The sequence below is a fragment of the Acinetobacter sp. genome, assembly GCF_039596015.1.
Taxonomy (GTDB): Bacteria; Pseudomonadota; Gammaproteobacteria; order Pseudomonadales; family Moraxellaceae; genus Acinetobacter.
Window position 1 is genome coordinate 346,030 of the sequence record NZ_JBCNKN010000001.1, and the last position, 56,010, is coordinate 402,039.

At 36.1% G+C, this 56,010-nt stretch carries 47 protein-coding genes and 1 pseudogene (1 of these 48 only partly in view); 18 read left to right on the plus strand and 30 right to left on the minus strand.

Annotated features, from left to right (window positions below):
* From fdxA to ABDV70_RS01480, 4 genes are all read right to left on the minus strand, one after another.
* Positions 1 to 163 carry the 5' portion of a ferredoxin FdxA gene (gene fdxA, locus ABDV70_RS01465; RefSeq protein WP_343594822.1) on the minus strand. 167 nt of this gene lie to the left of the window's left edge, so the window shows 163 of its 330 coding nt (coding positions 1-163); its start codon is at positions 161 to 163; its stop codon lies off the left edge, out of view.
* 321 nt (positions 164 to 484) lie between these two features.
* A complete protein-coding gene (locus ABDV70_RS01470; RefSeq protein ID WP_343594824.1) occupies positions 485 to 1,840 on the minus strand; it encodes a dihydroorotase in 1,356 nt (451 codons plus the stop codon).
* A gap of 199 nt (positions 1,841 to 2,039) precedes the next feature.
* Entirely contained in the window at positions 2,040 to 2,738 is a 699-nt protein-coding gene (locus tag ABDV70_RS01475) for a DUF1826 domain-containing protein (protein ID WP_343594826.1), read from the minus strand.
* 108 nt (positions 2,739 to 2,846) lie between these two features.
* Positions 2,847 to 3,383 (minus strand): NAD(P)H-dependent oxidoreductase, encoded by a 537-nt coding sequence (locus tag ABDV70_RS01480; protein ID WP_343594828.1) that lies wholly within the window; start codon positions 3,381 to 3,383, stop codon positions 2,847 to 2,849.
* A 92-nt stretch (positions 3,384 to 3,475) separates the two neighbouring features.
* Here ABDV70_RS01480 and ABDV70_RS01485 point away from each other — a divergent pair, with 92 nt between their 5' ends.
* Positions 3,476 to 3,835, plus strand: a complete 360-nt coding sequence (locus tag ABDV70_RS01485) for a helix-turn-helix domain-containing protein (protein WP_343594829.1) — start codon at positions 3,476 to 3,478, stop codon at positions 3,833 to 3,835.
* Between the two features lie 964 nt (positions 3,836 to 4,799).
* On the plus strand, positions 4,800 to 4,931 hold the full coding sequence (locus tag ABDV70_RS01490) for a hypothetical protein (protein ID WP_343594830.1): 132 nt from the start codon (positions 4,800 to 4,802) through the stop codon (positions 4,929 to 4,931).
* A 173-nt stretch (positions 4,932 to 5,104) separates the two neighbouring features.
* On the opposite strand, the gene ABDV70_RS01495 is transcribed toward ABDV70_RS01490, so the two are convergent.
* The 4 genes from ABDV70_RS01495 to ABDV70_RS01510 form a co-directional block, all read right to left on the minus strand.
* A complete protein-coding gene (locus ABDV70_RS01495) occupies positions 5,105 to 7,171 on the minus strand; it encodes a hypothetical protein (protein WP_343594831.1) in 2,067 nt (688 codons plus the stop codon).
* On the minus strand, positions 7,149 to 7,655 hold the full coding sequence (locus tag ABDV70_RS01500) for a hypothetical protein (RefSeq protein ID WP_343594832.1): 507 nt from the start codon (positions 7,653 to 7,655) through the stop codon (positions 7,149 to 7,151). Before ABDV70_RS01500 ends, ABDV70_RS01495 begins: the two co-directional genes overlap by 23 nt.
* 184 nt (positions 7,656 to 7,839) lie before the next feature.
* Positions 7,840 to 13,617, minus strand: coding sequence for a dsDNA nuclease domain-containing protein (locus ABDV70_RS01505; RefSeq protein ID WP_343594833.1), 5,778 nt, complete (start codon positions 13,615 to 13,617; stop codon positions 7,840 to 7,842).
* A gap of 108 nt (positions 13,618 to 13,725) precedes the next feature.
* A complete protein-coding gene (locus tag ABDV70_RS01510; RefSeq protein ID WP_343594834.1) occupies positions 13,726 to 14,226 on the minus strand; it encodes a hypothetical protein in 501 nt (166 codons plus the stop codon).
* Positions 14,227 to 14,311: 85 nt separating this feature from the next.
* On the opposite strand from ABDV70_RS01510, the gene ABDV70_RS01515 reads away from it, so the two are divergent.
* Complete coding sequence (locus tag ABDV70_RS01515) at positions 14,312 to 14,521, plus strand: helix-turn-helix transcriptional regulator (RefSeq protein WP_121929350.1); 210 nt, start codon at positions 14,312 to 14,314, stop codon at positions 14,519 to 14,521.
* Here ABDV70_RS01515 and ABDV70_RS01520 read toward each other — a convergent pair.
* The 4 genes from ABDV70_RS01520 to ABDV70_RS01535 are packed head-to-tail and all read right to left on the minus strand — an operon-like array spanning position 14,510 to position 20,189.
* Positions 14,510 to 14,947 carry a hypothetical protein gene (locus tag ABDV70_RS01520; RefSeq protein ID WP_343594839.1) on the minus strand — a complete coding sequence of 146 codons (438 nt, stop codon included), beginning with the start codon at positions 14,945 to 14,947 and terminating at the stop codon, positions 14,510 to 14,512. The two genes, ABDV70_RS01515 and ABDV70_RS01520, sit on opposite strands and share 12 nt — an antisense overlap.
* A gap of 3 nt (positions 14,948 to 14,950) precedes the next feature.
* Entirely contained in the window at positions 14,951 to 17,275 is a 2,325-nt protein-coding gene (locus tag ABDV70_RS01525; protein ID WP_343594841.1) for a hypothetical protein, read from the minus strand.
* The gene (locus tag ABDV70_RS01530; protein WP_343594843.1) at positions 17,265 to 18,848 is read right to left on the minus strand and encodes a site-specific integrase; all 1,584 of its coding nucleotides are present in this window, start codon (positions 18,846 to 18,848) and stop codon (positions 17,265 to 17,267) included. The genes ABDV70_RS01525 and ABDV70_RS01530 overlap by 11 nt, the downstream gene beginning before the upstream one ends.
* A gap of 3 nt (positions 18,849 to 18,851) precedes the next feature.
* Positions 18,852 to 20,189 (minus strand): site-specific integrase, encoded by a 1,338-nt coding sequence (locus ABDV70_RS01535; protein ID WP_343594844.1) that lies wholly within the window; start codon positions 20,187 to 20,189, stop codon positions 18,852 to 18,854.
* Positions 20,190 to 20,493: 304 nt separating this feature from the next.
* On the opposite strand from ABDV70_RS01535, the gene ABDV70_RS01540 reads away from it, so the two are divergent.
* Positions 20,494 to 22,551 carry an alkaline phosphatase family protein gene (locus ABDV70_RS01540; RefSeq protein ID WP_343594845.1) on the plus strand — a complete coding sequence of 686 codons (2,058 nt, stop codon included), beginning with the start codon at positions 20,494 to 20,496 and terminating at the stop codon, positions 22,549 to 22,551.
* The gene (locus ABDV70_RS01545; RefSeq protein WP_343594846.1) at positions 22,548 to 23,234 is read left to right on the plus strand and encodes a hypothetical protein; all 687 of its coding nucleotides are present in this window, start codon (positions 22,548 to 22,550) and stop codon (positions 23,232 to 23,234) included. The genes ABDV70_RS01540 and ABDV70_RS01545 overlap by 4 nt, the downstream gene beginning before the upstream one ends.
* Before the next feature lie 108 nt (positions 23,235 to 23,342).
* On the opposite strand, the gene ABDV70_RS01550 is transcribed toward ABDV70_RS01545, so the two are convergent.
* Positions 23,343 to 24,035 carry an LrgB family protein gene (locus tag ABDV70_RS01550; protein WP_343594848.1) on the minus strand — a complete coding sequence of 231 codons (693 nt, stop codon included), beginning with the start codon at positions 24,033 to 24,035 and terminating at the stop codon, positions 23,343 to 23,345.
* A 21-nt stretch (positions 24,036 to 24,056) separates the two neighbouring features.
* Positions 24,057 to 24,485: a CidA/LrgA family protein gene (locus ABDV70_RS01555; RefSeq protein WP_343594850.1), complete on the minus strand. Its 429-nt coding sequence runs from the start codon at positions 24,483 to 24,485 to the stop codon at positions 24,057 to 24,059.
* A gap of 116 nt (positions 24,486 to 24,601) precedes the next feature.
* On the opposite strand from ABDV70_RS01555, the gene ABDV70_RS01560 reads away from it, so the two are divergent.
* The 7 genes from ABDV70_RS01560 (at position 24,602) to gcvH (ending at position 31,625) form a co-directional block, all read left to right on the plus strand.
* The gene (locus ABDV70_RS01560; protein WP_343594851.1) at positions 24,602 to 25,510 is read left to right on the plus strand and encodes a LysR family transcriptional regulator; all 909 of its coding nucleotides are present in this window, start codon (positions 24,602 to 24,604) and stop codon (positions 25,508 to 25,510) included.
* A 444-nt stretch (positions 25,511 to 25,954) separates the two neighbouring features.
* Positions 25,955 to 26,266 (plus strand): metalloregulator ArsR/SmtB family transcription factor, encoded by a 312-nt coding sequence (locus ABDV70_RS01565; RefSeq protein WP_343594853.1) that lies wholly within the window; start codon positions 25,955 to 25,957, stop codon positions 26,264 to 26,266.
* Positions 26,267 to 26,579: 313 nt separating this feature from the next.
* A complete protein-coding gene (sstT, locus tag ABDV70_RS01570) occupies positions 26,580 to 27,782 on the plus strand; it encodes a serine/threonine transporter SstT (protein ID WP_343594855.1) in 1,203 nt (400 codons plus the stop codon).
* A gap of 38 nt (positions 27,783 to 27,820) precedes the next feature.
* Positions 27,821 to 28,495, plus strand: a complete 675-nt coding sequence (locus ABDV70_RS01575) for a YoaK family protein (protein WP_343594858.1) — start codon at positions 27,821 to 27,823, stop codon at positions 28,493 to 28,495.
* 18 nt (positions 28,496 to 28,513) lie between these two features.
* Positions 28,514 to 29,050, plus strand: a complete 537-nt coding sequence (locus tag ABDV70_RS01580) for a DUF2058 domain-containing protein (RefSeq protein WP_343594916.1) — start codon at positions 28,514 to 28,516, stop codon at positions 29,048 to 29,050.
* 219 nt (positions 29,051 to 29,269) lie between these two features.
* Positions 29,270 to 31,096 (plus strand): ABC transporter ATP-binding protein, encoded by a 1,827-nt coding sequence (locus ABDV70_RS01585; protein ID WP_343594860.1) that lies wholly within the window; start codon positions 29,270 to 29,272, stop codon positions 31,094 to 31,096.
* A gap of 154 nt (positions 31,097 to 31,250) precedes the next feature.
* On the plus strand, positions 31,251 to 31,625 hold the full coding sequence (gcvH, locus tag ABDV70_RS01590) for a glycine cleavage system protein GcvH (RefSeq protein WP_343594862.1): 375 nt from the start codon (positions 31,251 to 31,253) through the stop codon (positions 31,623 to 31,625).
* Positions 31,626 to 31,767: 142 nt separating this feature from the next.
* Here the strand turns inward: gcvH and ABDV70_RS01595 are convergent, their stop codons facing one another.
* The 7 genes from ABDV70_RS01595 to rpiA all read right to left on the minus strand — a co-directional run bounded on the left by ABDV70_RS01595 (position 31,768) and on the right by rpiA (position 38,189).
* The gene (locus tag ABDV70_RS01595; protein WP_343594864.1) at positions 31,768 to 32,130 is read right to left on the minus strand and encodes a YnfA family protein; all 363 of its coding nucleotides are present in this window, start codon (positions 32,128 to 32,130) and stop codon (positions 31,768 to 31,770) included.
* Positions 32,131 to 32,132: 2 nt separating this feature from the next.
* Positions 32,133 to 34,406 (minus strand): ATP-dependent Clp protease ATP-binding subunit ClpA, encoded by a 2,274-nt coding sequence (gene clpA, locus ABDV70_RS01600; protein ID WP_343594866.1) that lies wholly within the window; start codon positions 34,404 to 34,406, stop codon positions 32,133 to 32,135.
* Positions 34,407 to 34,421: 15 nt separating this feature from the next.
* A complete protein-coding gene (gene clpS, locus ABDV70_RS01605) occupies positions 34,422 to 34,835 on the minus strand; it encodes an ATP-dependent Clp protease adapter ClpS (protein WP_343594918.1) in 414 nt (137 codons plus the stop codon).
* A 15-nt stretch (positions 34,836 to 34,850) separates the two neighbouring features.
* On the minus strand, positions 34,851 to 35,606 hold the full coding sequence (locus tag ABDV70_RS01610; RefSeq protein ID WP_343594868.1) for a DUF6776 family protein: 756 nt from the start codon (positions 35,604 to 35,606) through the stop codon (positions 34,851 to 34,853).
* 61 nt (positions 35,607 to 35,667) lie between these two features.
* A complete protein-coding gene (argC, locus tag ABDV70_RS01615) occupies positions 35,668 to 36,717 on the minus strand; it encodes an N-acetyl-gamma-glutamyl-phosphate reductase (protein WP_343594870.1) in 1,050 nt (349 codons plus the stop codon).
* A gap of 126 nt (positions 36,718 to 36,843) precedes the next feature.
* A complete protein-coding gene (locus ABDV70_RS01620) occupies positions 36,844 to 37,515 on the minus strand; it encodes a SprT family zinc-dependent metalloprotease (RefSeq protein WP_343594872.1) in 672 nt (223 codons plus the stop codon).
* A gap of 2 nt (positions 37,516 to 37,517) precedes the next feature.
* Positions 37,518 to 38,189, minus strand: coding sequence for a ribose-5-phosphate isomerase RpiA (gene rpiA / locus ABDV70_RS01625; RefSeq protein ID WP_343594874.1), 672 nt, complete (start codon positions 38,187 to 38,189; stop codon positions 37,518 to 37,520).
* A 107-nt stretch (positions 38,190 to 38,296) separates the two neighbouring features.
* Here rpiA and ilvA point away from each other — a divergent pair, with 107 nt between their 5' ends.
* A complete protein-coding gene (gene ilvA, locus ABDV70_RS01630) occupies positions 38,297 to 39,841 on the plus strand; it encodes a threonine ammonia-lyase, biosynthetic (protein ID WP_343594876.1) in 1,545 nt (514 codons plus the stop codon).
* Positions 39,842 to 39,951: 110 nt separating this feature from the next.
* On the opposite strand, the gene ABDV70_RS01635 is transcribed toward ilvA, so the two are convergent.
* The gene (locus ABDV70_RS01635; RefSeq protein WP_343594878.1) at positions 39,952 to 40,821 is read right to left on the minus strand and encodes a LysR family transcriptional regulator; all 870 of its coding nucleotides are present in this window, start codon (positions 40,819 to 40,821) and stop codon (positions 39,952 to 39,954) included.
* Between the two features lie 147 nt (positions 40,822 to 40,968).
* Here ABDV70_RS01635 and ABDV70_RS01640 point away from each other — a divergent pair, with 147 nt between their 5' ends.
* The 3 genes from ABDV70_RS01640 (at position 40,969) to ABDV70_RS01650 (ending at position 44,154) form a co-directional block, all read left to right on the plus strand.
* Positions 40,969 to 41,883, plus strand: a complete 915-nt coding sequence (locus ABDV70_RS01640) for a DMT family transporter (protein WP_343594880.1) — start codon at positions 40,969 to 40,971, stop codon at positions 41,881 to 41,883.
* A gap of 270 nt (positions 41,884 to 42,153) precedes the next feature.
* Entirely contained in the window at positions 42,154 to 42,807 is a 654-nt protein-coding gene (locus ABDV70_RS01645) for a TrkA family potassium uptake protein (RefSeq protein WP_343594882.1), read from the plus strand.
* Between the two features lie 3 nt (positions 42,808 to 42,810).
* A complete protein-coding gene (locus ABDV70_RS01650; RefSeq protein ID WP_343594883.1) occupies positions 42,811 to 44,154 on the plus strand; it encodes a potassium transporter TrkG in 1,344 nt (447 codons plus the stop codon).
* Between the two features lie 33 nt (positions 44,155 to 44,187).
* Here the strand turns inward: ABDV70_RS01650 and ABDV70_RS01655 are convergent, their stop codons facing one another.
* The 3 genes from ABDV70_RS01655 to ABDV70_RS01665 form a co-directional block, all read right to left on the minus strand.
* A complete protein-coding gene (locus ABDV70_RS01655) occupies positions 44,188 to 46,278 on the minus strand; it encodes a TonB-dependent siderophore receptor (RefSeq protein ID WP_343594920.1) in 2,091 nt (696 codons plus the stop codon).
* A 228-nt stretch (positions 46,279 to 46,506) separates the two neighbouring features.
* Positions 46,507 to 47,706 (minus strand): phospholipase A, encoded by a 1,200-nt coding sequence (locus tag ABDV70_RS01660; RefSeq protein WP_343594884.1) that lies wholly within the window; start codon positions 47,704 to 47,706, stop codon positions 46,507 to 46,509.
* A gap of 15 nt (positions 47,707 to 47,721) precedes the next feature.
* Positions 47,722 to 50,664: an insulinase family protein gene (locus tag ABDV70_RS01665; protein WP_343594886.1), complete on the minus strand. Its 2,943-nt coding sequence runs from the start codon at positions 50,662 to 50,664 to the stop codon at positions 47,722 to 47,724.
* A 356-nt stretch (positions 50,665 to 51,020) separates the two neighbouring features.
* On the opposite strand from ABDV70_RS01665, the gene ABDV70_RS01670 reads away from it, so the two are divergent.
* Positions 51,021 to 51,572: a lecithin retinol acyltransferase family protein gene (locus ABDV70_RS01670; protein WP_343594922.1), complete on the plus strand. Its 552-nt coding sequence runs from the start codon at positions 51,021 to 51,023 to the stop codon at positions 51,570 to 51,572.
* A gap of 33 nt (positions 51,573 to 51,605) precedes the next feature.
* Here ABDV70_RS01670 and ABDV70_RS01675 read toward each other — a convergent pair whose 3' ends face one another.
* From ABDV70_RS01675 to ABDV70_RS01685, 3 genes are read right to left on the minus strand one after another with little or no spacing between them, the layout of a single operon-like run.
* Complete coding sequence (locus ABDV70_RS01675; RefSeq protein WP_343594887.1) at positions 51,606 to 52,295, minus strand: OB-fold-containig protein; 690 nt, start codon at positions 52,293 to 52,295, stop codon at positions 51,606 to 51,608.
* Positions 52,273 to 52,578: a Rieske (2Fe-2S) protein gene (locus tag ABDV70_RS01680; protein WP_343594924.1), complete on the minus strand. Its 306-nt coding sequence runs from the start codon at positions 52,576 to 52,578 to the stop codon at positions 52,273 to 52,275. The genes ABDV70_RS01675 and ABDV70_RS01680 overlap by 23 nt, the downstream gene beginning before the upstream one ends.
* Positions 52,579 to 52,592: 14 nt before the next feature.
* On the minus strand, positions 52,593 to 53,597 hold the full coding sequence (locus ABDV70_RS01685; RefSeq protein WP_343594889.1) for an adenosine kinase: 1,005 nt from the start codon (positions 53,595 to 53,597) through the stop codon (positions 52,593 to 52,595).
* Positions 53,598 to 53,804: 207 nt separating this feature from the next.
* Here ABDV70_RS01685 and ABDV70_RS01690 point away from each other — a divergent pair, with 207 nt between their 5' ends.
* Positions 53,805 to 54,218 carry a MarR family transcriptional regulator gene (locus ABDV70_RS01690; RefSeq protein WP_343594890.1) on the plus strand — a complete coding sequence of 138 codons (414 nt, stop codon included), beginning with the start codon at positions 53,805 to 53,807 and terminating at the stop codon, positions 54,216 to 54,218.
* Positions 54,219 to 54,252: 34 nt separating this feature from the next.
* Here ABDV70_RS01690 and ABDV70_RS01695 read toward each other — a convergent pair.
* Positions 54,253 to 54,366 (minus strand): annotated as a pseudogene (locus ABDV70_RS01695) (GNAT family N-acetyltransferase); the annotation flags it as partial.
* 70 nt (positions 54,367 to 54,436) lie between these two features.
* A complete protein-coding gene (locus ABDV70_RS01700) occupies positions 54,437 to 55,585 on the minus strand; it encodes a sterol desaturase family protein (RefSeq protein ID WP_343594891.1) in 1,149 nt (382 codons plus the stop codon).
* Positions 55,586 to 56,010 lie beyond the last annotated feature (425 nt).

Here is a 56,010-nt window from a genome sequence, read left to right on the forward strand (position 1 = left end):
TAGCGTTTGCAGGGCATTCAGGCTCACACAATGCACAGTCAATACATTCATCTGGGTTAATGACCAAGAAGTTTGGACCTTCATAGAAACAATCGACTGGACAAACCTCAACACAGTCTTGATATTTACATTTAATACAATTTTCAGTGACAACAAAGGTCATGGCGACAGCTACCTAAAAAAACATGGTTTTAATTAATTGTAATATTGTAGGCAAAAAATAGGGTAACAAACAATTCCTTTTATTGATATTAATTATACGAAAATCAGAATAAATGCTAGATAAGCATATATTATTGTTTTTATTGAAATTAAGTTGGATTGATTTTTAATCAAATTAAAAATATCCCAGAATTAGCTTGAATCCAGAGTTATAAATTTTACTCTAATTGCCTGAATTGAAAATGATTCTTACTGCATAAGTGATATATCCACATAGATGATTTAACTATATTGACTATGTAGAAGTGTGACATTAAAAAAATTAACGGTTTATTTCTAAAGCTTGTCCACGACAATTAAGAAAAAGTTGTTGTTGATGCCATGCCAGTTGTCCAGAAATAATAGTGCTATCGACTAAATAGCGAAAGGTTTTATCCTGAAAAGGTGTCCAATTACATCGCATAAAATTGGGTTGTTGTGCAACAGGTTGTCTATTTTTATTCTTTCCAATCAGTACCAGATCAGCCCAGTAGCCTTCACGGATGTAACCACGTTCGTTGATACGGAATAGATCAGCAACCTGATGCGACGTTTTTTGCACCATTGTCTCAATCGACAGTTGTTGATCTGCTACAAGCTCCATTAAGGCAGGCAATGCATGTTGCACTAAGGGTAGACCAGACGGAGCGTTAAAATAAGATTGCTGTTTTTCTTGCCAAGTATGTGGTGCGTGATCTGTCCCGATAATATCTAGACGATTGCTATGGGCGACCGCATCAATGAGTGCCTGCTTATCTTGTGCAGTTTTGATTGCCGGATTGCATTTAATCAAGTGACCTAAATTAGCATAGTCCGTATCGTCAAAATTCAAATGATGAATACAGACTTCGGCAGTAATATGTTTTTTATCTATAGGTAAGTTTTTAAATAAACACAATTCGTTGGCAGTAGTGATATGTAGAACATGTAACTGAGTACCATATTTTTCTGCCAAAGTAACTGCTAAATGAGAGCTTTCAAAGCAGGCATTTTTGTTTCGAATGATAGGATGTAAATCTGCTGGGATATTCTCGCCATATTTTTCGCGATACTGCTGTTCAAGTTGTTTAATGTGGGGTGTAAATTCACAATGCGTCAATAAAATGGTGGGTACATTTGCAAACAAGCGTTCCAAAATCTGAGGGTCATCGACCAACATATTACCCGTTGATGCCCCCATAAAAACTTTTATGCCACTCACTAATTTAGGATCAAGACTTTCGATGATTGGTAAATTATGAGCACTAACGCCAAAATGAAACGCATAATTAGCCATGCTATATTGAGCAGCAATATCCTTTTTGCGTTGTAAAGCAGCGAGGTCTAATGTAGGCGGATTGGTATTAGGCATATCCATTACACTGGTGATTCCTCCTATAGCCGCAGCCATAGATTCAGAGGCAAAATTACCTTTGTGTGGTGAACCAGGGTCACGAAAGTGTACCTGATCATCAATCATTCCTGGGATAAGCCATCTACCATTCGCTTCAATTGATTTGGCCTTGCATACTCCCATAATACTAGGCTGAATTTTACTGATTCGTCCTTGTTGAATGAGAACATCTCTAATTTGGCAAGATCCTTCATTGACGATATTGGCATTACGAATAATGAGGTCAGGTAATTGTCTAAAATTCATTTTGCAATGCCTTGTTATTTTTTATGAATTAAGTGATATGTTATAATGTAACATACAATCTTGACTATAAATAGCTGGAAATATATGGATTTGGTATTATTTTAATATAAACATATGTTTATAAATAAGTTTTAAAAATACGTGAATTTAACATCTAGATCTTATGGTGATTAAATTTTATTTGATGTATCTAATCAATTTAACAAATCAATAACAGCCGGTATTCACCGTCATTTTCTACAGGCGCTCTATGAACACACGGCAAGACCTGTTGTGTTGGATGATCGACTGCCAAGCGCCAAAGATGTCCTGAACCCAAATTTACAGGTTTTGTATCGGGTTTAGGTTGATAATGCAGGTCAAAGAAATATTCTTCTAGAAATTTTTCAAATTTAGCCTCTGGGCCATCATGTAATTTTTTGAGTTCTTCCCTGATTTCTGGAATAAGAATTTTTTGCTCAACTTCATCATTAGGCAGGATGTCGCTTGCAGGGCCATGATAGGTACATAAAAAAGTATCCGTTGCAATAGGGGAGCGATCGACATGATAGGAATATACATCTGTTGAAATGAAATCTAGTTCTTCGTCTCGTTCGTAGTTTTTGAGTAAGTTAAGAGATGGAGATGCTCCGAAATCAGTTAATAGTTGTATATCTTTTAAGATAACGTCTCTTGCTAGATGGCCTTGTTCTGAAAGTTGCAGCGCTAAAAGATCTTCAGTAGAAACTTCGGTAATATTTTCTTTTAACTCAAGTTTTGTCACAATTTCTTGAAAATCGCCAACCAAATTTCTATACCAGCAAACGGCATTCATATCGCCTTGGAAATTCATATTTACAAGTTCAGAGAAGGTGGAAACCACACCAATTTGATTGTTATCTGGAAATGTATTTTTCATGTTACGAGGAAATAAGAAACTATGTTTAATGATACACCATTTGTAAAATCGAATGTGCTTTGGGGGATGATAAAGAGAGCATCCTGTTTGGACGCTCTCTTTTAATTTTTATACTTGAGCTAGATGCTTTAATATTTGATGGCTATGTTCCGTAGCTTCTAATTTAATTTCAGACGCTGTCTTATTGGATATTGGCGATACATTATAAAGTAAAAAAGTTCCGCTTAATTTCATTTGTGTATATTGAATTGAATGTTGAACTGATTTTAAGAAGCTGTCGATGAGGTTCTCTTGATCATTCACCATTTGGATTTCTTTCTGCCCAATCGTCATACTAATGATGACTTGTTTGCCTTTTAATTTGTCTCCCTGAGAGCCATAAGCAAATTGATAAGTAAAAACTTGATCAAACCATAATTTTAAAATTGCTGGCATATTAAACCAGAACATTGGATATTGCAGAATAATCGTGTCATGGCGTAACAATGCTTGTTGTTCAGCGCTCACATCAATTTGATAATCTGGATAAAGCTGAAAAATATCTCTGACTTCTAAATTTGGATAGGTTTTAACAAGTTCATTCACAATTGCCTTATTTGCAATGGATTGTGCATAGTAGGGATGCGCTAAAATCAGTAAAGCCATAACAGTGCCTTTAACTATAAAAATAATAGCTACTATAATTTTTATAGTATTGGTGTACAATAACTATCAAAGTTGATAGGTGGGTGGTGTTGATGGCAAATCCTGAGAATAAATGTGAAGTTACGATCAATGGAAAAACTTACCCATGTCATATCAGTATGGCTATGGATGTAGTCGGTGGAAAATGGAAAAGCGTTATTTTGTATTATTTAAAAGATGAACCCAAACGTTTTAATGAAATCAAACAATTAATGCCCACCATTACGGAAATGACGCTGAGTCTTCAACTTAAACAGTTAGAGCAAAGTGGTTTAATCTCTCGAACCGTATATGGTGAAAAAGCACCCATCAAAGTTGTCTATGAAATGACAGAACTGGGGCAATCCTTTAAGCCTGTTTTAGCATCTTTATCGGTATGGGCACATACGATGATTGATTCAAAATCATCTTAAAATAATGAAGACTATCATTACGAATATTATGTTACTTAGGTTGCTCCACTGGAGAGATTAAACTTGTCCCGAATCTCTCCAGTGGAGTTGCACGTTCTAAAGCTGTAGCAGTACGCGCAATCTCCGACAATCTATTTAACATAAAATCAAGTTATGCGACTCCAAGCCGATCCGATGACGATAACGATGACGATGACGAGGAGGAAGCATGACGACTGAGGAAGAGGAAGAGGACGGCCTAAAGTCCACCATCTCTGGAGTGGACTTAAGTCCGAAATTTCGGAAATTTAACAAATACTAATCTTCTATTACTTTTAAATTACCGCTGTTCGTTAGCTGCACATTTCCTATGCACTGTTCAAGTATTATATGAACTAGTTCGCTTTCTTTAATAGGCATTAAATTTTTGTTTATCAGTTGTTTATTTAACTCTATACACTTTTTTCTAAGCAATTCTTGCTCTCTGTCAGTCATTCTTACTGTAATAGCCAAAAATTGTCAATTAATGGTGAGCTTATGAATCTAGGTGATGTTTTAGGCATTATTGCTATAGTTTTTCCGTTTTCTTTAATTTCTGTTTATTTTATTTTGAAAGCTATTCATTGATTTTTAATTCTTTTTCCCTGATTACAAATCCTGCTTATGCTTCAAATATGTCTTTTCAGCAGGCTTTCAGGGGAATTGACGTGCCCGAGCAGTGCGCAGGGTCGGCAAGGCGTAGTCTAAGCCGTTGCGCGTGGTGATATATGAACGTAGATAATTTGACTCAAATGTTAAATGATTATTTAAAGATGTTGCAGGAAAGCAATGCGGATAACGAAAAAATAAATCAAGTAAAATTAATGATTTGGGCAATACAAGACGAAATAAAATTACAGAAATTTTTGAATAATTTACAAGTATCTAGATATCGGCGCTAGGTTTCGCATAACTCTATATTATGTTATTTCAGACGCTTTTCGCTGTGAATGACAATTTTACCCATTCACAGCGAAAAGTTGCAGCAGCAAGCGGAAACGCTGCATATAGTGCTGCAAGCTGTGCCATGTCTGATTTAACTTATGTTCACCTAGAATTTAATTACTTAGAGCATTAAAATGATAACTTATAAAATATTTGATTCATGAACCTAGCTATGAATACATATTTTCCTACTAAAAAGGTCTTAAGAATAGACTAAATTTGTCTAGAATAGTGGTGGCAGCCCACCACTAATTAAAAGGTGTCTACAAAATCGGTGGCTATTCAATTCTCCCTTTACATTATTCCTCACAATAATCCGTGTACCATCAAACCTGCTACTAAATAAGGGTGTGAAAACATCTTAGTTTCTGGTTGATGTGGAAAATGTTTAGTAACTTCTTTTGCGTTCTCTTCATCAAGATTATCGAAAAAAATTTGTTTTATTTGTGCACATGACATATCAGGTAATGTACTTATAGCTCTAGTCAATGCAGTTGAGGGCTTATATCCCATATTTAAACCTTGACCCACTAAATATGAAATAATGCAACTAACAGTATCAGATATTTTCCATAAAGATGAAAATGCCACAGCACGTTGGTTGAGTAGTATAAGATTTGGAATTGTCACAGCATCATTAGTATAAAATTTTTTTTGATAGTTTCTGATAGATTTAGAGCCAGAATAACAAGTATTTATCATTGCTAAACGTATTGATGAGGTAGGTGCAAATTTCTGTAAATTGTATACATTAATTATATGATAAGTATTGGGATCACCTAATTGAGCAAAATATGCATCTGAGAAAATATCTAAGGAGTTTCCATGTGTCGAGACCAATAATATGTCATTGGTACTGATATACTCGGATAAATTATTTTTTTCGGTTGCACATATATATTTAGGCTCATTTCCATTAGATGATTTAGAAAATAGTTTCGCATCATAATATGCTAGTTGAAGATCTTCATTAGGGTCGATGATTGCTAGTATTGAGTTTATTGTTTTCTCATCATCTAAATGCTCAACCAATGCAGGTACATTTCTAATTTCAAAATCACCAGAAACCATACGATTCCTAAGGCTATCATTTTTTAGTAGGAGCGAGTAAATTGGTAAACTTGGGTGAATATCATCAATATATCGTAATGAAATACACTCATTTTCTGAAATTCTATCAATGATTGGGGCGAAAATAGGAGTTAGATGATGAGTTAACTCATCAACCTTATTCATAAATGTTTTTTTGCTTATACTAAAATTAGCGAATTCTCTCAGAGACTTATTCCATTCAATTAATATCTCTTTTTGTATTTGAACACGATAATAACGGTCTTTAATAAAATACCACAGTAAACTAATTTCATTTATATGTGTAATAAACATTAAACAATGATTTTGTTGTAACTTCTGCTCACATAATGCTCTGTAATTTTGATTAGTTCCTCTTGCAAGGGGTAAAGGAATATCAAAAGTTGAAAACTTCGAACATAAATGAGAAAGATCATCCCACACCCCAGCGAGATGATTAGGATCCCAAGGATCATCATATTTCTCTCTGAATCCATATAAATGTGGAGCGCCAATATCTTTTATACAGAATATGATTTCATCAAGTTCACTGATTAGTTCCACTGGTAAATCTTTATTTTCTAAATTTTTTCGCCATTCGAGTATATTAATCCAATCTGATAAGTTATTTGCATATATTGTAACAAGGGGGAATAACGCTTGAGAAATATTTCCCGTTTCTGGTAGATAGATAAGTAAATTATTTATACGATGATTATAACGTTCGCGTAATCCTCTACGGTGATGTAATCTTAAAGCATCGCTTAAGAGTAAATCCTGCTGAATACATATATTTGTTATATGACTAGTAAATTTTTCAAGATCTAGATTTTTGTCTAATGTAGCCATTTTGGCAGAAGCTAAATGTAATTCTATACATTGTTCAGGATTGTCGATTGTTCCAGATTCATTAATAACATGTTCTAATGTTGTAGTCGCTTCAGTTAAAAGAGATTGGCGTCGTAAGCATAATGAGTAATTTACAAGAATAATTTTTTTGCTTTTTTGATCAAGATTTTCATTATCTAAAGCTATTTTAAAATATTCAACAGCCGATGTTAAATCACCAAGATTCATATATGTAACAGCTAAGTTTGCTATCAATGTATATGGAACTTCCTCATGAGCTTCTTCATAGAGTACAATTGCTTGCATACCAAAATCTTTAGCAGCAAGCATATCGGGTTCTTCAAAAGCAATAACATTCAACACTTTAAGGCAAGTAGCTAATAATAATTTTGAATTTTGCTCATGGGCTATAATTTCTGCATTACAAATACTACGATGCAGCTTGAGAAGCATTGTGTCTAGAGTAAATATATGCAGATTGAATATGCAAGTTAAAGATAGATTCATACTTATTATAAAAATTATATATTGATTCTAACTGTTCTAGTACACTTGGGATTTGATCAATATTATAACCAAAATTATTAGCACTTTTAAAACAGTCGTCTGCTAACTCAAGGACTGTAGACTCCACGATTTCATGATCAAAAGTCATTATATATTTTATAGTCTCAATACATGGTTTCAAATCGTTGTTTACTGCTTGACTACGGGCTTTTAATTCTAAAAATAGTATTGTTTCATCTGTTTCATATCTTGATTTAAAAATATCAACGGCAATATCTGCAAGTTCAATAATTATCTCAGGGATTTCTAGATTTTTTCGCATAAGAGAGTTGTATATATCAATTACCCAAAATTCATTTGAATCACAATTTTCAATTAATTTTTGTTTAAAACTTTCTGGATCAAAAGTAGCCCATTCATCACGAATCATTTAATGTTGTCCCTATATTTGGAATTCCAAATACATAAAAATTTAAATTACATTAATTTTAAATAAAATTAAAATCATTTACTAAATCAATTAAACATCAGAAGAAAAATTGAGTTCATTTAAATGTATAAATGAGTGTATAAATATAATGATATTAAAAAAACATTATATTGAGATCATCTAGCTAAATTTCAAACGTTAATTCTTCAAATTGAAAGTCACTATAGTCCCGTTCTTTTGAAGCGATATTTACCTTACATACATATTTAAATTCAGTTTCAGTATTTCCTATATATTGAAAATATTGTGGAGAAAGCAATGTGTAAGTCGCACATTTGGGTTTCATTTTTGAAGGATATGACCTTTTCCATTCATCATTCCAATAACCTGATACACCAAATTCCATATCATTTAAGAGATATTTAATAAGATTACCATCTGACTGACCTATAATTTTCATTTCAGTGTCAGGCATGATAGGGATGTATATACCTCTTGAATCCTGTTCAACAAACCAATGACCATATCTATGATGAGGGAAAGCTGTTCCAACAAAAGAAAAATTATCAGAAGTTGTAGTCTTAGATTTAAGATATCTGAATTCTAAATTTCTTTCTAATCCTAGGCCAATAGAAACTATTTGAGATCTTTCAGTTACCTCATTTTTATCATTCATTATTGTGCAAGTGATATCTAAGTGCAAATTAGGACTAATTTTTATTGGGAAGGATAAAGCCCCCAGAACTTGACCTTTATTGCTTGTATTGCAAACTTGAATTAAATTTCTAAGATAATCTTTAAGAGATTCAATACTGTATTCGTCTTGCGAATTCCACTTTGTAAACCACGGTACTCTAAATGGTAAGAAACTTAAATATGCTGTTTCAAGTGGCAAAGCTTTTATTGAATAGAAATTAGCATAGTCATTGGGCATTCCATAACGACGTTTAGCAACCTCAAATACTCTTAAATATGCAGATCTGGCTCTATGGCTATTCAATGTGTAAAACTGACCAGTGTTATTTCTTTCTAAAAAATATTGATATGTATCATGAAATCTAGGCTCATTAATAAATGTTTTGTTCCATTCATGCTGAAAATCTTCAGTCAAGGGAATAAAAAACTTTTCTTCGAGATCTTCGCAAGTACTCAAATACACAAGTGGAAATTCAGATCCAAGGTTTTTTCTGAAATTTGATTCTCTTTCAATTAAGTCTGAGTCAATATCAAAGTTTCCTTGGTAATAACCGTAATTGCAGGTTTTAGACTCTATAGCATTCAATAATTGATCAGACAGACTAGATCTAGCAAATACATATTCTCCAAGAACAATAGTTGGATGATAGCCTTTCTGACAAGCCATCCAAAATACGCACAAAATTTCAACAACTTCAGATTCTAATTTCTTAGACTTCAAACTTTCCAATAATCTAGCTTCAACAATTTTTTGAGTATCATTTTTTACAGTTAACAGAGTAGCCAGTTCGCTTGCAGTCCATTGCTTAATACTCGTGAATGGCCACTGTAACCTAGTAACAAGTAACGCTACAGCTATTTCATGTTCATCTAAATTCTCGTTCCAATTCCAACTCGGTGTCTGCAAATTCAAATTCCGAGTTTCTTCTTTTAGAACCTCAATCATTACTTCAATGAATAATTTGACTTCTTCTATACGATCAAGTTGTATTAACAGATAAACTAATCGGGAAGATGGAATCACAAGTCCTGTATTTAATACCTTGTTATTCTTAGTAGATAGTTGGATGAAATCATCTGCTTTTTCTTTATATTCTTTAGCAACAATATCTAAACGTTTGAAAGTATGTTCAGTCGACTCAAACCAATGATTAAACCAACCACCTTTATTTGATTGGGCTTTAACAAGAATTTCAAATGCAAAATTTTTCCCCCTAGTAGCTTTTGCAATTTCATAGATAGGGTCAAGTAGTAAATTTTCATCTTTGTTATGTAGATCATTATCTTTTATATAATTCCAAACATATTTAATGAAGTCAGTTTTTTTTACTTTAGGTTTCCAATATTCCATCCATGGTAGTAAATGGTCTCTGTTTTTATAATCCGACTTAATCCATGTCAAAAAATCAGGAAATTTTTCTAAGGGATAGTCCTCATAACTAATAGTAGTGGGAATTTCATTTGTAGATGAATTTTCATTCCTCTTAATATTTTGAGAAAGATTTTCCATTCCATTGTGATCTAATGCGATATTAATTAACTCTTTCGCATGTTCTATATCTGAATTATTTTGTAATGCATATAGATCGTCTTGTGAAAGCCCAGTTCGGCAAATTGACTTCCAAACATGAGACGACAAGTTTGGTAAATTACTTAATATTTGATGAAAAGAAGTTTCTGCATTGTGCCAATCACCATTTTGAACCTCCCATTCAAACTTAGAAGTCAAACATGATAAATTGAGGCTAGACAAAAGTTTTGTATATTGTGGTAGGGCATGTCTAGTTTCTTTACCATCAGTATATTCCAAAATTTGTGTTACTTCTGAAGAGATTTCCTGTAAGTAGAAAAGAGCATCTCTTGAATTTTTTTGAGATAGATACTCAATTGAATCAAGTACTTCAAAAATACCCACATCTTTACGCCAACCATAACCTAAGATAAGATCCCAACATTGATAAGAATATCGCTTGATATATTCTGGTTTCTGATGAAGTAATGCGATTTTTGCTAAATTTGAAAAATAATCGCATCTTTCATTAGTCTCCTGAATCTCGTGAGCAAATTTTTTATTTATAATTTCAAATAAGTATTCGATAGTCTCATTATCGAAATACTTAATGTTTTGATTGGCATACCATTCAATAAACCAATAAATATTAAAATATTCTTTTTCTTCTGCACCTTTAAAATTAGATAGGCTAATACTTTTTTTATTAATGATTAAATTTAGAGTCAAGCAAATCTCAAACCAATTGTTTTTAAATCTGTTTAACTCCCCTTCATCTTTATAGTTTTCATGAACAGGAAGATCTGAACTATTTAATAATGAATATATTTCTATAAATTTAATTTCTTGATTATATTCAATAAGTTTTACGATATGATCACCCATTTCAACTAATAAGTTATATAGAGGGGCTTTTACAGAATTACTATAACTTAATATAGAAAGATGGCAGAAACTTCCTTGAGATGTTAAGTGTTGGAAGAAGTTCTCAAAAAAGTAATCTTTATAATTAAAGACTAGTTGATCACTTTTAAATATTAGATAGTGATCTTCATCTTCATCTTCATCTTCATCTTCATCTTCATCTTCATCTTCGCCAATTAAATAACTTTGCTTGAATACATTATTTTCTAAAATTTGAACAACTTTTCCTAGAGAAGATGCCTCGAACAGCTCTTCATTTTCTAAACATCCAAGTTCAACTTCTTCAATAGAACCTAGAATTATTATTTGCTCTGCTAATATCTTCTGGATGTCTTCATTCTCTACTACATTAAAAACATCTATCAATTGTTCAAAGTTCTTACTCAAACAATTAGTCTGACATAAGAGGGTTATCCATTCCTCATCCCATTTTTTAATTTTATCTTTCTGAATGAGGCTATTTATATAAACTTCATCACATAAAATTTTAGCAGCAAGTGTGAGACGAACATTTTTATTATAAATTTCATCATGTTCATGACCATTATATAATCGCTCCTCACTAAGGAATCTTTTAAAACATAGATTCGCAGTTGATAAAGCTTGAGGCTTTTCATTTCTATACCATAAGGCTATAGATAAAATTGCCAAACCAGCCACTGAAAGCTGATGATATAAAGAAATTAACTCATTGATTGCAGATTGAGGAGCAGTTGTTAGAAAAATAATTTTTAACTGGTTAAAATCAGTTAGTTGATATTGAGGACCATTTAATAAACGTGTTTTTATTGATCTATGTTTGTATGCCTCAGCATACTGTCGTTCTTTAAAAGCAACCGTTTCAGCTTGTGTTAGTAAGTCGATAAAAATTTGGGGATCATAACCCTCTACTAATCGCTTGATAATCCAATCACGTGTTAGGCCACTTCTTAAAGGATTAGTATTACCAAGTAAAGCATGGCAATGCCATAACCATCTCTGTTTTAATGACTCAGGTGCATCATGCTCAAGCCAACTACATAGAGGTAACAATAATGATTCAATGATTTCATCATGGTTATCTCTACTTTTGACAAAAACACTCAAGCTTTCATGAAATGGCCTTAAACCAGATAAAGATTCATGTAGTAAAAAAATGACTGAATTTATATCTAACAATGAATCAGAAAAAATTTTATTAAAAGAAGTTCTCGGCCAGAAAAAATTAAAATTTACAATAAGATGTAGTATATTTTTTTGCTTATGATTTAGCGTATGCCAAATCGATAGATAATACTCTTCGATATTCCCACCACTATGCATAGGAAGCTTATTTATTTGCCATTCATTAATGGGAAGTAGGTTAGTTCTTAGATATTCACAAGTATAGATCAGTTGTAACGGATAACCATGTGTAGAATTTAATAGTGCTGAAGAAGCTTTAGCTATGATTTCATCTTTATTTCCAGAATCATTGATTATTAATGCTCCATCTTTTATTCTTTTAGTTACATAAGCTAAAATGGCATTCCCAGACATAGGGGGAAGGTAAGTCCAGTTTTTCTTAGGACATAGAGTTAAAAGTTTTTTTGGTAGATATTCATCATCTACAGGTTGCGTACCAACAATAATTTTAAGATTATCTGGTAATGGCAATAGTGTTTTAAAAAGTTCATCTAATGGGTTGATGTTTCTATTATTATCTCGCCAAACATGATCCAAACCATCAATAATAAGTATAAAAGGTTTTCCAATTTTTTTATAGTGACTTCCACATCTCTCAATAATATTAGTTAAATTTTCAGGTTGTTCATGAGATGAGATATTAATTTTATGATGAAATTGTCTGATTTGTGTGTAAAGGGATTCAGAAATAACTCTTAAAGAAAGTCTATCCTGTGTTCTATCACGGGTAGAAATAAAATAATGATGTCTGATATAGGGAATTTTCTTATCTTCTAATTCATTACAAAGATAACTCAGATATGTACTTTTACCTAAGCCCGGGCTACCAGTTAGAACATGTATATTTGTTTTTGCTTCACCAATTATTTCACTAACAAAATTTTCATGAAAACTTTCATCTGGCAACACATAATCATCTGAAATATAAAAACTCTGAGGTATAGGTTCAGGTCTTTTTGTATGGATAATTGAACGTAATATGTCTAAAGTAATCCAACCTTGGGGTGCTGGATAATTTTGAATTGTTGCCCATTTCTTAGCTTCATATAGGAGGCGTAAACATCCTATTTCATCACTAACTTTCATTAGAGAATCTTGTACCTGATTTTCGAGTACTAAATATATGGGATCATCATAAGCAACTTTTAAATTCTCAATAAAAGTTTTAGCTTCACCTTCACTACCTAACTGCGTTATGATTTCGTCCTGAATATTTTTAGGTATTAATTCAAATTGAAGATAATGAGTTTCTTGAAAACAAGGCTCTACATCTCGTGCAAGGCGCTTGTTTGTTACTAAATTGATCGAATTTATTTGATCTAATGGTATGCGTTTGTAGGCATCATATATTTTTCTTAAAATACTTTTTGAACGTTCAGTTTTTCCTGACTTTTTAAGAATCCAATCCCAAGAAAATTCGTTTTCTTCTTTTTCAGGAGAAGGTGAATATTTGACTTGATAGTAGTCATATTTATTGTCTTTTCTGACACAAATTACGTCATCTAATGCCTGCGGGGTATCGTCAGTATCATCAGTCGCTTCAAATAAAACTCTCTGGTATTTGTCTGGGAAATTTAGCCAGTCAGCAAGAACACTTACACCAAATAATGTTTGATAATCATAGCCTTTGTATGTAATCGCAGTACTTTTAATATTATCTTTAGACATAAGCTTATAAATTTCATAAGTATTTTCTATATTATATAGCCTAAAGTTCAACCTGATTTAAGAAAAAATGCAATTGAATGAATATTAATCAAAAACTGGATCTTTTAGTTAATTATCTTGTTCTAAAAAAACTATCAACGACTTCATAGCATTCACTTTTATTTGAAAGTTACTAATTTCTCTGCTTTTTATTGCTTTAACTTGTTCAATTTTGAACTGAATATCAGGAAATTGTCCTTTTAAATCATGCAATGCTTCAATTTCTTCTTCTAGTGCAGTGATTTCGCTCTCAAACTCTTCTTTTTTCAAATTTAGTTCTTGAAGAGTAGTTGTTGATTCTATACAAAATTGGGAACGTAGATCATGCAAATGTTCAGTTTCAGTATAAGTTTTTTGTCCATATCTACTTTTTTCATCATCAACTGATAAATAACCATCTTTAACCAACCGAAGTATTAGCCGATAAACACTTTGATAGTTAACATTACTATCTACTACTTTCAAAAGTTTAACTTTATCCCAGAAATCTACCGTTTGCCATGAGTCAATCTTATAGCTACAAAATACACGAGAAAGCTCTTTGAACATTGGTAAGTTTTGAATTTCCATATTCATAACTCAAATAATGAGGATTATAGTCCGTGGATTAAAACACTTCAATTCCTGATAGTTCTTGTATTTACGGTAGTAACCTATGAATCAAGAACTAGCATTGTCGATTGGCTCAAAAATTAGGGAAACTCGGAAAAATAAATCTATTAGTCAAGAACAATTAGCCTTATTAACAACGATTGATCGTAGCTATTTGGGGCGAATTGAAAGGGGGGAAGTCAGCATTACTGTTGAAAAACTCTACCAAATCTCACAAACACTCAATGTTGACCCTAAAATATTACTCCCGTGACAAATATTTTTTGAGAAGGTGAGGGGCTAGTAGATGATCTATCTTTAAGTTAGTTCTAAGTTTTACCTCTTCAATGATATCTATAAGTGTTTCTGTATTCTGATGAAGCTGTGATTCCAAATCATCAATTTGTGCGCGCAGATTTTTATTGGTGTCCGTAAGAGCCTGCCTTGTCTTTTTATTCACATAAAGTTGCTGTTCTTTAGTCTTTAGGTGTAGTGGAGAAATCTGCTCAGCTACATACAGAGATATGAGCTTCTTCCTTTCAGCCGAACTCAAAGTACTTAGCCCACCTGATATATAACCTTTAGCTGTTAGACGACTGTGAAGAACCTTGTGTGAAATGGGCGATTTTTCAAAGCCTTCAATCAACATCATTTGCAATTCTTGTTCAATGACTTCATCAAGTTGTTTACCGCGTAACATATATTAGGCTTCCTTAGACTCAATTTTTTGTTGTTCGATGGCAAACAGTTCACTCAATGTAGTTGGTAATTTAGTAATCGCATCTCCATAGGGAAAAATGGGAATTGGAATTAAACCATTTTGTCTCTCAAGAGCTTTTGTCTTTAAGTCACTTAAATAAAGTATTTTTTGACGTAAATTCTCAAGCATTTCTCTATAAAATAAATCATGGGCTACGATTTGCTCTATATGTGAAAACTTTTCTAGTAATTCATTCAAAGTATGTTGTAGAACTTCTAATTCACCTTTACGGCCAGTTAAAGCAAAGTTTCCACATTGATCACCAGATTGGCATGCAAGGCGTTTAGGGCAATCGTGTACAGCGACTTCACGCATGCATCCACCAAAAGGCAAGGGGTGTAAACAAGCATGGCGTTGAACTAATGAATTGGCTAATGATTGATCCTCTTTAACCCACTCATTAAAAGATTCAGCGATATCTTGAAAATATTCATCAAAGAAAGATTCCTTTATATAACTCGCTACTTCATTTTTCGAGTCAAAGGTTTGTAAGTTCATCTTTAAATTATTTTCTAGATCCAATTTTTCTGAAAAGTACATTAATCCATCATCTTTGATAGAATCAATTGGATATTCTGGCTTGAGTTCTTGCTGAGCATTTTCATAAAGCACCAATTCTTGTTTTTCTAACAAACTAGCTGTGACCTTACGTTGTTTTAACGCTAAGTGTTGATAATACTGGTTTTGTTTGATATCTACACGCCCCATAAGCATTGCTTGCAAATGTTCAGCTAAACCACTGAGAGCGAGAAAAGTATTGATATTGTGTCTTGGTATATGACTGGTAAGCTTGGAGTGTTCTGTTTCATTCTCAAGTAAATTATATTTTTCAAAAACAGACCTACTTAAGGAATTTCCAAAAAAGCTATTTATTAACATGCCATTTAGAGGAATAATATTTGTTTTGTTGATGAAAGCTCTTTGTAGTGTTGCAGATCTAAACTCATGAATAAAAAGTAGATCTTCATAAGCGATTTTTTCTATTTTTCCTTCATAATTAAAAACATGATCGATAGGATATTCAGAGTCATAACTGGCTAGACTTTTCACAAATTCGTTAATTTCACTTTTTAAGTAATATTTCTTTACGTCTCTACCTTGTTTATATTCTTTCCACATTGGGATGTTCTTTAGAGTTTTTATTATGACTTCGCGCTTTCCTGCATGCTCCCTATAAGTATCTTTTACTCCAAAAACTGTATCTATAAGATCATCAATTTCAACGTAATCTTCAGGAATATCGTCAATTTTTTTTGGTAAGAAATCTAAACAATGTTTTGACCTAATATAATGAAGATGTTCTCTATATTCTTTGCTAAGTTCTAACACAGATTGAAATATTGTCTCAACTAAATTTGCAGACAAAGGTTCAACCCAATGTATTCTAAATCCTGCACCTTTTGCGCCATGATATTGAATTCCCAAAGTATATTGCTTTTTGCCATCTAAAGTTAAATGTTCCTTTGTTACTGGATCAAGTATAGGGTACTTAATCAATGCATCTGTTTTTAAAAGGATTGCTTCCGTTGAACGCAAACCAGTGACGATGAGTAGTAATAAAAGATTCAAAACAATCTTTTCACCATTCGTCTCACACAAACTGATAAGTGAAACAATATTTATAAAAGTACGAACAGAAATCAGTTTCTCTTTATCCAGATCATCTTCATCAAGTTCCAATTGATCTATTAAAGCTTTTGTTTTCTTAGCATTTGGGGTTCTATTCTGGCGGTTTATATAGAGGTATTTCTGAGAAAATTCTAATGGTTGTTCAGTAAAACCATAATGATTTAACATTTCCTGTAATCTAAGGTATGTACCTGCATGGTCTGGAAGATTCGTTTTACTTGAATTTTCTGACAAAACTTCAAAAGACTTATTTAATACCAATGTAGATAACTGGCAGGGATGTATGCTCTCAATATTTTGAGCATTTAGTGAGCTGTACCAACGCTTAAGGATTAGAAATTCTGCATACAGCTTTTGGGGCGATGCTTTAGAGTTAGATTTTCGATAACTAAGTATTAATACTGATTTAATGAATTCTTGAAAAATAGGATCAATGGTATTGTTTTCGATACCTTTCAATTTTTTAATAGTGCCAAAAGTGAAATGTGTTTTACCACTTCTAGATAACAGCCAACCAGATCCTATCGTACCACCATACCAAGATGAATCGTTCCAATTCCATTTAAAATTAGACTGTAAATTCTGATTAAAATAATCTTTTTGTTCGTCAATAAAAGCATTATATTTTTCAATGTTCATGAAGATCATCCTTTTGTAATGCACAACGAGCTATTACAGATTCAATTTCGAATTTAGTTGACTCATGCACTCGAATCAATGGATTTCTAGATACCCCAATTCCATCTGATAGCTTAATAAGATCATTGATTTCACTTTGTATGCTTTCTAAAACATGATTATGGTTAGCATCTATAAAAGGATGAAAGTACATGCAACCATAGCAATTGCGAACTGGTTGCAATAAACATTTGTCTTCGTAAGAACACCCACCAATATCGTAATGAATTTTGCTACCAATATTTCCTAACACTTTTTTCTGAAACCAATCTTTCTTATAAATTAGCCTTCCAGTCAGGAGCATAGCGATCATTTGTCTATACAGTGAATTTTTACCAAGTGCTTGCGCTCTAATTTGAGCTAGTTCTGGGGTAGAAAAAATATAATGTCTGGCTGTTACAACAGAAGAATGACCTAAGATATAAGCAATTTCTTCAGCAGAAGACCCTGCCATTGCCAAACTATAGCCGACATGATGCCTAAAATCAGAAAAAGAGTACTTTTGTTTTATCATTTCGCCCGCTAGAACAGCTTCTCTATAGGCTTTGGGAGCAAAATCAAATAACTTTGTATTAATTGCTTTTGAGCAAAAGCGTGCTGAATTTTCTCCTAAATCAAATAACTTATTTTTTGGACTTAAGTTAAATTTTTCGATATAAGCAATAATGATTTCAGCAACTTCTTCTGGTAATTTCACTGCGATCTTTTCATGTACATAACGTGCTTGTTTTGCATAGGGAATTAGTATGCTATAGCGATGAAAATGATCAGTAGTACGTGTGGTATCTATTTTTATGTCTTCAGCAGATAACTTTGCTAATTGTACAGGTCTAAGACCAGTTACATACACCAAACCAAGTATTGATGAGTAAAGTAGTGCTTGTTTATCGACACTCTGAAAATCATCTTTGATAACTTGGTTTAATTTGATAAAGCCTTGTTGAACCATTGAAATTAAAGGAGAATCTATTGTATCTTCATATTCCTGATAGAATAAATTTGAGTTAAACGACTTAGGTCTAGGAATAAACTCAAGTTCAAAATCATCTTCAATATCAAAGTTAGGAAAGCCTTCTAAAATTAGAAGTCTCAGTAAAAATTTTATATGTGCATAAGTGTTATGATGATTTTCTTGAGGTGCAATTTCTATTAATAATTGTTTTAAAGTTTCATAATTTAAATGTAAATTGTTATTTTTTAAATGATTTATTAAAAAATTAAAAGAATAAATTTTTCTACTCAAAAAAGATGGTGTATTTTTCTGAATAAAGGCTATCAGAAAAAATTTAGCTAAAGTCGTTTCATCTTCAGAAAAGCTTGAGAAATCTAAGTTTTCTTTCTGACCAGAATAATAAAATTTCCAAATATTATTTGTAGAATTGATAAACTTATCGTCAAATTTATCTGCAACTAAAAATTTAACGACTTTTGGTATTTTTTTACTTAGATTCTGAAGAGCCATTATCTGTTGATCATTAAAAACTGATACAGAATGTTGTTCCTGAAAATCTTCAAAAAGATCAAATTGCTCCATTATTTATATTTTCCATAATTCTTGTGATATACGTTGCAAATTCATGAGGTTAGCGCTATCAACAATAAATCTTTTTGCATAGTAACTTGGCATTATACTGTTAGCGCTCCAACCACCTAAGACACGTAGATCTTCTAGGGCTTTTAGCATAATTTCATCATTGTTTTGATTTAATGGTGATGCACTTTCGTTTCGATATTTTTTTATAGCAAAAGCCAAAGTGATATATGCCCATGTATGACGACATACATGAGGGGTTAACTTCTGAATTGAGTCAATATTTGTATCATCAAAATATACAGGATGTGAAGCCCTGAAAGCTTGTTCTATCGTCTTAAAAATTGCATTGATGGATGAATAGCTTAGTGGAGAGTAGGGTGGTTTAAGTGATGTAAACAAGATATCTGAATTATTGAAATTCCTTATCTTTTCTATGTAGAGCATCAAAAATTTATAATCCATACTATCTAGTTTTATAACCCTATAAGATTGCTCGTTTTTTATACTAGGTTTTCTCTGTCTAGAATCATGTTCATCATCCGTATTAGTTATTATGAGACTATATGAGTCAGAATTGAGGGATTTTTTTATTGATCTTTTTGTGAGAAGCATTAGTTCACCAACCCGTAAACCGTAATTCATCATAAGATGTACTATCAGAAAATTACGAAGTTGATGTGATCTCGTTGAGAATGGATTGTCTATATTTATATTAGCTGTCTGGTCTGGGCGAATAATTTTATAAAGCATAATTACCATTTCATTATTTAAGCTTTTAAAGTTATGATTAATTTCACTTTTTACAGTTAAGCTATATTTAGAAAATTTACTAAAAATCCTTTTTTTGTTTAATAAGAACAAATCTATTTTTTTCCTTCGGTTTGTTAATTCTTTGATTGTAATATCTTGATAACGGGTGTTCCAATATTCATCTAAAAGATATACGAAATACTTAAACAATGACCTCAAACGCTGTGTAATGGTCATATAGTTAGCATCTATATTTGATCTAAGTCGAATCAAGTTTGTTTCTAACTTTTTGCTATTTTCTAAGAAAACAATAAAGTTATCGATTTCATTCAAAAAAATCTCAGGTTCATATTTGGAGGATAAAAATGATTCACAGAACAAAGTAGAATATTTCTGATACCAAAATTCATACCAAAACTTTAGTGCCAGCATATCTGATTGTTGTGTAGCAAAACTTTGGAATCTCAGGACAGTTGTAGAATAGAGTAAAGGATATAGACAAGGTACTGTAGCTGAAGCATCAAACAATAGAACTATGTGCTTTTGATTTGAATACTTTTTTGAAAGTTTAATTGTTTTTACGACAAACATTCTAAGTTCCAAGAACTTTATGAAGTAAATAGAATATAAACATAAGTGAACTGAATGTGAAATGTTATTTTATATAAGTGATTGATTCTAGGTTAAACAAAGAGGTCTATGAACTTAAAGTATCATGTACTCAATTTAACATAATATACATTATACGAAATATTGTATATGGCTTTTGACCATTCAGATTCTGTAATAAATTATTCTCTATTCACGAATTAGATTTAGAAAAAACATTTTCACTTTAGTGACATATTTCATTTCTAAAATGAATTTAATTTCATCATTATTAAACTCTTTTAGCATGAAAAAGCTCCCATCTTTGAAATTACTTGCGCTCGTATGCGCCGCAAGTATTTTTTCAGGCTGTGCAACAACTGAAAACCTAACCAAGGATCAAACTGTTGCCAGTTCAAAAAATAAACGAAAAGTGATTGTTTTTGTATGGGATGGTTTACGACCAGATTCTGTGACGCCAAATGTCACGCCTAATCTTGCTGCATTAAGAAATCATGGTGTGAACTTTAGCGACAACCATTCTGTATTCCCAACTTTTACAATGATGAATGCTTCATCGCTTGCTACAGGAACATATCCTGCTTCGCATGGTTTTTATGGCAATACATTGTATCAACCAAATGCACAAGGCACTGATTCTTCAGGAAAACCTGTTGACTTTTCTCAGCCTATTTTCACTGAAGATTATGGTATTATTCAAGGGCTTAGCTCATATTACAAAGGCGAGCTTTATCTAGTCAGCACCTTATTTCAAAAAGCACAACAAGCTGGACTAAGCACTGCCGCTATTGGTAAGTCTGGCCCTGCATTTATTCAAGATTATGCAGATTATTATCAGGATTCGGTCAATGGAAATGGCAAAGGTATTATTCTGGATGAAAAATTAGCATTTCCAATTTCCTTTGCCAAAGATCTTCAAAAAGCTGGGTTTGCTACACCTAAAATGACAACGGTTAATTATCAGGATAAAACCCTCGATCAAGATAAAAATCCAACCGCTGTACAAACCTCAGCACTTGTTAATTTAGCAGATAAAGTCACAAAAGATCCTCGAAGTGATGCAGGCTCACCATATAGCAATGCCAATGAATATATGATGAAAGTGTATCTAGACTATGTATTACCAGTGAAAAAACCTGATCTGTCTGTGGTTTGGTTCAGGAATCCAGATACAACTGAACATAATTATGGCCCAGGTAGCAAGGCGTATATTGAGGCACTTCGTAGTCAAGATAAAATGTTAGGCGCCCTATTGACAAAACTAAAAACATTGGGGATGGATAAAAATACTGATGTAATTGTTGTGTCAGATCATGGGCATTCTACAGTGGCTGGAGATCCAACCGTCTTCCCTGCCCGTTTATTGAATGGCGCGGCAGATGGTCATGCAACTATTGGTAATATTGATCAAAATAATGGTTTCTCAGTTTCTGGGGATACACGTACTGCTGATTTACTCACACGTGCTGGTATTTCACATGTTTATGATGGGAATGGTTGTATTTACGATCCTGTTTTGAGTGGCATTAAAAGAGATGGCTCAAAAGTTTATCCAGATCAGGAAGATACGGATGGTCATATTTGCGGCAAACCGATGAAATATTCTACACCGAGCTATAAAATCCCAGCATCTGTTCCCGATGATGCGACAATTATTGCAGCCAATGGTGGCTCAGAATATATTTATTTGCCAGATCATGATTCGCAACGCCTACAATCTATTGTTCGTGTTTTACAGTCGCGTAAACAATATGGCGCATTATTTGTTGCTGAGCGTTACGGAAAACTTGCAGGAACCATGCCGATGTCTATGATTAAGACAGATGGCAATGCTCGTAGCCCAGATATGATTTTAAGCTTTGATTTTAATGAAAAAGCCTTTACCTCAATCAATAAGGATGTTCCGGGTACTGAATATGAAAGTTCCCAAAACAACCGAGGGATGCATGGTTCTTTCAGCCCTATCGATATACACAATACCCTATTGGCTTCTGGGCCTGATTTTAAAAACCAATATGTAAATACTTGTCCAAGTGGTAATGTCGATGTTGCTCCAACGATTGCGCATATTCTAGGACTTTCCATGCCACAGGCAGATGGTCGTGTTTTATTAGAATCGTTAAAAAATTCAGGAAAAGATTGTCGTCCAGCTCAAGTTGAATCTATTACCACACAAAGTTCAAAAGTTGCAGGATTAACGATTTTAGATCCAGATGATTTAAATGGAACCAAAGTAGATACAACGAAATCTACTTATGAGTTCACCTTATACACCAAAAAACTGCATGCACCAGACGGTAAGACATATCTATACTTTGATAAAGCGAAGGCAACTCGCCAATGAGATTGAAACGCTTACTTGTTGGATGTGGTTTTTCTTTAATAGCTATGATGAGTTATGCAGAACAATTGAATGCACTGACATGGGAAGATGCTTTTCCTGTGTCAGCAGCATCAGCGCAAGTTCATTTCAAAGCCCGTTATCTGGATGGAGATAACGCGTTCCATACGCTAGAAGTCTGGCGGCATGGTATAGATTTTTTGCATCGTCGTACAGATAATGTACTTGATTTATATGCCATGATTAATACATTTGGTGAACTACAATATCGTATGATTCAAAATCAGCGAAAACTTGTGGCCGATGTAAATCGTACACATTTATATCGTTTAGGGATTCATTCAGATTATTCTGGGCTTGCCTTTATTCTCACTAAACCGCGAGAAGATTTTGTCATTCATACTATCCCAGAGCCTTCACAAGTGAAGGTGAAAGATTGTACTTGGTATGCGATTCAACCCAAGCTAGATCATTCTGTTTTAGTTACTCAAACAGTGGTATGTTGGTCAAGACAGTTGGCACTACCCTTGTTTATTGGGAAAAAGCAATCCTCCTCTAGCCTAATATCTCCTACTTTTCAGGTGGAATCTTTCGATACTTCACCGTTGTTAGCATCACAAAGAAAGCTGCCTTCTATACCTTCAGATTATGTTTATCTGGATATGGATGAAGACCATGATGATTAGCAGCGGTCATTGATATTTCATCATGGTAAATTACGGGCTAAAGAGACATTTAGCTCGTATCTATATATAAATGGCTCAGCGAAATTACTAAGCCATTTGTATTTCGTTTTACTGTAGCATTAACCACAAATGAATTGCTGTTGGCCCAACAAGTACCATCAAAATTCCCGCAATTACCATGGTTAGGCTGGCAATAACACCTTCCTCACTATTACGTTGTTGTGCCCGTGCTGTACCAAAACCATGTGCGGCATTACCTAAAGCTGCACCATTTGCAACATTGGAACGAATTTTTGTAATTGCCAAAATAATATCACCGCAAATCATCCCTACTAAACCAGTAATAACTGTAAATAAAGACACTAACGTTGTTGAACCATGAATATCTTCTGCTAAAGCCATTGCAAAGGGAGTAGAAATTGATCTAGCCATTAAACTGTTGGTTACTTCTGAACTAAAGTGGAAAAGTTCAGACATTTCATAAGCGCCAATAACACCAACACTCATTCCAACAACAATGGCCAAAGATAAAACCCCAATATTTTTACGAATAGTTTCTCTGTATCTATAAATGGGGATTGCAAAAGCAACGGTTGCAGGCCCGAGTAAATCCACAATCCATTTGGTATCTTGCTGATAGGTTTGATAGGAAATACCTAAAATCATCATCAAGACGATTGTTAAGACTGGAACGGTAATGGCTGGTGATAACCAAAGTTTGGGATGCTTCTGGTAGACCTTTTTCGCAGCGACATAAGCAATAATTGTCCAGATTAAACAAAAAATTGACCATAAGTTCATGACAAATATCCTCTTAATTGTTTAATGAGAGTGCTGAATACGTTTACGCACATGCCAATATTTTTTGGCACGGTTATAATAGTGGATTGTTAAACAGGTACTTAACATCACGCTCACCGTACCAATAAAGATACTGCATACAATTTGCCAGCCTTCGGTAAGAAAGAGTTCTTTGTATTGAACAACTGCGACAACAACAGGCAAGAAGAACAGTAATAGTTCTCCCAATACAGCGTAAGCTCCCATAGACACTTGCTCTATTTTTATTATTTTTAGAAATAGACAAGCGAGAAGTAACAACATTCCTAATATTCCAGCCGAAATTGGAATATGAAGGGTTTTATTGAGAATATCACCCACCCACCAGAATAAACCCAAAATAATGAGCTGTTTAAGTAACTCAAGCATAAGTCGAACTGGACTTGCTTTTGACTGATCTTCTGCTTTCATGATTTTTCAGATAAATGATTGTTTACTACTAAAGTAGGATATATCGGATATTGCATTATCAATATGAATTATTCATGTTAAAATTATGCCAAAAATGAATAATCTTGAAGTAAATTATGCTTTCATTAAAATCATTACAGTGTTTTGTGTATTTGGTTAAAACAAAAAGCTTTACCCGCACAGCCGAAGCACTTTATGTGACGCAGCCAACGGTAAGTAAAATTTTGCAGCAACTAGAAGATGATCTAAAGGTACAACTATTATTAAAACCAGAGCATGGGCGTAAACGGCAAATAGAGTTAACCGAAATTGGGCAACGTGTTTATCTGCACGCCGTAGAGTTGCTTAAAGCAGAACAAAATATTTTTCAGGAAATTGAAAATTATCAATATCTAAAAACAGGAAAATTAAAACTAGGAGTTCCGCCACTTGGGGGACAATTACTGACCACAACATTATTTGACTATCATCAGCAATGGCCAGATATAGAATTATCGTTTTTGGAAGTGGGTTCTAAGGCAATTGAATTGGCATTGGTAAATAATGAATTAGATGTTGGGGTTATCCTTCACCCTTTCGACCAGCAAATATTTGACTTTATCGAGTTAAGTAATTATCCACTTATGGTGTTATTACCGAAGGACTCAACTTGGGCTAACCGCAAATCATTAAACATGGAAGAATTAAAACATCAGTCTTTTTTGATGTTCCCTGAAAATTTCTCTTTAAATAAAATTATTCTGGATGCTTGCCAACATCATGGCTTTTATCCCAACATTGCTTGTCGTAGCAGTCAATGGAACTTACTCGCAGATATGGTGCAACAACGAATGGGCATTGCACTTTTACCTCGTTATTACACAGATATGTTAGATCCAAATTTATTTGTCGCGATTCCTTTAGAAAATCCTCAAATTCCTTGGCATTTGGTAATGGCATGGAAGAAAAATTTAACGCCGTCTCCTGCTGTACAAGCATGGTTAACAGTAGTTCGTGAACATTTTAAAACAATTAAGATCTGCTGACTTTATTTTGTGATAAGGCTCAGCGATAGAATAGATAAATAAGTTATTTAGATGAGTATTTTGTTTCATAATATATTATGAAAAGTTAAAATATATTAACTCTGTCATACGATTGTTTTGAAACCCAATATAATAAAAATACAAATTTACAGAATGTTGATTAAGTAAAAGACGAATGTAAAAAACAAAAAATATAACTTATTAATTTTTATAAAAATTAATAAAATGGAATATTAAGACTTTTTTAATATAGTTAAGTATTAGTTAAGAAAAATATAAAATTGTTAGTATTTTGTATTTTTTATAGATGAAACATTACCTTATATTGAATTATTTTAAAATAAAATTATTATTTCAGTCGGAATGAGTCTAAAAATCCATTCTTTATACATATCTTTTTCGTATATTTCATTTTAGATTAAATTGAATTTTTTTGGAGTAAAAATGAACGATACACTTGATGTGGATGCTATTCGCGAGTTCTCAGATGAAATCGTTGGCGTACTCAAATCGTTGGCGAATAAAGACCGATTGTTAATTCTAACTTTATTACTGTCTGAAGAGCTGAACGTATCGGAAATTGAAGAAAAAAGCAAAATTCAACAACCGACACTTTCGCAACAATTAATGATTTTGCGTAAGAATGAAGTTGTAAAAACAAGACGCGTGGGTAAACAGATTTTTTACTCTATCAAAGATGATCGTTTTGTTAGCATTGTTAATAGTGTCTATCAGTTCCATAAGCTAGACCATTAATCGAAAAACTGTTTATTCATCCATCATACATTCCAATAAATTACTTGGGGATTGACGTAATTTAGAACAAGGAATGTATGGATGGAGGCTCTTAATATATTTTTATTTAATCCATTTTATTTATCACGATTAAAACTGTGACATTGTAATAAAACGTTTTTTTTCAAAAAATAATGATTTAATTTAAGCAATCGCCCCTTTTTTGTTCAAAAAATGACTCAAATTAGTGCAAGTCAAATTCATGCTTCGCCTTTTTTTGTATAGAATACTGCTCCTGTCGAATTCAAAACCTGTATAGGGTTAAGGCTTCTTTATGCTGTCAGCTCTCAAACGTTTAAGTTTAGTTTCCCGAATTGTTATTGCAATTATTTTAGGGATCATCGTTGCTCTTGTTGCACCAAACATTGCACCTTATTTTAGTCTACTCGGTGATTTGTTTATTAAGGCACTAAAATCGGTTGCTCCTATTCTTGTTTTTGTTTTGGTTATTGCTTCAATTGCGAATTTCCAAACAACACAAAGTGCCAAGAACTTTAAACCGATTATTGTGATGTATACCATTGGCATGTTACTCGCTGCTTTTAGTGCAGTGATTGCCGATAAGTTATTTCCAACCACACTTATTTTGCATTTAGCAGCAGATCAGTCTGTTCAGCCGCCAGGTAGCTTAAGTGCTATTTTGAAAAACTTGGTTCTTAGTTTTGTATCTAACCCAGTTTCAGCATTAAGTGAGGCTAACTTTATTGGTATTCTTGCATGGGCTTTAATTTTGGGTGTTGCATTTCGCCATAGTGCTCACACAACCAAAGTTTTCTTACACGACACAGCCGAGGCGATTGGTCGAGTCATTAAACTGGTGATTGCATTTGCACCAATTGGGATTTTTGGATTAGTAACGGTGACCTTCGCATCTGCTGGGTTAGCAACATTAGCAAGTTACACACACCTTTTAGTTGTGCTTTTAGGAACCATGTTCTTTGTTGCATTTGTGATTAACCCGATTATGGTTGCAATTGTGATTAGAAAGAACCCTTATCCACTGGTTTTTAAGTGTTTAAAAGAAAGTGGTATTACTGCATTCTTTACACGTAGTTCAGCAGCGAATATTCCAGTAAACTTAGATTTAGCTCGCCGTTGTGGTGTAGATGAGTCAACAACAAATGTTGTGGTTCCTTTAGGCTCTACAATTAACATGTGTGGTGCTGCTGTAACCATTACAACATTAACCCTTGCTACCGTAAATACACTAGGTATTCATGTAGATTTTTCTACCATGCTTATTTTATGTGTTGTAGCAACAATCTCTGCATGTGGTGCATCTGGCGTTGCCGGTGGTTCTTTATTACTAGTTCCTGTTGCTTGTGGTCTTTTTGGTATTCCATCAGAAGTTGCCATGCAAGTGGTTGCGATTGGTATGGTGATTAGCGTATTGCAAGATTCAACTGAAACAGCACTCAATTCATCTACAGACGTACTATTTGTAATTGCAGTTGATCAGGGGTATAAAGATAAATAACAATAATGTCATGATTTCTATGGAACTGTTCGACCATTATGCCATTTCAAACGCTACCAAAGTGGATTCAATTAGGTGCATTTAGTCTTGCATTTAATGCTGGAATGGTTAATGCGCTTGCCTTACTGAATATCTGGCATCAAACAGTTTCACACATGACGGGCAATGTCAGTCTACTTGGCATTGCCATTGCAAATGGTCAATATCAGCATGTTATTTATGGACTCTGCGTTATTGTTAGCTTTGTACTAGGTTCTGTATATAGTGGTTACATCTTAGGGAGTAGCCATTTTCAATTAGGTAGACGTTACGGAATTCCCCTAACACTTACTGCAATCTGTATTTTTCTTTGTTGGCTACTCATTCCATACTATCCTCGTTATGCACTGCTTTGGGCTTGTGTTGGTATGGGGGTGCAAAATGCAATGGTGAGCCATTATAAAGGTGCAATTATTCGAACTACGCATTTAACAGGTTTATTGACCGACTTAGGGTTAAATCTGGGATATCTACTTCGTGGTTTAGACGTTGAAAAACGCCGTATATTGTTACTTCTTCTTATTTTATGTGGTTTTTTGTGTGGTGGTGTCGTTACTGCGATGCTTTACCCCCATCTTAAACTACATACATTCCTTATCCCTGTCTTGTTTAGTTTATCTATGAGCCTAATTTATTGGATTATCTATATTCATAAACAAGTCACAGATCATTAGATTAGTTTTGGAGTTTCTATAGTGAAAAATGCTTTACAGGCTCAGTTGCTCAAGTCAGGCTTAGTGGATAATAAAAAAGCAAAGAAACTAAGTAAGCAAGCGCAACATGAACAGCGTACTGGACAAAGTAATCAAGCTGACCTTAAAGCCAGTATTGAGCAAAGCCAGTTGGAAAAACAAACCAAAGATCAGCAATTAAATGCTGAGAAACAACGTCAATTGGAAGAAAAAACACTCAAGGCCAATATTATTCAAATGATTGGTCAACACAAAATCCGAGATGTTGATGGTGATATCATTTACCAATTCATTGATGAAAATAAAGTTAAGAAAGTTTATCTCAACCAGCAAGTTTATAATGCCTTAGTGAAAGGAACATTGGTGATTGCCAAAGAGAATGAGCAATATGCTTATTTACCGCAGGCGCTTGCAGAACGTATAGACCAAAAAATGGAAGGCTTTATTCTTTGGAATAAATCGGAAGATAATCAGCAATCGACTGATGAAGAAGATCCATATGCGGCATACGTGATTCCAGATGACCTGATGTGGTAATTCTTAAAATCGGTATTCTTAATCAATGCTCATGTGAAATGGGCATTTTTTTACACCAATAAAATTACATTGTAATTACGATGTAATTTTAAATGAATGATTTGATTTAAGCAGATCATTGCTATCAACTTCTATCGACCCAAAACTTTAATATATTGATTATATGATTTAGCCCCCAGTTAGGGTTTAATAGTAATTGGACATATTGGAGATCAAAAGATGTTGCGATGGTTTGAAAAATTGGTAGATCCATATCCTTCTAAAAATTTAAGTAAGCCATTGCCTAAAGACTTCTTTGCTTTTGTCTGGGAATGTGCATATGGTCTACGCCGTTACTTACTTGTTCTCGTTTTACTTACAGCAGGCGCTGCAAGTTTTGAAGCACTGTTCTTTTCTCAGATTGGTAAACTCATTGACTGGATGGGACAAAGCCATCCGCAAAGTTTTTTTACCGATCATCGCCAGCATCTTATTTCTCTAGCTTTAATCCTGACAGCAAATATCTTATTTTCTTCAGTGCAATCTATTATTCGACACCAAATCTTATTTAGCGCATTCCCAATGCGCCTTCGTTGGCGATTTCATAATTTATTAATGCAGCAAAGTTTGGACTTTTTTGCGAATGAGTTTTCAGGGCGTCTGTCTGCAAAAGTAATGCAAACAGCGCTTGCTGTACGTGAATTTTGGGTAATTTTAGGCGATATTCTGGCGTATGTGCTGATTTACTTTATTTCTGTCAGCTTAATGCTTGGGAGCATTTCCTCACAATTATTGTTACCTCTATTTGTTTGGCTCATTTTATTTATTGTTGCTGCGGCATTTTTTATCCCAAAAATGATAAGAATATCTAAAAAACAAGCAGACGCACGTTCGGTAATGACAGGACGAATAACTGATGCCTATACCAATATTCAAACTGTAAAACTTTTTGCGCATACACAACGTGAAAACCAATACGCAAAAAATGCGATGAAAGAATTTATGGTTACGGTTTTTGCTCAAATGCGTTTAGGGACATGGTTTGAAGTGTCGTTAAAATTATTGAGTGCGGTATTATTTATTGGCGTATTGGGAATGTCTGTTTATCTATGGACGATTGGGCGAGTCGAGATGGGAATTATTGCGGCTACAACAGCAATGATTTTAAAACTCAATAGTTTAAGTGAATTTGTCATGTGGCAGATTGCACAACTTTTTGAAAATATTGGTACTATTCAGGATGGTAAAGAAACACTCGCTCAAGCAGTTAATATTCAGGATGACGAGAATGCTCAACCGCTTATTTTTAAAGAAGGCAAAATTGAATTTAGTGATGTCTGTTTTTCCTATAACAATAATCGTAATGTCATCGATCATTTTAATTTAAACATTCAGCCAGGTGAAAAAATTGGGATTGTCGGGCGTTCTGGAGCTGGTAAGTCGACACTCATCCAATTATTGCTGCATTTTTATAATATTCAACATGGTTCTATTCGCATTGATGGTCAGGACATTGCTCATGTCCAACAGGACAGTTTACGTAAACATATTGCACTGGTAACACAAGATACTTCCCTATTACATCGAACTGTTGCAGAAAATATCCGCTATGGCAAAAATGATGCAACAGATCAGGAATTTGACTACGCTCTAGAAAAAGCACGTGTTTCAGAATTCATTGATACACTTTCAGATGCTAGAGGACGAAAAGGTATCGAAGCGTATGTTGGTGAACGTGGTGTTAAGCTCTCTGGTGGACAACGTCAGCGGATTGCCATCGCACGTGTATTTTTAAAAGATGCACCAATTCTTATTCTAGATGAGGCAACCAGTGCTTTAGACTCAGAAGTCGAAGCTGCAATTCAGTCTAGTTTGAATGATTTAATGGCTGGAAAAACTGTAATTGCGATTGCCCATCGTCTTTCAACCATTGCTCAGATGGATCGTATTGTTGTTTTAGATCAGGGCAAAATTGCCGAACAAGGTTCACATAGTGAGCTCATTGCACAAAATGGTATCTATGCCCATTTATGGCAACGCCAGACGGGTGGCTTTTTAGTAGATTAAACCGTGATTCGGTTCAAATGTTGGATAAATAACTTCCAATTTTTGAATAAAATAGGAGAACTTTGATTATTTTAATAGCAGCAAATTTTCACTATTTGTTTTATGCTATGGATAATTAAAGATTTATATTTCTTAAAGTTTGAGGAGTTTTTTTATGCAACACCCTGCTGAATTTAAATATGCTGCTACTCACGAGTGGACTAAGGTTGAAGGTGACGTGGTTGTTACAGGTATTTCTGACCATGCACAGGATGCCTTAGGTGACTTGGTTTATATTGAATTACCAGAAATTGGTCGTGAAGTTTCTGCTGGGGAACAAACTGGTGTTGTAGAATCTGTTAAAACTGCTTCTGATATTTATGCACCTGTTGCAGGAACAATTGTTGAAATTAATACATCTTTAGAAGATGATCCAGATTTCGTAAATACTGATCCTTATGGCAAAGGTTGGTTATATAAAATTAAACCACATAATATTGATGATGTCGCAACATTACTCTCTAATGTTGATTATGAAGCAAGCTTATAAACGCTGGAATTAGGTTTATTTAGGGCATGTAATATGCCCTTTTATTTTTTATGTGATCTGATTTCAAGGGAAATAATTAAAAGATTAAATTTACTTAGGCTATTTTAAAAACCAAAGAAAATAGGCTTATTTATCGGTACTTTTATCGAACCAAGCCTTGTGGTTGCAGAATAATAATGGCTGCGCCTAAAAGTACGACACACCCACCTAAGATATCCCAGCGTGTTAATGGTAAGTGATCGACAAATCTGAGCCATAATAAAGCGGTGAAAATATAAATGCCGCCATAAGCTGCGTAGATTTTTCCTGATGCAGTTGGATGCAGTGTTAAAAGCCAGACAAAAATGCTTAGGCTAATTGCTGTAGGAATCCATAGCCATTGTGACCTGCCCTGATTTAAAATCAGATAAGGAAAATAGCAACCAAGAATTTCAGCAATAGCGGTGATAAAGAATAACCCAAATACACTGAGTATTCGGGTTATATTAGATGGGTCAAATAACATATTTATGCAGGTTCGGTGGTTTGATCTTCAAAGACTGTTAATTGTAACCCAATTGCTTTGCCGTTGTCTTTTTTAACGGTTACCGCAACATTGCCACCATTCTCTGCTAACTCACCAAACAAAATCATTTCTGCTAGCGGTTTTTTCAAATGTTCCTGAATTAAACGCTGCATTGGACGTGCACCCATTAAACGGTCATAACCATTCTCTGCCATCCAGTCTCTCGCATCTTGATCAACCTCAAGCACGACTTTTTTATCGTCTAGTTGTGCTTGTAATTCTGTTAAGAATTTATCAACAACAGACTCAATCACAACTGGTGGTAAGGCCTTAAACTGAATCACGCTGTCTAAACGGTTGCGGAATTCTGGTGAGAATGCACGTTTCATTGCATCCTGATTATCGTTACTGTTGTCTTGCTCTGTAAAACCGATACTGGTACGAGAAATACTTTCTGCACCAATGTTTGTTGTTAAAACAAGGATAACATTACGAAAATCAGATTTTCGTCCGTTATTATCAGTTAAAGATCCATGATCCATGATTTGTAATAACAAATTATAGACATCAGGGTGCGCTTTTTCGATTTCATCTAGAAGTAAGACACAATGCGGGTTTTTATGAATCGAATCAGTGAGTAATCCTCCCTGATCAAAACCGACATAACCAGGAGGTGCACCAATTAAGCGTGATACTGCATGGCGCTCCATGTATTCAGACATATCAAAACGAACCAGTTCAACCCCGAGCAAGCGAGCAAGCTGTTTGGTAACCTCTGTTTTCCCCACCCCTGTCGGGCCTGCAAATACAAAGCTACCTACAGGCTTATCTGGAGATTTTAATCCTGCACGTGATAGTTTAATTGCTGAAGCTAAAGCGGTAATTGCTTCATCTTGACCAAAGACTACACGTTTCAAGTCACGCTCTAGGTTTTCTAAGACAGATTTATCATCTTTAGATACGGTTTTTGGTGGAATACGTGCAATTTTAGACACGATGTCTTCAATGTTTTCAACCGAAATAACGCGATTTTCCTCATGATTTTTTAGACGGCGCTGTGCCCCTGCTTCATCAATCACATCAATGGCTTTATCTGGTAAAAAGCGATCATTAATGAATTTTGCTGACAGTTCTACGGCTGAAACCAACGCTTGATCATCATATTCAACCTGATGGAATTCTTCAAATTTTGATTTCAAGCCACGTAAAATATCAATTGTTTCAGAGATACTTGGTTCATTGACATCAATTTTTTGGAAACGGCGTGAAAGTGCATGATCTTTTTCAAACACTTGGCGGTATTCCTGAAAAGTGGTTGAACCAATGCAGCGTAGTGTTCCATTTGCCAGCGCAGGTTTAATCAAGTTGGAAGCATCCATTGTGCTTCCCATGCTTGAGCCTGCCCCAATGATCATGTGAATTTCATCAATAAATAAAATCGCGTTCGGATTTTTCTTCAGCGCATTTAACAGTTGTTTCAAACGTTTTTCAAAATCACCTCGATATTTGGTACCTGCAACCAATGCACCAATATCCAGACTATAAATTTCTGCTTTGCTTAACGGTTGTGGTGCTTTCCCATTAACAATAAGCCAAGCCAGCCCTTCTGCAATAGAGGTTTTCCCTACACCTGGATCACCCACTAAAAGTGGGTTATTTTTGCGACGGCGGCATAGAATTTGCGCAGCTCGCTCAATTTCTTTTTCACGGCCAATTAAAGGGTCTGTCTTACCTTTAGATGCTTCGGAATTTAAATTTAGCGTATAGAGTTCTAGTGGGCCTGTGGCGGTTGAATTATTTTCACCTTCAATATCATCACTGTCTTCTTCAACCTGAATTTCATCTTTACGTGTACCATGAGATAAATACTGAGTTAAATTCAAGCGGTTAATTTGGTGACGTTTAAGCAAGTAAACTGCAAAGGTATCGCGTTCTGAGTACATCGCAACCAAAACATCAGCACCCTCTACAGTACGATCTGTACCACTGGATTGCACATGGAAAATAGCACGCTGTAAAATTCGATCAAAACTTTCTGTAGGATGTGGTGCTTGTTCAATCGTTTCGCCGAGTTTTGGCGTATGTTGTTCAACGTATTCTTCTAGCTCTTTACGTAATAAAACAACATCTGCTCCGCATGCTTTTAATGCATTCACAGCAGAATCATTATCAAGTAATGCAAGGAGTAAATGTTCGACCGTCAAAAACTCATGTCTCTTTTGCCGAGCCATGCTTACAGCCAAACGCAGTGATACTTCTAATTGACGACTAAGCATGTGACCCCCTTTATTTTATGCTTTAGGCTCAATCTGACAAAGTAATGGATGACCTTGTGAGCGAGCGTAGTTATTCACCTGATTTGCTTTCGTTTCAGCGATATCTCGAGGATAGATGCCAGCGACACCTTTTCCCTCATAATGTACTGTTAGCATTACTTGCGTGGCTTGGTCAAGATTCATTGCAAAGAATTCTTGTAAAATTTCAATAACAAAATCCATCGGCGTGTAATCATCGTTCAATAACACCACGGCATACAACGGCGGACGTTTAAATTCTGGTGGTGCTGTTTGTACTGCGAGATCTCCATCAGCATCCTCAGATTGTCCATTTTGAAATAATGGACGCATATGCCAGTCTACATAACCCGACTGTTGAAAACGTATTTTGGCATCATTTAAGGTTGTTTTTCGCTTGGTGCTACACATAACTGTTTTCATATTTTATTCAGACTTTGCTTCTGCTTGAGGTACTTCAGAAACAAAAGAAGATGGGCTATCGACCTCTTTACCTTTGAGCCAGCTAAAACGTTTAACCTCTGTAACTGGGCCATTTAAGCGGACTTCAATATATTGTGGAACAAAACCTTTCGGCATGGTCCAGCGTCCTGTTAAACGTGCAAAGTCACTAAAATTAAAGTTTTTATCTTCCATAGGAACAACTAAAACCTCTGTCCCTCGAATTAAGCGTATTTCGACATTTCCTGCTGCATTACGACCATTTGGACTCACTTGAACTAAATCAAGTTGATATTCATAGGCATTTTCAGGAAGCGGTTGAATACTCAGGTTTTGTACAGTTAAGCTTAGCCCACCACGTTCTTTTAAAACTTTTCGATAGATTTGGCTTTGGCTCTGTGCAATCGACAAGTCCGCTTTTGCATCGTTTAATGCATCGGTCAAGTCATCGGTATTATTTACAGCAACATCACGTTCCTGAACAGCAAGGTTATATCCCTTATTCAAATTATTCAGGGTTTCTTTCTGCTTTTTCACAACATCCACAAGTTGCTGTGCATCGGCATCATAGCCCACTACAGTTAAACCTTGACGATGTCCCACCGAATAACCTAACGCAATACCACCAGTCAATAAAATAGCACCACCAATCAGGAGGTATTTATTGGATGAAAGTACGGTTTTTTTTGTCCCAATATTAGAATCTAATGGGTTATTCGATTCTGTAAGCTTTTCTGTCATCTCGAATACTCGATAAGTAGGAAAGTACGATTAAAAATAACCGTACTCGTAAAAAATATGATTAAGGTAATAACCCTATTCCAGATAATCCTTCATCCTCAGCAAAACCAAACATGATATTCATATTTTGTACGGCCTGTCCTGCTGCACCCTTAACTAAATTGTCCTGTGCAGAAAGGATGATGAGTTTATGTGAATGTGGTTTATATAAGGCGATACGTAACTGATTCGCACCACGAACGCTTCGTGTTTCAGGAGAACTGCCTGCCGGCATTACATCCACAAAGGCTTCATCACGATAAAACGCTTCATAAAGCGCCTGAAGATCAAGCTGAGCACCTTCATCGGTTAAATCTACATAAATGGTGCTTAACATACCACGAATCATTGGAACCAGATGCGGAACAAAAATAATCTGTTCAAAGCCACCTTTTTGACCTGATATGGTTTCTAAGGCTTCTACAATTTCAGGATGATGACGGTGTCCTGCAACGCCATACGCCTTAAAGTTATCAGCATTTTCAGAGTAGATCATGCCCATACTGGCTTTACGCCCTGCACCAGATACCCCAGATTTAGCATCAATAATAATACTTTCAGGTTTAATCAATGGTTTATCGGCTTTTAGTACCGGAGCCAAACCAAGCTGAACCGTAGTTGGATAACATCCCGGATTACCAATCACCATAGCTGATTGAATACGTTCACGGTTTAATTCAGATAAACCATATACGGCATTTTTTAAAATATCAGGGCAAGCGTGTTCCATGCCATACCATTTTTCAAATTGAGCCAAGTTTTGTAAACGAAAGTCTGCTGCCAGATCAATCACCTTGGTATTGGCTTCTATCAATGCTTGAGCATGTTTCATTGCTACACCATGCGGCGTTGCAAAGAAGACCACATCACATTGTTTAAGCACGTCAATATCTAAATCAGAAAAAGCGAGTCCGGTATGCCCACGTAAACTTGGGAACATATCTGCGACAGGTTTACCAGCTTCAGTTCGTGACGTGAGGACGCGCACCTGAACATCTCGATGTTTCAGTAACAATCTTAAAAGTTCAACGCCTGTATATCCCGTTCCACCCACAATACCAACTGAAATCACGACTTACCTCATGCTTGTATTCTTGAAAATGCGTCTAGTATGACAGGAACACGCTGCTTTCAAAACACCTTAGAAAGCTAAAGTTACAGCTTTTTGTTGTTCAAATGCACTTTTAAAAGGAGGATTTTATGATTCAAGCCACCATAATGGCCACTGAATTGTTTTGAGATAATCTCGGCGCTGTTCATAATCGGCATCGAAGTGGCGCACGGTACGCCAAAATGCAGGACTATGATCAAAATGTACGGTATGTACCAACTCATGCACGCAGACATAGCGAATAATCGGTGCTGGCAGCAATACCAATGCAGCATTGAGCATAATTTTTTGTTGTGTCGAACAGCTCCCCCAACGGGATTTTGCATGTCGAATCTGACTTGACTGAAAAACGAGACCTGTATTTTGACTGACTTGCTTTAACACAGGAGGTAATACCCGCTTGGCATAATCAACAATAAAAGCTTTTAGTGCCTGTGCGGCTTGTTCTTGTTGTAAATACAACATGTGTTGGGCTGCATCAAAAATAAATAATTTCTTTTGTTCGACTTGCTTTATCGATATAGAAACGCTGTGATCAAATAACTGAATATGAGACGGAACACCAACATCATCCGTTTGGCGCACTTTTTGCCATGTTTCTTGTAACCAGTCTTCTGACTGTTTTAGAAAATGTTGAATTTGCTTTTGGGTACAAAAAGCGGGGGCGGTTAAACGGATCTCGTGCGGATAAACACGTAAGCGCAAAGACTTTGCCCTTACGTGTCGAACAATTTTTACTTCGGGTAACAGTGCAGCCACAATTACTCAGCAACTCGCTCTTCAATGCCGTTATCTGTTGCAACAACAGCAATATCGGCTTTATTCAAAGCAAAAATACCATTGGTAACAACACCAGGAATATTGTTAATGGTTTTTTCTAAATCTAGCGCATCTAAAATATTTAGATTAAACACATCTAAGATGACGTTACCGTTATCTGTAACCACGCCTTCACGATATACAGGATCGCCCCCTAATGCCACCAATTTACGTGCTACGGCAGAACGAGCCATTGGAATAACTTCTACAGGTAAAGGGAACTCACGTCCTAATTGCCCAACCCATTTAGAGTCATCTACGATACATACAAACTTTTTGGCAATTGAAGCTACAATTTTTTCACGTGTTAATGCAGCACCACCACCTTTGATCATGTGTAAATGACGGTCAATTTCGTCTGCACCATCAACATAGGCATCTAAACCACCGACATGATTCATATCAATGACTTCAATACCTAGTTTCTGTAGACGTTCAGCAGTTGCTTGAGAACTCGCCACGGCACCTTCAAGTTGCAACTCTGGTAATAAGTCAATCAGGAAGTTTACGGTGCTTCCTGTACCTACACCCAAAATCCCTCCACGTGGCAAATGTTTCAGCGCAGCCTGAGCAGCAGCTTTCTTTTTCTCGTCTTGGGTTGTATATAAACTCATAAGTAAACTCAATATTTGAAATCAATGGTCGATTTGCAGCAATTTATCAGCCCAAATCTTTAGGGGTTTGTTACAATAGATGCCTATTTTAAACTGTTAAAGGGAAGATGAACATGTTGTTTCGCTTGGTAAGACAAATTTTACAAGCAACAGTCTATGATGTTGCAATAGAATCTCCTCTCGAAGCGGCACCACGAATTAGTCAAAAGCTTAACAACAACATTCGACTCAAGCGTGAAGATTTACAACCCGTATTCTCTTTTAAACTTCGTGGTGCATATAACCGCATTAGCCAACTTCCAAAAGAACAACTTGAGCGCGGTGTCATTACCGCTTCAGCAGGAAACCATGCTCAAGGGGTTGCACTCTCTGGGAAAAAACTCGGTATTCCAGCCATCATTGTCATGCCACAAACCACACCTGATATTAAAATTCAGGCTGTAAAACGCTTAGGTGGACAAGTCGTTCTCCACGGCGATGCCTTTGATGCTGCCAATAAATATGCCCAGCAACGTGCACAAGAAGAAGGCTTAACTTTTATTCCACCTTATGATGATGAACTGGTCATTGCGGGACAAGGTACCATTGCCAATGAAATCCATCGTCAATGGCGTGAAGTGGATTATATCTTTGTCGCTGTTGGGGGTGGTGGTTTAATTTCAGGAATTGCCGCTTACTTCGCCGAAGTTGCACCACATGTCAAAGTGGTTCCCGTTGAATACGATGAATCGGCATGTTTAAAAGCCGCACTTGAAGCCAATGAACGTGTCATCTTACCGCAAGTCGGTTTGTTTGCAGATGGTACAGCTGTAGCACAAATCGGAAAATTACCGTTTGATATTTTACGAATGGATAAACCTGATGGTTCAGGCAAACTTATTGAACCAGATGTGATTACAGTCAATACCGATGAAATCTGTGCAGCCATTAAAGATACCTTTGATGAAACCCGTAGTATTGTTGAACCATCGGGTGCAATGGCATTGGCTGCAATTAAAAAGTTTGTTAATGAAACCCAAATTCAGGGTAAGAACATGGTGTCGATTGTGTGTGGCGCCAATATGAACTTTGACCGTTTACGCTATATTGCAGAACGTACCGAGTTAGGCGAGCATAAAGAAGCAATCTATGCTGTTACCATCCCAGAGGAAAAAGGTTCATTCCTTAATTTCTGCCGTGCCTTACAAGGCCGCAACATTACCGAATTTAACTACCGCAGTAATGACCAACATGCAGCACAAGTGTTTGTTGGTATCAGCTTAAAAGGTGGGCAAGCCGAACGTCTGGAAATTTTTAACCTGTTAAAAGCACAATACGATGTCGATGACTTATCCGATGATGAAGTTGCGAAACTGCATATTCGTTATCTGATTGGTGGTCATGCGCATTTAGAAAATGAACGTCTTTTCCGTGTTGAATTCCCAGAACGTCCAGGCGCATTGCTCACTTTCCTTGAACGTCTAGGGCCAAATCATAACATCTCCCTGTTCCACTACCGTAACCACGGCGCAGCAGAAGGTCGTGTTCTTGTTGGATTAGAAGCCACCGATGCACAGGAAAACCCTGATGTATTGATTGAAACGCTGGAAAATATTACTTATCCATACGAAGAAATCACCCATAACTTAGGTTATCGACGTTTCTTGAAATAAGTGTCTCAGTTCAAATCAATATTTCACATCTGTTGAAATCAAAAAATAGTTGGCAATATGCCAGCTATTTTTATTTTAGAAGTTGAATACTTATTCTATAAATATGCTGTTTAAACGATTAGATCTTTTCCAAGCGAATCACTCAAACCAATAAATTGTTTTTCAATCGACGTAAATACATGTTCACTCCGTGCGATCAGGTATAAACCTATCTTTCGGTATTCTGCCGGTGTTTCTCTATAGTACTGAATATTAAATTTTGAGATGAGCGATCTTGCAATCATTGAGATTCCCATGCCCAGTTGAGTAAATTGCACCAATGCTTCATGGTCATAAATATGTGTTAATTCGCCTTTAGGGATCTGATACTCTGTATAAATATGATCTAGGGTTGAGGCATAACAGCATTCTTCTGATGCCAATAAAATATTTTGATGACAAAGACTGTCTTTCAGATTGTGATGATTCATCAAATTTTTACCAATGATGACCAGCTCATCCTCTGCTTTTTGAATATATTGAATATTTTTTTGAGTGGGATAGCCCAAAACATAGCCAATATCTAAGTGCCCTTTTAAAATTTCATCTTCAATATAACTTGTTGTTCCTGTTTTCATGGTCACAGAAAGATCGGGATACGCAGCATAAAGCTGTTGAAAAGGTGAATAAAAACACATTCCGCCTAGACTGGTATTGGTTCCAAAACGTAAATAATTTTCCTGTTGATAGATTTTATTTTCAGTTTCTTCCCAAGTGAACATCATTTTTTTATATTGCGTATACAAATGCATACCCGTTTCGGTCAGGTCAACACCTTTTGGCTTTCTAATAAAAAGCTGTTTTTTATAATGATTTTCTATTTTCTTTATTTTTGCTGTCATATTGGACTGTAAATAATTCAATTTGTGTGCCGCAGCCGTAATACTTTTTAACTCCGCAACCGTAATGAAGGAACGGATATCATTAATATCGATATTCATAACACGACCTTTACTTAATTCAAATTTTGTCTGGAAAACCAATCAACAGGTATTAAAAAAAATGATGAGTACATTAAAACATAACATTATTTATGATGTTATTTATTTTGTAAAATAAGCTCACTTCCTATCAATTGAGTACACTCCGTGAATGTTAGAGTTATCAGTGCCATCGTATTGCTATGTCTAATCTGGGGGTCTCTGTGGGGCTTGGTCAAACATAGCCTGCAAATCTACCCACCTTTTCTATTCATTTCTATGCGACTCATCTTGGCAGCAATCACTTTAATGTTTGTTCAGCGCATCATGAAAAAATCTATCATGCCGCAACATGGCGAGTGGTTACACTTAATGATGCTCAGTGTTCTTGTGTGTTTTGGCTTCTACGCCACACAAACATTTGCAATGCAGTTTGTCGATTCTGGTTTATCTGCGGTATTGGTTTTTACCATGCCTATCTTTATTGGAATCTTGGCGCATTATTTCTTGAATGAACATTTAAATCGACAAAAAATATTTGGTTTGATTTTAGGGACTCTCGGGCTCATCTCAATACTTTGGCCGCAACTGCACCATCTTGGTTTTAATGTATCTTTGATTGGACAGGTATTGTTAATCGGGTCTGGATTATTTTGGGCAATGTCAACGATTTACATCAAAAAGTATTTTGCCAGCTATGACAAAATTAAACTGACAATCTGGCAATTTTTGATGGGTGGAACAGTAATGTTGCTTTGTACCCTACCGTTTGAACCTGTAAACCTTAATGTTTGGTTAAACCCTTCAAATGATTTGGTACTCTTCTATATTGCGGTGATCGGGACAGGCTTCGCTTTTGCATTGTGGAACTGGATTGTGAGTCAGGTTGATACCTTTGTTGCATCCATCTCGATTATGTGTATTCCAATCTTAAGCTTGTTCTTTGGCGCACTGATATGGCATGAACCTTTAACGATAAATATCATCATTGGTGCAACCTTTATTTGTCTAGGTATTTTGATGAGCTCACTCAAAATCAGGGCACAAAAAGCTGGGCTGGCATATCCTCGGCATCATAAATAACGTTTCATAAATATATAATTTTGAAAAATTAAATTTATGATTTAAGCTTCTTAAAATGCAGCCCTAAAAATACGGCTGCATTTTTTATGGAAAAAATAGTCAAAATTGAAGTGAAATACTGTCATCTATTTATATACACTAAATCATAAAAATATCAGTTGTTTATTTTGTAATGTATTTATCTTTCGATATTCCTTTCACTATTCTTTCACTTTACAATAAATTAAGATATTTCTGCATGATCAATTATTTCCAACAAAAAGGATCATTATGGCAATTTTTACTGTCATCGGCTTAGGTAGTTTTGGGCAAACCATTGCTTTAGAGTTGACACGACTCGGGCATGACGTCATTGGAATAGACACCAATCAACGAAATATCGAAGATGTTGCTGACCGTGTTACCCACGCGGTGATTGCTGACGCAACAGATGAAAAAGTCTTAGAAGAACTCAATGTCCAAAAATCGGAAGCGGCGATTGTTGCAATTGGTGAAGATATTGAAGCCAGTATCTTGTGTGTGCTGAATTTAAAAAACTTAGGCATTCACCAAGTTTGGGTAAAGGCCAAAACCAAATCACACCATACCATTCTTGCCCATCTAGGGGTAGAAAAGATCATTCACCCTGAAGAAGACATGGGAATCCGCATTGCCCAAACCTTGAGTTACCCAATGGTCAGTCGTTATATGGCTTTGGCAAATGATCATTTTATTGTAAAAGTCATCATCCATGAAAAAATGAAAGGCGTCAATTTACATGGTCTTATGGGAAAATATACGGAAGAAATCAGGATTATTCTCGTCCAGCGTGACAAACATATTTTTTACACCATTTCAGAAGATTTTACCCTAGAACCCAACGACATTCTTATTGTTGAAGGACGACAGCATGACCTACAAAAACTATCTTCGAGTTTTCAATAGAATATGAAACGACTTCATCTTCCTAAACCCAAAAAAACGGTTAACCTCAGCCCGCCAAAAATATTGGCTTTAGGATTTCTGAGTTTTATTGTTATTGGAACCTGTCTGCTGAAACTACCGATTTCACACATAGGGGATTTAAGCTGGTTAAATGCTTTTTTCACAGCAACATCTGCTGTCACGATTACAGGTTTATCTGTCATCCCTATTGGTCAGACACTGACTCCTTTTGGTCAAGTCGTATTGCTTTCTTTAATTCAGATTGGCGGTTTGGGCTTTACAACTTTTGCTGTTTTGGCTGCACTCAGTTTATCTCCAAACCTTGGCTTAAAAGAACAATTGATGGTACAAAATACGCTTGGACAAACCAGTCTGAGCAAAGCCACACTCATCGCCAAGAATGTATTTACCTATACTTTATTTTTTGAAGCATTAGGGACGATTATTTTAACAATTCTTTGGTCTGAAAAGTTTAGCTTTGGAACAGCTCTGCATTTTGCACTTTTTTATAGTATCTCTGCCTTTAACAATGCAGGTTTTGCATTAACCCCTCATGGATTAATCGACTTTCATCGAGATCTTTCGATTTGCCTAACCATTAGTGGGTTATACATTACAGGTGGGCTTGGCTTTTTGGTGCTCATGGATTTAAAAGAAACGCGCGGCTGGAAACGTCTAAGTACCAACAGCAAACTGGTTTTAATGACCATGACGGTTCTCAACATAAGTGCATTTATTTTAATTTGGCTACTTGAAGCACATAATCCAAATACTCTTGGTTCTATGCCGTGGCAAGACCAAGCTCTCAATGCGTGGATTCATGCCACTGTACCTCGTTCATCGGGTTTTAATACACTGGATATTTCTCAAATGAACCATGCTTCAACCTTACTCACTATATTTCTTATGTTTATTGGCGGTGGTTCACTGAGTACGGCAGGTGGTATTAAGATTGGAACATTTATTGTGCTAGTGTTTAGTGTCATTACTTTTTTAAGGCGCAATGATGAAATTAAGATTTTAAATTATGCCATTCCATATGAAACGGCGTTTAAAGCACTTGCAGTGACTATCATCACCTGCTTTCTTATCTTTATCGGGTTATTTGCCATTTTGCTTTTTGAACCGCATAAATCATTTATCGACCTACTTTTTGAGGTTGTGTCTGCTGCCTGTACAGTTGGGCTTTCTCATGGTGTGACAGATAAACTCAATATGCCAAGTTTATTATTACTAACATTACTGATGTATGCAGGTCGGTTAGGGCCTTTGACTCTCGCCTATTTAATTGCAACACCAAAGAAAAGCCGCGTCAAACACCCAATGACCGATATTCAGGTTGGATAAACCAAAACCACGCCAAAACGTGGTTTTCTAAACTTAAAACCGATAACGTAAACTTAGTTGCGCATTCAGTGGGTCGCCTGCCAAGACGCCTGTATTAGACGAACCATTTGCCGAGGCATAATAATGGGTATTGAACAGGTTGTTCAGGTTTAGATTTACATCATAACGCTGTGTATGATAGCCCCCTGCCGCATTCATGACCGCATAACCAGCCAATACCAATTGATTATCAGGTGAAGCGTATTGGCGAGTTTGCGCACGACCACCTACTGCAACAAACCAAGCATCATCCAATTGATACTTTAACCAAAAGTTAGCAGCATGCTTCGGGGTTAATGGCGCATTTGCCCCTTTCGGTACAGTCGCTAAAACCGATTTTTTCATTTGACCATCTAAATAAGCATAGCCCGCCAAAAGTGATAATCGTGTTGTTAATTGACCGACACCACTCAATTCCACACCTTTGGTTTGTTGCTCACCCGCTAGCAATGCGCGAGTACTGTCGGTTGGGTCAGCCTGTAAAATATTATTTTGTGTGGTATTAAATATTGATAAAGTCAAATTATAATCTGGCGTAACATCCCATTTTGCCCCCACTTCATAGCTTTCCGTTTTGGTTGGCGCTAAAGCAGACAAATTATTATAGACCACCAAACTATCTGTCAAAGGCTGAAAAGATTGATTATAAGAGGCGTATAAAGAAAGATTTTTTTGTGGTTGGTACACCAACCCCACACGTGGGGAAAATGTATCATCCTGACGGTTATATCGTATGATCGCACCTGTATTCACGGTTAAAACAGATCGTTTCTGATTCAGGTCATCATAACGTACCCCCAATAGCATTTTAAATTGTGGAGAAAGCGTCATTAAGTCCTGTAAATAAATGCCTGTTGTGGTGTTATCATTTTCATTAACGGCTCTGGCCTTTGCTGTATTAATGGGCGCCCACTCAGGCAAAACAATATGATGAATCGATGTGCTATATGCCGCAGGTGAGGCGAACAATAATTCTTGTTTATCTTGATGACTGAGTTCTACACCCACTAAACCCTGATGTTCTATTTCTCCAGTTTTGAATGTGCCGGATACCTCTTGAGACGTCGATTGTCCCTTTTCCTTACGGATACGCCGAACTTGGGTCAGATTAATCATCTGTGTATTGGCATTATAAGAAGCATTGGCATATTGGCGATCTAAAGAATCGTGGTAAGCATGAATAACACCATGATATTTCCAATCATTATCAAATTGATGATCTAATGTGATGGTCTGACTGCTAATCTCTGTATCGCTATCGCCAACATCCTTTGCATTGGCTGCCCCCAAAAACTGTTTACGACCGACCTCTAACGCTTTATGCGTCGCAGGATTCACAGGTACACCCTGATCAGCCAAACGGTCGTCATGTAAATAATCTGCTTGTAATAATAACTGTGTGTGATCAGAAATATCCCATAGCAACGATGGCGAAATTACCTGACGCTTTAAAAACGCCTGATCACGATATCCTTTTGAGTCCTCTACTGCACCTGTCACTCGTAATTTAACATTTGGGCTAATCGGCTGATTCACATCAATTTCGGTACGGCGTTGTCCAATCGTACTGCCAGAAAGAGAGACTTCACGCAAAACATCATCTAATGGTTTTTTGGTGATCCGATTGACAATACCACCTGCCGAACCTCGTCCATACAATACCGATGCAGGGCCTTTTAAGACTTCTATCCGTTCTGTATTCGATAAATCTCGGTAATACATCGCATCATCGCGTAAACCATCGACATAATTATCAAAAATAGCGTTAAAACCACGTATCGAAATTTGGTCGCTTCGTGCATCGCCCGTATTAAAACCAATACCCGCCACATTTTGTAAAGCCCCTTGTAAAGACGTCACACCTTGATCTCGCAATACTTCAACAGGAATGACATTCACGGTTTGTGGTACATCTTTTAACGGCATATCTATTTTGGTTGCAGACGATGCCCGACTGGTCTGTTCAGCTAAATCTTGTCGCTGCTTCGCTTTAACTTGAATTGATGGTAGCTGGATTGGTTCATTATCAGCATATACCGATGCTATGACTGACAAACAAGAGAGAAATAATAGGTTGCGCTTCAAACGCATCGCAAAAACTTGAGCTGTAGCATTCATATTGAATCCGTTTTTAATTATTGCATACAAAACTTTACTATAATTACATAAAAGGCACATAAATAAAATGAGAATGATTATAATTATTATTCATAAAATTAATTTATTACACTTTGATCTATTCATATTATGAAAGCAATAAAAAACCACGCCGAAACGTGGTTTTTAGGTATTTTTTAGAGTGCTATAGCAAACTTAGAACCAATCCATCAACGACACACCTACACCAATATAGTTAGCACGATGGTTATAATCGATCAGGCTTTCACCATAACCGCTAAAATATTGAATCTGACCGCGCAACTTTCCTTTAATCGGGAATGTCCAGTCAAATTGTGCTGCACCATGTGAAGCATCGCCTGTTCTGAGTGAATGTCGTAGCATCAATGAAAAATTATGGTCATGCCATTTATAAAATGCTGTTACATCTGCACGACCCACATAGTTTTCAATATCAGGGTTGTTATCATCCGCCGCTGCTTCTGGAATTCGATACCATGGACGAATCATCACGGCAAAATTGCCACGCTCTAAACCGAGGTTCAGCATTACCCTGTTCCAGCTACGTGAAAATGGATCTGCCTTACCATTTGATTGATGGTTAAAGGTGACCCCCAATAAACGACCATCTAAACCCAACAGGTTATAGTTGGTACGGAAAATCAGGCTCGCTTCGGGTTCATAGTTGGTCTCACGGAACGGGCGTGATTCCTCTGAGTTATACACTTGCCAACGTGATGACTGTGTATAGGCTAACCAAAGATCACCATTGTCCCCAAAAATATTTTCCCAAGCCTTGGTTTTTAACGAAAGCTGGAATTTAGACTCGGTAAAGTTAAGATTTTGTCGCACCGTCACTGTATTAACAGAATTTGGACTACTCGGCAATTCATTACGATTACTGGTCCAGAAAACAGGTAACGCATATACAGGTTTATAAGCCCGAATATTCCATGTTCCCAATTTACTTTGCGGTGATAACTCCCAACGACTGTCTAATAGCGAGCTATTGGCACTCATTGGCGTTACATCATCCGAATAGATAAAGTGCAATGAACGTGCCAGCTTCGCTTTCAAACTTCGATCATCTGAAGCGGTGTTCTGACGTTCTGAAGCCTGTAACGGTGCGCTAACCACTTTGGGTGGTTCAACCGTCTTGGCTGCGGCTGTCAGGCCGTCAGATAGATTATCCTGTTTTTGCTTAAAGTAACTGTCATAACACACTAAACGGTCTGCATCACTTAAAATGCCAGAACAGGCTTCGGCACTGGTTGGGTGAAAACTTGCTGTTTCAGTGGCTGTGTCCGCAGCAAAAGTAGCAGATGAAAGCATACTGCCCACCAAAGGCAGTAATACTAGCGCCAGACCATTGCGTTCAAATGTTTTGAACTGCATAGGTGCAATCTCCGATTAATTTACTTGTTGAATTTCAAAACCGAGTTGTTCTAACTGTTCATGCTTAGCAAATGGCGCTACAACGGCTTTCACAGGCTGAACCGAGATTAAATATTGCTGTGCAACACGTTGAATATCGTCAACTGTCACCGCCAAAATTCGAGAACGCATTTCATTTCTAAACTGTGGTGTACGTTGATGTAACAGTGCATAACACGCTGTAATAGCCTCACCCGCAGGAGAACCTGGTTTATCCATACCTGCAATCAGTCCTAAAATTGCTTCTTCAAGCTGATGGGGTTGGTGTTCAGAGGTTATAAGCCACTGTAAGCTTGCTTCAAAATCTGCAAAGGTTTCTGTTAAACGTGGGTCACGATAACTAAAGAAACGGAAAGAACATGCGTTACCATCGTAATTTGCGCCACCACCATAAGCACCACCTTTTTCACGAATAGCACTGTGTAAGAATCCATTTCGCAAATACGCAGCCAATACCATTAAAGGTGCAGCATCAGGATGCGTTACTTCCACCGCAGGATATGCCGATGCACAGAATTGAACATTGGTTTGAATCAACCATGCCAGATCTTGATTAGTTGATGCACGTGACAAATCTTGTAATTCAACTGAACCTTTTTGAACTGCAACTTTATCCCAGACCTGCTGAACCTGTTCAGTCAGCGTCTCACTATGATGTTCTTCACAAACTAACAAAAATTGTTTTGGCGCCCGAAGTAAGATTTGATGAATATTTTGTAGCTCTTGAATAAATGCCGCATATTCTGCTTCATCTTGTTCAATCCGTGAAATCAAATCACCCAACCAGTTTAATGCACCTAAACCTGTATTTAGATAATCGCGTTGTGCCAAACCACTCATGTTACGTGAAGCAGCTTGCATGGCATAACTATGTCCAGAACCTGACAAACGAGACTGCCAACGTGTTTTACGTTGTTGTAATAACTCTAAAATACGTGATTTTTCATCAAAACGGAGTTGTTCAAATGCCATTTTCAACAAGGCAATGGCATCAAAACGGTCTGCAAGTGATTTGGTGGTGAGAGTTAACCACGCACTAATTTTTTGTTTATCGGACACATCACTACGCAAAGATGCCCCCATGCCTAAACCACCACTCACAGCGGTTTGGATTTGCTGGAAGCTCAAATAGTCATGCTCGCCAGCACCCACTTCACCCATCAGCACAGCCAACAAGTTAAAGTACGGCGAATGTACAATTTCATCAGGAATTGCAATCAAAACTTGCTGATAGTACAAACCATTTGTACCTGCATGATAAAGGTGTAATGGCATATCTAAACCATTACTAATAATTTCACGCAATTGCCCTTTTACAATTTGTAGTTCGGCTGGAATATCATCCAAACCAACTTTTGGCAACACCTCTAAGTCATCAGGTGTTTCCTGACGTTCTTTTAATGCATCTGTATTCTTTTGAATCTCTGCACGGTCTTCTTCAGTTAAAGTTGCATCTAGCGCATCCAAACGCGCTTGTTCAGTGGCCTGATCTTGTGCTGACTTATTTGCATCTGGAGCAAGCGTTAGCTGTACACGGTGCTGATTATCCAACAAATAGGTCTGAATGAGCTTAGACAACCACATTGGGTCTTTAAGCTCTTCTTTTACAACTGCAATCGCATGGTCAATATCCCAAACAGCAATCGGGTCACTATGATGAATAACGCTACCTAAGCCATTTAGAATAACGCTTAACCCGTATGGCGAACCATCTCCACCAATTTCACGCTGATGTAATTCAATTTGATGCAGAATCGATTCAATCACATCCTGATCGATCGGTTTGGATGCAACCTCTGTCAGAATATTTAAAACGCCTGTTTTAAAGGTTTCTGCATATTCAGGTTCTGAACCTTGAACCGCACAGAAGAAAGTCATTTCAAAATTACTATCGTCTACGCCCATGAATGGACCCGTTGCATCAGCATAGCCACATGTTTCAAGGTAATGACGCAAAGGTGAAGCCGAGTTTTCTAACAGCACACCTTCCACCAAACGCATGCCTAAACGCAATTTGATATCGCTTGACTCTGGCAATAACCAAGACAGAACATGGTAGGTTTTATTTTTCAAATCATCGCCATCTACAGCATAACTTTCTGTAAATGCAGCAGGTTGTGTCAGACGTTGTTCATGCGTTGAATATAAGGTTGTGCCTTTTTCAAATTTATGTAACGCCTGTGTTTCAATCTGCTCTTGTAAGTCATAGACAGATTGATTACCAAAACTCATAAAAATAGCGTTACTTGGATGATAATGCGACTGATAGAACGCACATAAGGCTTCGTAGCTTAAATCTGGAATGTCTTTAGGGTCGCCACCAGAGTTATAATGATAAGTCGTTTTTGGAAATAAATGATGTGCCAGTTGGTGATAAAGCTGATCTGAAGGAGAACTCATTGCTCCTTTCATTTCATTAAATACCACACCTTTGAAAACAGGTTTATTGTTTTCATCCAATTCAACACGAATACCTTCTTGTGCAAAATCTAATGGATTTAAGTTTGCGGCAAAAACTGCATCTAAATAAACCGATAATAAGTTTTGAAAATCTTTTTTATTTTGTGTTGCAAAAGGATAAGCCGTCCAGTCTGCCGCAGTAAAGGCATTCATAAATGTATTTAATGAACGGCGAATCATTAAGAAAAACGGGTCACGTACAGGATATTTTTCAGAACCACACAGTACCGTATGCTCAAGAATATGTGCCTCTCCCTTTGAATCCATCGGTTGAGTACGGAATGCGACAAGGAATACATTTTCATCATTATCACTTGCCAGATGGTAATGTACAGCTTCCGTTACTTTATGCTTGTATTCATAGACATGGATATCTAAAGCTTCAACATGGTGTTGACGTAACAACTGAAACGCAGGATGGACAGTTTGAGAAATAGTTTCAGTGACATCTACAGTCATGTGATCTCCTATAAAATCTTCATTAATTTTCATATTTGCATTATAGCGGTATATTCATGATTTTCACGTAAAACTTGAGTGATTTGGTAGTGTAACCGTATGCTCGGTATCAGACTCTCATTTAAAATATCAGCTTTAAAAACTGCCAATCCCCTATAAAACGATTCACCAAGAATTTTTTATGATTTATGTTAAAAATAGAACGAACGTAACAAACATTGTCATAATATATTGACCATAAGTCTCTTTACTGTCTAAACCTTAAATGTATTGCCCTTTTCAAGATGACATTACCTAAACTAATGGTAAAATACGGTCATCTTGTACTTCATCAAACGCTCTTCAACGACTGAATTATTGTGAATAAAAGATTATCTAAGCCATCTTCTTTCCCTCTTGGGGCACATTTAATTGTTAAACACCTTGGCTATACTCACCATGGTATCTATGCTGGTCGTGGTCGTGTTATCCATTATTCTGGTCTCGCGCATTTCTTCAAGAAAAAACCTATTGAAATCACAAATTTAAAACAGTTTTCTCATGGCAAGACTATTTCTATTCGACATTATGATCAACCCAAATATAAAGGTCGGACGGTTGTTCGTCGAATGCGTTCGCGTATTCATGAAAATCAATATCATTTAATTATGAATAACTGTGAACATTTATGCAGTTGGGCAATTACAGGGGTTGAAAGCAGCCCACAAGTTTTGAAGATGATGAATCGATTAACAACCATTGGTTATGTTAGTTCAATTATGAGCTATATGAATAGCCTATTTTTAACCCTTGCAACCACCTGTTTTGCCTTGGTGCTATACATCAAAAAGAAGCTTAAAGACAAAGCCAAGATTAAGCTTATTCAAACCATGCTTGAACATCAACATAAAGATAAATCAGACTCTTAATCCTAAATATAAATGTTCTATTCGATGGGTAGATTATTCTTTTTCTAAAGTGTCATCATTCAATTTATTGTTCTGAATTTCAAATAAATTTTCTTCAAGCAAATGATTTGATTCCACAATTTTTTTAGCAATGTAATATGAATCTCTCATTCGGATAAGTACGATTTGCGAATGAAGTGAAATTTCACCAAATTCAGAACGCACCTGCACATAGTGTAATTGTCCGTATTCATCACGTACACGTGCCTGAGCGGTGCTTTCTGGTCGAGCATTCCCACTGCTAATGGTTGCTAAACGCCCAAGCAAGTTCAGTTGACGGCTTTCAAACTTGGGCTTAATCACCTGATCTAGACAATGAATCATGAACACCGTAAAAAATAAGGCAATGACCAACGCAGGTAAAAGTAAATAAGCCACAGAGGCGAATTTTTGCTGATAAGAAAAGAAGAAAAACTGTAAGAAATAGCCTGCAAAACTAAAGTTAATCAGGAAAAAAATCACAATCAAAATTTTAGAAAATTTGATTTGTAATAACGGTGCAGCCCATCCTCGTGGCACAAAGTTGCGTAAAAAAGAGAATGGACGCACACCGAAGTAGAAACCAATCGTTTCAATAATACTAAGCACAACAAGTGTTACCACACTCAAATGAAATGGTAACAACTCGGTATGTGTAAGAAAGTTGTGCAATGGCACAAGATTAGGAAAGATAAATTCCACCATCGGAATGCACACTTATCGCTAATTTTTGTAGAAATTCCCCAGTACAAGGTCCAGCAACACACTCGCCTGTTTCAACGGTAAATAAAGCACCATGTGTTGAACATTCGATATATTCCTGATCCTGATCTAAAAACTGGTTTTCTAAAAACTCAAGTTCAACTTGTAAATGAGGACATATATTTTTATATGCGAAAAACATACCATCGCGTTGTGTGACGAAAATATTTTCGCCATCTGGCAACTCAAATGAGCGCGCTTCACGCTCAGGTACATCTTCTGTCATACAAATTTTGTACATTATGCAAGATCCATTTCCATTGTTTTGAGTAGTTTAGCATATTTATCAATACTCAAACGAGGGCCAAACTGTGCAACAACCTCACTTGAAATTAAAATCGCTAATTCGGCAGCTTGTTCCAAATCAAAACCTTTTTTGATGGCATAAAGGAATGCACCTGCAAACGCATCGCCAGCGCCATTGGTATCTACTGCATTCACTTTACGACCTTCTACATAAATTTTTTCTGCATGTGTGGCAACCAAGGCACCTTTCGCCCCAAGTGTAATCACCACTGTTTTATTTTGCACTAATAACTGCGTAACTGCTTCATCAATACTGTCTTTTCCTGTAAACATTAAGGCTTCTTGTTCATTACAGAACAGTAAATCAACTCCTTCAGCAAGCATTTCTTCTAAGCCTGTACGTGCATATTGCACCATTGCTGGGTCAGATAATGACACTGCAACCTGAATCTGATGTTGTTTTGCCACTTCACGCGCTTTTAACACCGCTTGACGTGCGCTATCACTGGTCGATAAATACCCTTCGATATACAACCATTTTGCTTGAGTGAGTGCCGTATAATCAATTTCATTTACGGATAAATCAGCCGTTGTACCCAAATAAGTATGCATGGTACGTTCTGTATCAGGTGTAATCAGTACCATACATGTCCCTGTTACGCCATCACAAATAGATTGCTCGGCAGTACGAATTCCAACATCGTTTAAACCATCTAGGTAAAATTGACCTGATTCGCCCTGTCCAACTCGGCAACCATAAAATGCACGTCCACCCAACGCAGCAAATGCCACCGTTGTATTGGCCGCAGAACCACCACTTGCCTGACCTTTATACAATTGTGTATCACGCAAGTTACTATATAACTGTGCCTGAGTATCACCATCTGTCAATTGCATTGTGCCTTTTTGCAAGTTCTGTTCTGTCAGAAATGTATCTGACACCTGAAACTCTTGGTCAATAATGGCATTGCCGATAGCAAAAAGATCGAGTGCTGACATAGGTTTACTCATCGCTTAATTCAAGAAAGGCGGACATTCTACATGAACGACTTACAACACTGTAGTTTATTGAAAAAAATTCAGCTTAATTTATTAAGCCCAACCAACCGTCATTTTTATGAAGATATTATTTAGATCAAAATTTAACTTGTAATTTAATTGAATACTCAAGTATTATACAATAAATAAATTTAAGAATTTCTGGATATGAATAAGATTGATTTGATACTCGATCAACATTTAGTTGGATCTCTACTCAGCAAAAAGATAGATTTGGCACTCAGTGTTCACGGCATAAATCTAACCGAATTTATCTTAATGCATCACCTCAGTTTTGCTCTAGACGTAGGGTTAAACCGAATTTCTTTAGCGAATAAAGTTGCGCTAACTGCCTCTGGCATTACACGTGTTCTACAACCTATGGAAAAAATTGGTTTAATCGAAAAAGCAACAAATCCTCGTGATGCGAGACAAAGTTTTGTTGTTCTGACTCAAAGTGGCAGAACACTTTTGGACAATGCAACAACAACTGTTAAACAGACTATAGATTCAATTTTTTCACTTTTAGATGAAAATGAAATCCAAAACTTAAAGTTATTATTAAGTAAATTAAAAATTTAGATAAATTCCAATTCTATATTGATGGTTAAACGCCTACTTTAATCATTCCTAATCGTTTCATCAGCGCTTCAGAAGGACAATTCATAGCAGCTGTAAATGAAACTACTTTAGATAAATTCAAGATATGAAACGCATATTCTAAAATAGCTTGAGTGCATTATTGTTTCTCAAGTTTAAAATGATTTTTCAACCTACGATTTAATACAGCAATCACCGTTTTAACATTCATTTTCATTTTTTACTTCCTGCAATGGTTGTATTTTTTGTTCCTGAGATAACGGATGAATAGGTATCGGTGCATCAGTTCGAACATGAGGTTTAAATGCTTGCTTCTGACCATTTACAGGCTTTTTCATATGGATAGGTCGATAGTTTTTACTAAATACGACACCGCCAATTCGCCAACCATCCAAACAAGTGACACTCCCCCAAAAGCGTTTTAGAGATTCGACCTGTACTCCAATAATGCCTTGATTATTATCGATATCCACCATTTTATCACCCGTTACCCCCGTTGGATGTACAGGCTCGTTATATAAAGCGGTTTTAAAAATAACATCCCAAATGGCAAAGACCTGCCCAAAATTACAATTATGTAGTGTCGGACGTTCAGGGACAAAATCCATGTGATGTAAACGATGAAATTCTGGACTCACAAAAATTTTACCGAACACTGGACCAAAACCAATCCGCACATTGGCATGCGAAAAGTTCTGTACCAGTTCGCCAAGTAGCATTAACCAGACAAACTCTTCACCTGATACCCCCCAGAATATCCCAACACCTGCTAATACAAACGATTGCCCCATCCCATCTAGATAATTAGTACGGTCATTGGTCCAACAGCTCATCTGGCGTTGACTATGGTGAAAGCTATGCATTGCCCACCACCACGGGATAACGTGCTGAATACGGTGCATCCAGTAATACACCAAATCGTAACTTAAATAATAAAGGATAAAAAACGCCCATGGATGTGCTTGCAACCAAGGAAACTGGCTACGCATACTCCAGACAGGCTCATCACCCTGTGCTGGTGAAACACCACCAACATAATTCACAATGGGCGTCATGATCAAAAAGGCAAATAATGGGAATAAACCGACCAACATCAGCCAAGTTAGATGAAAATCGATACGGGCATAACGACGATCTGCCCACTTTTCAGCAGGAATTAAATTCTCTAATGGGCGAAATAAGCCACCAATAATCAATAGCTGTAACAAACCAATCATTAAGGTTGCTGCAATTTCTGTTGGTGTATCGGTGTATTTTGTAATATGTAAAAAATTGAGCACTGGTAAAATTGCATGACTACCGAGCCAATTCGCACCTTGATCCCAAAGTATTGCTATTTCAGAGAACATATCTCATTTCGCCCTAAAAATATAATTAAAATTAAGCATATAACAACACATGAAAAACTCTCTTTTTGTATTATAAAGAATGCCTAAAGCCAATATGATGCACCTTATTTATTCAACTTTAATCAATACAGTTTGCAATTGCTTTTCAATTTATATAGTGCTGTTTCAACACAATAAATGTAATGATAGTAATCGATAACAATCTATTATTTTGTATATTTTAATCATTTCACCAACTTTTGATTGTTATTATTCTTTATTTCTCTCCTAAAACAAAAAATGGAAGCTTACGCTCCCATTTCAGACTGCTGACAAAGGTTGTTCCCACAAGGACAACCTTTTTCTATAATGGAAAGATGCTGAAATCTAACTCGACCCAACAAGAAATTGAGATGGTGACACTCGATAGCCTCGTGCCCAAAGAT

Bases quoted from the DNA above. Each gene is read 5' to 3' on its own strand.
- ABDV70_RS01555 (WP_343594850.1), bottom strand. From the start codon at position 24,485: ATGAAAGCAGAAGATCAGTCAAAAGCAAGTCCAGTTCGACTTATGCTT.
- ABDV70_RS01470 (WP_343594824.1), bottom strand. From the start codon at position 1,840: ATGAATTTTAGACAATTACCTGACCTCATTATTCGTAATGCCAATATC.
- ABDV70_RS01660 (WP_343594884.1), bottom strand. From the start codon at position 47,706: ATGCAGTTCAAAACATTTGAACGCAATGGTCTGGCGCTAGTATTACTG.
- clpA (WP_343594866.1), bottom strand. From the start codon at position 34,406: ATGCTTAGTCGTCAATTAGAAGTATCACTGCGTTTGGCTGTAAGCATG.
- ABDV70_RS01515 (WP_121929350.1), top strand. From the start codon at position 14,312: ATGAATCAAGAACTAGCATTGTCGATTGGCTCAAAAATTAGGGAAACT.
- ABDV70_RS01535 (WP_343594844.1), bottom strand. From the start codon at position 20,189: ATGTTTGTCGTAAAAACAATTAAACTTTCAAAAAAGTATTCAAATCAA.
- ABDV70_RS01700 (WP_343594891.1), bottom strand. From the start codon at position 55,585: ATGTTCTCTGAAATAGCAATACTTTGGGATCAAGGTGCGAATTGGCTC.
- ABDV70_RS01475 (WP_343594826.1), bottom strand. From the start codon at position 2,738: ATGAAAAATACATTTCCAGATAACAATCAAATTGGTGTGGTTTCCACC.
- ABDV70_RS01595 (WP_343594864.1), bottom strand. From the start codon at position 32,130: ATGTTATTTGACCCATCTAATATAACCCGAATACTCAGTGTATTTGGG.
- ABDV70_RS01610 (WP_343594868.1), bottom strand. From the start codon at position 35,606: ATGACAGAAAAGCTTACAGAATCGAATAACCCATTAGATTCTAATATT.
- ABDV70_RS01525 (WP_343594841.1), bottom strand. From the start codon at position 17,275: ATGAACATTGAAAAATATAATGCTTTTATTGACGAACAAAAAGATTAT.
- ABDV70_RS01645 (WP_343594882.1), top strand. From the start codon at position 42,154: ATGGCAATTTTTACTGTCATCGGCTTAGGTAGTTTTGGGCAAACCATT.
- ABDV70_RS01480 (WP_343594828.1), bottom strand. From the start codon at position 3,383: ATGGCTTTACTGATTTTAGCGCATCCCTACTATGCACAATCCATTGCA.
- ABDV70_RS01585 (WP_343594860.1), top strand. From the start codon at position 29,270: ATGTTGCGATGGTTTGAAAAATTGGTAGATCCATATCCTTCTAAAAAT.
- ABDV70_RS01635 (WP_343594878.1), bottom strand. From the start codon at position 40,821: ATGAATATCGATATTAATGATATCCGTTCCTTCATTACGGTTGCGGAG.
- ABDV70_RS01530 (WP_343594843.1), bottom strand. From the start codon at position 18,848: ATGGAGCAATTTGATCTTTTTGAAGATTTTCAGGAACAACATTCTGTA.
- ABDV70_RS01485 (WP_343594829.1), top strand. From the start codon at position 3,476: ATGGCAAATCCTGAGAATAAATGTGAAGTTACGATCAATGGAAAAACT.
- ABDV70_RS01575 (WP_343594858.1), top strand. From the start codon at position 27,821: ATGCCATTTCAAACGCTACCAAAGTGGATTCAATTAGGTGCATTTAGT.
- ABDV70_RS01540 (WP_343594845.1), top strand. From the start codon at position 20,494: ATGAAAAAGCTCCCATCTTTGAAATTACTTGCGCTCGTATGCGCCGCA.
- sstT (WP_343594855.1), top strand. From the start codon at position 26,580: ATGCTGTCAGCTCTCAAACGTTTAAGTTTAGTTTCCCGAATTGTTATT.
- rpiA (WP_343594874.1), bottom strand. From the start codon at position 38,189: ATGAGTTTATATACAACCCAAGACGAGAAAAAGAAAGCTGCTGCTCAG.
- ABDV70_RS01500 (WP_343594832.1), bottom strand. From the start codon at position 7,655: ATGATTCGTGATGAATGGGCTACTTTTGATCCAGAAAGTTTTAAACAA.
- ABDV70_RS01690 (WP_343594890.1), top strand. From the start codon at position 53,805: ATGAATAAGATTGATTTGATACTCGATCAACATTTAGTTGGATCTCTA.
- ABDV70_RS01680 (WP_343594924.1), bottom strand. From the start codon at position 52,578: ATGACAGAAGATGTACCTGAGCGTGAAGCGCGCTCATTTGAGTTGCCA.
- ABDV70_RS01505 (WP_343594833.1), bottom strand. From the start codon at position 13,617: ATGTCTAAAGATAATATTAAAAGTACTGCGATTACATACAAAGGCTAT.
- clpS (WP_343594918.1), bottom strand. From the start codon at position 34,835: ATGTGTAGCACCAAGCGAAAAACAACCTTAAATGATGCCAAAATACGT.
- ABDV70_RS01520 (WP_343594839.1), bottom strand. From the start codon at position 14,947: ATGTTACGCGGTAAACAACTTGATGAAGTCATTGAACAAGAATTGCAA.
- ABDV70_RS01675 (WP_343594887.1), bottom strand. From the start codon at position 52,295: ATGGTGGAATTTATCTTTCCTAATCTTGTGCCATTGCACAACTTTCTT.
- ABDV70_RS01560 (WP_343594851.1), top strand. From the start codon at position 24,602: ATGCTTTCATTAAAATCATTACAGTGTTTTGTGTATTTGGTTAAAACA.
- ABDV70_RS01550 (WP_343594848.1), bottom strand. From the start codon at position 24,035: ATGAACTTATGGTCAATTTTTTGTTTAATCTGGACAATTATTGCTTAT.
- ABDV70_RS01495 (WP_343594831.1), bottom strand. From the start codon at position 7,171: ATGCTTCTCAAGCTGCATCGTAGTATTTGTAATGCAGAAATTATAGCC.
- gcvH (WP_343594862.1), top strand. From the start codon at position 31,251: ATGCAACACCCTGCTGAATTTAAATATGCTGCTACTCACGAGTGGACT.
- ABDV70_RS01510 (WP_343594834.1), bottom strand. From the start codon at position 14,226: ATGGAAATTCAAAACTTACCAATGTTCAAAGAGCTTTCTCGTGTATTT.
- ABDV70_RS01650 (WP_343594883.1), top strand. From the start codon at position 42,811: ATGAAACGACTTCATCTTCCTAAACCCAAAAAAACGGTTAACCTCAGC.
- ABDV70_RS01565 (WP_343594853.1), top strand. From the start codon at position 25,955: ATGAACGATACACTTGATGTGGATGCTATTCGCGAGTTCTCAGATGAA.
- ABDV70_RS01665 (WP_343594886.1), bottom strand. From the start codon at position 50,664: ATGACTGTAGATGTCACTGAAACTATTTCTCAAACTGTCCATCCTGCG.
- ABDV70_RS01545 (WP_343594846.1), top strand. From the start codon at position 22,548: ATGAGATTGAAACGCTTACTTGTTGGATGTGGTTTTTCTTTAATAGCT.
- ilvA (WP_343594876.1), top strand. From the start codon at position 38,297: ATGAACATGTTGTTTCGCTTGGTAAGACAAATTTTACAAGCAACAGTC.
- ABDV70_RS01685 (WP_343594889.1), bottom strand. From the start codon at position 53,597: ATGTCAGCACTCGATCTTTTTGCTATCGGCAATGCCATTATTGACCAA.